Origin of the sequence: Pseudomonas amygdali, from assembly GCF_002699855.1 — a bacterium.
Classification (GTDB): Bacteria; Pseudomonadota; Gammaproteobacteria; order Pseudomonadales; family Pseudomonadaceae; genus Aquipseudomonas; species Aquipseudomonas amygdali.
The window spans coordinates 1-52,516 of record NZ_LKBW01000179.1 but is presented as its reverse complement, the minus strand read 5'-3'; the positions used below and the strand labels follow the sequence as shown (position 1 = coordinate 52,516).

Genomic DNA, 52,516 nt, shown 5'->3' with positions numbered 1-52,516 from the left:
TTTGGTCGGCATACATGCACCTCTAGCTACATGTTATGCCCGAACACAAAATTTCTGACAGTCTCGCTACATGTTATGCTCGAACACAAAATTTCTGACAGTCTCTTGCCATCAGTCGTCTCCTTTCTAGCCCGTCCAATTGTGAAGCGCCCCAAAGGACGCCTCACTCAATCATCCCCCCTCAAAGCACACTCAACGGATACTCCACAATCACCCTCACCTCATCCAGATCCGATTCGAACGCCGTGGCACGAGTCGTTGCCTGGCGCACGCGCAGCGACAGGTCTTTCAGCGCTCCAGTCTGCACGATGTATTTCGCTTCGATATCGCGCTCCCAGCGTTTCTGGTCGGTCAGCGGGTTGCCTTGTGCGTCGCGGCGCATGTAGGTGCTGTTGGCGTTGGAGTAGTCGGCGTCGGTGCCTTTGCCGTAGCGGGTCATGAATGACAGGCCGGGCACGTCGAAGGTGGACATGTCGAGGTTGTAGGTGACCATCCACGAGCGCTCTTTGGGTGAGTTGAAGTCGCTGTACTGGATGGAGTTGGCCAGGTAGATGGAGTCGGACTGCCGGAGGTAGTCGAAATCGTCATCACCTTCGTTGCGCTGGTGCGAGAGCGACAGGGTATGCGCGCCGTATTGCAGGGCGAGTTTTGCGCTCCAGATGTCGTTGTCGAATTCGCCGAGCAGTTTTTTGCCTTCGTCGGTGGCGTTGTAGTAGTTCAGGCTGCTGGTCAGCGACAGGTCGTCAGAGAGCGGCAGCACGTAGGACGCTGAAGCGTATTTCTGATCCCAGGCGTCTTTGAGTCGGCTGGTGTAGAGGCCAAGACTCAGCCTGTCGGTGGCCTGATAGTCACCGCCGAAGTAGGCAACCCATGGAGAGTCCACGGCACCGCCGTAGAAGGTGACGAAACCGTCGCGCTGGTTGCTGGAAACGGGCTGGCTCATGGAGTGCAGGCGACCGCCTTGCAGGGTCAGGCCGCTGATGCTGTTGTTGACGGCGGTAACGCCGCGAAAGCTTTCCGGCAGCAGTCGGGAGTCGCCGAAGGCAACCACGGGGGTGGAGGGAAAGACATCGCCCACGTTGACGACGGTGTCGAAGGCTCTGGCCTTCAGCGAGCCACCTACCTTGGTGTATTCGTCACGGGCGCTGCCTTCCCCATCGACCGGCAGCACGTCAAATGCGCTGCGGCCGCCGTTGCGGCCGTCACCGGTGTCGAGCTTGATACCGATCATGGCAAATGCATCGACCCCGACGCCGAAGGTGCCTTGAGTAAAGCCTGACTGGAATCGCCCGATAATACCTTGCGCCCACGCTTCGGAGTAACCATTGCCGGTAGGGCTGGATTCGCCGTTGCGGTGGTCGCGGTTCATGTAGAAGTTGCGGTTGAGTACCGTCAGCGTGCTGCCTTCGATGAAGCCTTCTTTTTGCTCTTCGGCGAATACGGCAACCGGTGCGACACCGGCGAGGGTCGAACACAGGGCCAGTGATAGAGTTTTAAGTTGAGTCATGTGCGCTCCGTCCAATCGGCAGATTGTTATAAACATGTCGATCTGGCTGTTTTTATTAACCCGAGCGCTGCCAGTGGGGCACAATCTTGAAGTGGCGAAGATAACGCCGAGGTGACGGGAAGATTACAAATATGAAAGGAAGTGCATTACAGCACGCATTTACTCAATAAAAATAAAATACGCTTTGACCGGTGTAATCAGACATTCAAGATAGGACGCAGGGCGTCCAGAACGGCATTCCATGGTTCAAGTGCGTTCCTTCTGGCGGCTGTACCGGCCTTTTCGCGAGCAAGCTCGCTCCCACGGGCGCTGGAGCACGGGCGTGATAACGATTTGTGTAGATACGGGAATAAAAAAAGCGCCCCGAAGGACGCTTAAAGATTCGCCCCGACCAAAGGAGCAGGGAGCTACAAAGGGCGAATGGGGGTGCAGCGGGTCGGGCATCAAAGGCATCAGCCTTCGGACTTGGTCGACCGCTCGGCCTTGGCGTTGTCGTCTGTGTTGACGTAGCGCTCGGCTTTGTTGCTGCTGTTCTGTTCCTTGAAGCGCAGTTCCTGTGCAAGACGCATCTTGTCAGCCGCTGTGCTTGCGTACTCGTTGCCGTCGTCGGCGAAGGCTGCAGTGGCGGACAAGGCAGCTACGGCGAAAACCATCGACTTGATCAGTTTCATCATCATTACCTCTTTCGGTGTGTAAGGAGTTCCTTAAAAGCGCAGTGCTCGTCAGGGATGAAACAAGCTTACGTCCGGGTAGCTAACAGGAAGGTGAGCAGAGAATGACAATACTGTTAGAAAGCTGACATCTGCGAGATTACCGATTTGTAATGTTTCAGCCACTTTCCGGTTAGTGCGCACTTGGTAAGGTTGAACCACATTCAAACGGAGACAAAAGAAAATGCGCACCGCCAAATCGTTGTTACTTGCTCTGGTCATTCTTTCGCCACTGAGTGCTTACGCTTACACCACTGATGAAGTCAAAGCCACCACAGTGATCAAGGAACACCAGGCCAGCGTGCAGAAATACGCGGCTATCCATAACAAGCCGATGCCGGAGATCAAGGAGTACAAATACGGAATGAAGCTCGACGTCGCCAAGGTCATTCGCAAATCCCCGGATCTGCAAACCTGTAGCGTGATGCCGAAACTGATGACCTACGAGGACTCCAAAGGCAAGTTGAACACCGTGCAGTACCAGGTCCTGAGCGGGTGCAGAAACAGCCAATGATTCTGAACCTGCCAGGGAGGCCACCCACTGTTACATCCCCCATCAGCCCGGACCGTTATCCGGGCTGACTTTTTTGTGTCTACAATGCCCCGCTTCTTGCGCTTTCAAGTCTGCCTCATTCACTGATTCCTGCCTTTTTTGCAACATCACCGCATCGGCGTGGTCAACGCAAACCCCACTGTGTCGTGTCGCGATGTGTCTGGACATGGATCCGGTCCATCAAACACAGGCTCGGTTACGGTGATCGAGACACTGCACTTACGGATTCTGGAATGACGGATGCTTGAACTTGCTGCTGGTTTTATCTGCCTCACTGCGCTGCTGACCTATGTGAACTATCGCTTTATCGGTCTGCCGCCCACCATCGGCGTGATGGTGACCGCGCTGATGTTCTCTTTGCTGCTGCAAGGACTGAGTTTTCTGGGCTATCCCGGTCTGGAAGATCGCGTACAACAGCTGATCGGTCAGATCGACTTCGGCGACCTGCTGATGAACTGGATGCTGTCCTTCCTGCTGTTCGCCGGGGCGCTGCACGTCAACCTTGCCGACCTGAGAAGCTATCGCTGGCCCATCGGCCTGCTGGCAACCTTCGGTGTGCTGATTGCCACCACCGTGATCGGCGCGCTGGCCTACTGGATCTTCGCCCTGTTCGGCTGGCACGTCAGCCCGCTGTACTGCCTGCTGTTTGGTGCGCTGATCTCGCCCACCGACCCGATTGCCGTGCTCGGTGTGTTGCGTACCGCCAACGCCTCCAAACCGCTGAAAACCACCATCGTTGGTGAAAGCCTGTTCAACGATGGCACGGCGGTGGTGGTGTTCACCGTTCTGCTGGGTATCGCGCAGTTGGGCGAGACGCCGACGGTTGGCGAAACCGCCCTGCTGTTCGTCCACGAAGCGGTCGGCGGTGTGCTGTTCGGCGGCCTGATCGGCTATGCCGTGTACCTGATGATCAAAAGCATCGAGCAGTATCAGATCGAAGTCATGCTGACTCTCGCACTGGTGATCGGCGGCTCGGCGATGGCCTCCGAGCTGCATGTGTCAGGCCCTATCGCGATGGTCGTGGCCGGGCTGATCATCGGCAATCTGGGACGTAATCTGGCGATGAACGACATGACCCGTCGTTACATGGACGGTTTCTGGGAGTTGCTGGATGACATGCTCAACGCGCTGCTATTCGCGCTGATCGGCATGGAGTTGTTGCTGTTGCCGTTCTCGTGGCAGCACCTGATTGCGGCCAGCCTGCTGGCAGCGGCGATTCTGCTGTCGCGCTTTGTCACCGTGGCCCCGGCTATTCTGCTGCTGCGTCGCTGGCGTAAGGTGCCACACGGTACGATCCGCATCCTGACCTGGGGCGGCTTGCGCGGCGGTGTCTCGGTGGCACTGGCGCTGGCCTTGCCCACCGGGCCGGAGCGCGACCTGCTGCTGAGCATCACCTACATCGTGGTGTTGCTGTCGATCCTCTTGCAAGGCCTGACGATCGGTAAGCTGGTGCATGCCGTCACCCGTTCGCCTCAGGCGAAAGAGCCGGCAGAGCATTGATCAGACGGATGCAGCGGCGCGCCGGTACTCACTGGGCGTCTGCTGCATCTCCACGCGGAAATGCCGGTTGAAGTTGGACAGGTTGGCGTAACCCACTTCAAAGCAGATGTCCGACACCGACATCTCGCTGTGCAGCAGCAACCGGCAAGCCCGCTGGACCCGCAGTTTGCGCATCAGGTCGATAAAACAATGCCCGGTGGTGCGTTTGAAGAAGCGCGAAAAGCCCGGATCACTCATGTCCAGCCGTTGCGCGATGACTGACAGACGAATATCGCTGGTCAATTCAGTCAGCAGATAATCGAACGCCTTGTTGATTCGCTCGGAACTGCGCGCATCCAGGGTCGGTGCATACCAGGCGCTGGCCAGCAGACGAGCCTCCTGCACAGGCGCCTTCATCAAGGTATTGACCAGTTGCAGGAACAGGATCAGCCGTTCCAGGCCTTGTGCCGGACCGATCTGTTCAAGCAGGCGCGCGGCCTGCACCGCTGTTGCACCGGTGAACTCGAGGCCACGTCGCGCCTGCTCGAACAGACGCTGCAAATCGCCTATCTCCGGTAGCGTGCCGCGCAAGGCCAGCAACGCGGCACCATCAAACTGCAGAACCACGTCCCGCCCGGGCAGATGCTCACCGGGGGCCAGATCGCCAATCCAGTCATGCGGCAGATCCGGGCCGATCAGGGCCACATGCCCTGCCGCGAACTCACCGATGTAATCCCCGGCCACCAGCTTGCCGCTGCCTTGGCGGATCAGATGAATTTCGAATTCCGGATGATGGTTCCAGCGCGCCAGTGCGTAGGGATAGTCATGCTCGTACCAGCGAAAGCAGTGGTCGGGCTGCGGGAGAATAACCTCAAGCTCGGCAGGGCGCTGCTCGAACAAGGCGGCTCGGCTGTCAGGCACTGGATGCCCCTTTTATCGTTATGAATGCGCTGTGGACAACTAAACATACGCCCTGCCGCTCGGCCAGTGCTAGCTCACAATTAATCCGCCACTGATACTTTTTTGCTTTCAGAGCGCCGCGTGGCAAGCGGTTAAAAAAGTATCAGCCGATCGTTCGCCGTGCGTTTGTTCAGGCCGCAACAGGCTGCTGTAATCAAGCCGTCCACCATGGTGATTCAGCCGTGGCCAACAACAAAAACAATGACTCCCGCCAGCCAAGGCGCGGGATGGAGTGCCCTGAGATGAACATCCGCAAAGCGCTTTTCCTGTCAGCGGGCGTGTCCGTCGCCCTCAGCAGCATGGCCGCGCAGGCCGCCGAGACCGTTACCATCGCTACCGTCAACAACGGCGACATGATCCGCATGCAGCGCCTTTCGAAAATCTTCGAACAGCAGCATCCTGATATCAAACTCAATTGGGTAGTGCTGGAAGAAAACGTCCTGCGCCAGCGCCTGACCACCGACATCGCCACGCAGGGCGGCCAGTTCGACGTGCTGACCATTGGCACCTACGAAACGCCACTGTGGGGTGCCAAGCAATGGCTGGAACCAATCACCGGCCTTGCGCCCGAGTACGAACTGGAAGATATCTTCCCCTCGGTGCGCCAGGGTTTGTCAGTCAAGGACACGCTCTATGCCCTGCCCTTTTATGGCGAAAGCACGATCACCTATTACCGCACCGACCTGTTCAAACAGGCAGGTCTGAGTATGCCGCAGCAGCCAACCTGGACCCAACTGGGTGAGTTCGCGGCGAAGCTGCATCAGCCCGACAAAGGTATTTACGGCATGTGCCTGCGCGGCAAGGCCGGTTGGGGCGAGAACATCGCGCTGCTGAGCACCATGGCCAACGCGTTTGGCGCGCGCTGGTTCGGTGAGCAATGGAAGCCCGAACTGACCAGCCCGGAATGGAGCAAAGCGGCGAATTTCTACGTCGATACGCTGAAAAAGTATGGCCCGCCGGGCGTGTCGAGCAATGGTTTCAACGAAACCCTCGCGCTGTTCAACAGCGGCAAATGCGCCTTGTGGGTCGACGCCAGCGTGGCCGGCTCCTTCACGACGGACAAGGAACAGAGCAAGGTGGTCGACAGCGTCGGCTTCGCACCTGCGCCGGTTGAAGTGACCGACAAGGGCTCTTCGTGGCTCTACGCCTGGTCGCTGGCGATACCGGCCACCTCAAAGCACAAGGACGCGGCCAAGACGTTCATCACCTGGGCGACGTCCAAAGCCTATATCCAGTTGGTCGCCGAGAAAGACGGCATCAGTAATGTACCGCCAGGCACTCGAACTTCTACCTACAGCGAGGCCTATCTCAAGGCTGCGCCGTTTGCCAGCGTCACGCTGCAAATGATGCAACACGCCGACCCGGCGCACCCCTCGGCCAAGCCTGTGCCTTACGTCGGCATCCAGTACGTGACCATTCCCGAGTTCCAGGCCATTGGCACGTCGGTCGGCAAGCTGTTCTCCGCTGCCGTGACCGGCCAGACCACCACTGAACAGGCGCTCAGCGCTGCACAGGCCGTCACCGAACGCGAGATGAAACGCGCCGGTTATCCGAAGTAAAGCTGCGGCCCTCAACTGTATTGGACGGATGATGAACCCATGAAACGACTTGAAGGTAAAAGCGCGCTGATCACCGGATCGGCGCGGGGCATAGGACGGGCGTTTGCCCAGGCGTATATTCACGAAGGTGCTCGTGTAGCCATTGCCGATATCAATCTGCAACGCGCACAGGCTACGGCGAACGAGCTGGGGCCCAACGCCTACGCGGTCAGCATGGACGTGACGGATCAGACGTCCATCGATCAGGCCATCGCCGCTGTGGTAGCACAGACCGGCAAGCTGGATATCCTGATCAACAACGCCGCGCTGTTTGATCTGGCACCAATTGTCGGTATCACCCGCGACAGTTACGAGCGGCTGTTTTCGATCAACGTCGCGGGCACCCTGTTCACTTTGCAGGCAGCAGCCAGGCAAATGATTGCCCAGGGGCACGGCGGCAAGATCATCAACATGGCCAGCCAGGCCGGTCGGCGGGGCGAGGCGCTGGTGGCGGTGTACTGCGCGACCAAGGCTGCGGTGATCAGCCTGACCCAATCGGCCGGACTGGACCTCATCAGGCATGGCATCAACGTCAACGCCATCGCACCGGGCGTGGTCGATGGCGAGCACTGGGATGGCGTGGATGCGATGTTCGCCCGCTATGAAAACCGCCCGTTGGGCGAGAAGAAAAAGCTGGTCGGCGAGCAGGTGCCATACGGGCGCATGGGCACGGCGGACGACCTGACCGGCATGGCGATTTTCCTTGCTTCGCCAGACAGTGAATACGTGGTCGCGCAAACCTATAACGTCGATGGTGGCAACTGGATGAACTGAGGTGGACTGCCTGCAAAGATGAGCAAGTCCGTGCAAAAAGGCCCGTCGCTGCTTCCATTGCCGGAGCGATTGGCTAAGATGCGCGGACCGCCTGTTGTCTTGGCGGCTCATCAAGGAGCACGAATGTCCACTGAAGAGGAGATCGCCATTTCCGGCGGTACACCTATGATCCCCGATCAGCGCCGGGAGCTGATGCTGCGTCAATTGCGCAAGCATCAGGTACTCAGCGTTCATCAGTTGATGGAGATGTTCGACTGCTCGCACATGACCATCCGCCGCGATATCGCCCAGCTGGAACAGGAAGGCCGGGCCTATTCAGTCACAGGTGGCGTGCGTATCGCCAGCCAGGTGCACAGCGAACCCAGCCATCAGTCCAAGGCGGTTATAGAGCTGCCGCACAAACAGGGCATGGCGAGGCTCGCGGCGGGTTTGCTGCACCCGGACATGACGATCTATCTGGACGCAGGCACCAGCACACTCGAAATCGTCCCGCATATCATCGCGCTGTCAGGCATGACTGTGGTCACCAATGATTTCGGCGTAGTCAACGCGCTGGCCGACGCTGCGCATGTGGATGTGATTCACACCGGCGGGCTGCTCGATCACCCGAACCGCTCCAGCGTAGGCGGGCTGGCGGCAGCGACGTTGCGGCAACTGGCGACCGATGTGGCCTTCATGTCGACCAGTTCGTGGGACCTGCAACGCGGCACGACTACACCGTCGGCGCTGAAAGTCGAGGTCAAACAGGCCGCCATGCAGTCAGCCTCGCAAACCGTATTGGTCGCGACCAGCTCGAAATACGGCACCTTCGGCATGTACAAGGTGGCCGGGCTCGAGCAGTTCGACACCATCATCACCGATGCCGCGCTTGCTGAAGCCGCAGCGGATGGTATCCGCAAGCAACATATCGAATTGTTGCTGGCCCCGGTGGGTGGCAAGCGCTAGACACTTGATACCCGCCCTGAGCTTCAGCCGGTTGCGTGTCCCGATAATCCATCAGGCATAAAAAAACCCCGGTCTCTCGACCGGGGTTTTTTATTCAGCGCGGGCTAAGTATCAAGCCTTGGCTTTCTTGGCAGCGCGGGTACGCTCGCTTTCGTCCAGGATCTTCTTGCGAAGACGGATGGACTTCGGCGTTACTTCGCACAGCTCGTCGTCCTGGATGAATTCCAGAGCCTGTTCAAGGGTGAACTTGACAGGTGGAACCAGGGCGATGGTTTCGTCTTTGCCCGAAGCACGCATGTTGTCGAGCTTCTTGCCTTTGGTAGGGTTCACACCCAGGTCGTTGTCGCGGCTGTTCAGACCAACGATCTGACCACCGTAGATTTCCTGACCGTGCTCGACGAACAGCTTGCCGCGCGCTTGCAGGGTTTCCAGGGAGTAGGTCAGCGCCTTGCCGGTTTCAACCGAAACCAGAACGCCGTTCTGACGGCCGGACATGTCGCCGGACTTCATCACGTCGTAACGGTCGAAGATCGAGGTCAGGATGCCAGCACCGGAGGTGAGGGTCAGGAACTCGTTACGGAAACCGATCAGGCCGCGGGCCGGGATGTTGTACTCAAGGCGAACACGGCCCTTGCCATCCGGAACCATGTTGGTCAGGTCGCCTTTACGCAGACCCATTTGCTCCATGATCGCGCCCTGGGATTCTTCCGGCAGGTCGATGGTCACGTTTTCGTACGGTTCGTGCTTAACGTCACCTACGCGACGGATGATCACTTCCGGACGACCAACACCCATTTCGAAGCCTTCGCGACGCATGGTTTCGATCAGTACCGAGAGGTGCAGCTCACCACGGCCGGAGACTTTGAACTTGTCGGCGGTGTCGCCTTCTTCAACGCGCAGGGCAACGTTGTACAGCAGTTCCTTGTCCAGACGTTCCTTGATGTTACGGCTGGTGACGAACTTGCCTTCCTTGCCGCAGAACGGCGAATCGTTAACCTGGAAGGTCATCGAAACGGTAGGTTCGTCAACGGTCAGCGGCTTCATCGCTTCGACATTCAGTGGGTCGCACAGGGTGTCGGAGATGAACAGCTGGTCGAAGCCGCTGATGCAGACGATGTCGCCGGCAGCTGCTTCTTCAACGTCCACACGGTGCAGACCGTGGTGACCCATCAGCTTCAGGATACGACCGTTACGCTTCTTGCCTTCGGCATCGATGGCAACAACCGGAGTGTTTGGCTTGACGCGACCGCGAGCGATACGGCCAACACCGATGACGCCCAGGAAGCTGTTGTAGTCCAGAGCCGAGATCTGCATCTGGAAAGGACCGTCACGGTCAACTTTTGGCGCAGGAACGTGGTCGACGATCGACTGATACAGCGGAGTCATGTCTTCAGCCATGTCGGTGTGTTCCAGACCGGCAATACCGTTCAGGGCCGAGGCGTAGACGACTTTGAAGTCCAGCTGTTCTTCGGTGGCACCCAGGTTGTCGAACAGGTCGAAGATCTGGTCCAGAACCCAGTCCGGACGCGCGCCTGGACGGTCAACCTTGTTGATGACCACGATTGGACGCAGGCCGGCTTCGAAAGCCTTCTTGGTCACAAAACGGGTTTGCGGCATAGGGCCGTCCTGGGCATCAACCAGCAGCAGTACGGAGTCGACCATCGACATCACGCGCTCTACTTCACCACCGAAGTCGGCGTGGCCCGGGGTGTCCACGATGTTGATGTGGTAGCCATTCCAGTTGATCGCGGTGTTCTTCGCGAGAATGGTAATACCGCGCTCTTTTTCCTGGTCGTTGGAGTCCATCACGCGCTCGTCGTTGAGCTCGTTGCGCTCAAGGGTGCCGGACTGGCGCAGGAGTTTGTCTACCAGGGTGGTCTTACCATGGTCAACGTGAGCAATGATGGCGATGTTGCGTAGATTTTCGATCACTTGTGTATCTCGATCAGAGGATTCGGTCTGCTGACTGTTTATAAGGCAGCGATTAACTATTTCGAGTCGGCAAAAGCCGTTACGGCATGACGACTGGTGTCGGGGGGCCGGTGACGCAAGCCACAGGCAAACAGCCCCGGGCAGTTAGCTCGGTCGATAAACGCGCACATTGGCATGCCCCTCACTGAGCAAATGGTGAGCATGCAGGCGACTCATGACGCCTTTGTCGCAATACAAAAGGTACTGGCGCGTGTCATCCAGTGCCTTGAAACGGCTGTTCAATGCGTAGAACGGCAACGTCTGTATCTCCACGCCAGGCACTTGCAGCGGCTGGTCCTCCTGGGCATCCGGGTGACGGATGTCGATGATGACCTGACCGGCCAGCGCCTGGCTGACTTCTTCTATGTCGACATTGCGGCTCAGATCGTCGATCACCCGATCGATCGAAATCAGCTTCGCGCGTTCAAGCGCTTGCTCGAGAATCGCCATGTCGAACTGTTTTTCTTCGTACTCAACGCGATTTCGCTTGGCGTTGGTCTTCGGGTTGACCGAAATCACCCCGCAATACTCAGGCATGTGGCGGGCAAAGTCGGCAGTGCCTATTTCAGTCGCCAGGTCCACGATGTCCTGCTTGTGGCTCGCGACCAGCGGTCGCAGGACCAGCTTGTCTGTAGCCGCGTCGATCAGCGACAGGTTTGGCAGCGTCTGGCTGGCAACCTGTGAAATCGCTTCGCCAGTTACCAGCACGTCGATTTCGAGACGATCAGCCACGGCGGATGCAGCGCGTAACATCATACGCTTCAAAACTACACCCATATGACTGTTATCGACTTTCTGCAGAATTTCTCCGAGAACTTCCTCGAATGGCACGCTGACAAACAGCACCCGCTGCGAACTGCCGTACTTCTTCCAGATAAAGTGAGCGACTTCCATCACGCCCAGTTCATGGGCTCTTCCGCCCAGATTGAAGAAGCAGAAGTGCGCCATAAGGCCGCGGCGCATGATCTGGTAGGCCGCAACGGTCGAATCGAAACCGCCGGACATCAATACCAGGGTCTGCTCCAGCGCACCCAGCGGGTAGCCGCCCATGCCCTGGTGCTGGTCATGAACGACAAACAACCGTTGGTCGCGAATTTCCATCCGTACGACAAGATCGGGCTTTTTCAGCTCGATTCCGGCAGCACCGCATTGCATGCGCAACTTGCTACCGACGTATTTCTCGACATCCATCGAGCTGAAATCGTGGCGACCGGCGCGCTTGCAACGCACTGAAAACATCTTGCCGGGCAGCAGGTCGGCGTAGTGCAGTTTGCACTTGGCAACGATGTCATCCATGTCGCCCAACGGGTACTCGGCCACCTGCAGAAAGTTGGCAATGCCGGGCATGCAACTTAGCCGGTCCCTGATGCCCTGCAGCACTTTGGGGTCGGTCTGGCGGGTCTCCACCTCAAGGTTGTCCCATACGCCACCCACGACAATGTCCGCGTCCAGTTCACGGAGCACGGTACGAATGTTCTTGCCCAGTTGCCGGATGAATTTCTTGCGCACCGGCGGGCTTTTAATGGTGATTTCTGGAAAAACTTTAACGATTAGTTTCATGGAAACAGCGCGTGAGGTGCCGACTGAAAAAGGGGGGCGCGGATTATAGCGGAAATTGCTCAACGTTTAACCAGTTATCGTATACCCGATCATCAGCGCACCAAAAAGAGTCGACGCACCAAACTGCAGCGCCATAACGGTGCGTACTTTTCTCGGCAGACGCGTTTAAATCCCCTGAAAGCCTGCTTTTGAAGCAAAAAACCCAACACGGGGCACTGGCATGCAAATTGCTCCCTTGTGAGGCAGGTTGCCTTGGCAGAATATTCGCGCCGGCATCACCCAAATTCAAGGGACCCAGCCTATAGAAGGCGGTTCTTAGCCACCCGGAGGACACCATGTCGAAGTCGGTTCAACTCATCAAAGATCATGACGTTAAGTGGATTGATCTGCGCTTCACGGACACTAAAGGTACGCAGCACCACGTGACCATGCCAGCTCGCGATGCGCTGGAAGATGACTTCTTCGAAGTCGGCAAGATGTTCGACGGCTCCTCCATCTCTGGCTGGAAAGGCATCGAAGCTTCCGACATGATTTTGCTGCCGGACGACGAAACCGCTGTTCTGGACCCGTTCACCGAAGAACCGACCCTGATCCTGGTGTGCGACATCATCGAACCGTCGACCATGCAAGGTTACGATCGTGACCCACGCGCCATCGCTCGTCGCGCCGAGGAATACCTGAAGTCCACCGGTATCGGTGACACCGTATTCGCAGGCCCTGAGCCAGAATTCTTCATCTTCGACGAAGTGAAATTCAAGTCCGACATCTCGGGTTCCATGTTCAAGATCTTCTCTGAACAAGGTTCGTGGATGTCCGATCAGGACGTGGAAGGCGGCAACAAAGGCCACCGCCCAGGCGTCAAAGGCGGTTACTTCCCGGTTCCGCCGTTTGACCATGACCACGAAATCCGTACCGCCATGTGCAACGCTCTGGAAGAAATGGGCCAGACCGTTGAAGTTCACCACCACGAAGTGGCGACCGCTGGCCAGAACGAAATCGGCGTGAAATTCAACACGCTGGTTAAAAAGGCTGACGAAGTTCAGACCCTGAAATACGTTGTTCACAACGTTGCTGACGCTTACGGCCGCACCGCGACCTTCATGCCAAAGCCTCTGTACGGTGATAACGGTTCAGGCATGCACGTGCACATGTCCATCGCCAAAGATGGCAAGAACACCTTCGCAGGTGAAGGCTATGCCGGTCTGTCCGACCTTGCTCTGTACTTCATCGGCGGCATCATCAAGCACGGCAAGGCGCTGAACGGCTTCACCAACCCGTCCACCAACTCGTACAAGCGTCTGGTTCCAGGCTTCGAAGCACCGGTCATGCTGGCCTACTCGGCGCGTAACCGTTCCGCTTCGATCCGTATTCCTTACGTCAACAGCCCACGCGGCCGCCGTATCGAAGCACGCTTCCCGGATCCTTCGGCCAACCCGTACCTGGCCTTCGCGGCTCTGTTGATGGCTGGCCTGGACGGCATCCAGAACAAGATCCACCCTGGCGACGCAGCTGACAAGAACCTGTATGACCTGCCGCCTGAAGAGGCCAAAGAGATCCCACAAGTTTGCGGCAGCCTGAAAGAAGCGCTGGAAGAACTGGACAAGGGCCGTGCGTTCCTGACCAAAGGCGGCGTATTCAGCGACGACTTCATCGACGCTTACATCGCACTGAAAAGCGAAGAAGAAATCCGCGTTCGTACCTTCGTACACCCACTGGAATACGAGCTGTACTACAGCTGCTGATACAGCCGCGCCAGCGTTGATGGCGTAACAAGAGACCTCCTTCGGGAGGTCTTTTTTTTGCCTGGATTTTGTGGCGTGAAGTTTTATTCACCCCGCAAGACTGGCCCTGATCCGGCAACTTGGCGTTAAATCTGCGTCTCATCAACAACTCGAGATGGACCGCCATGCGCCTGCTTCTGGCCTCTTCCCTGCTGACCCTGACGTGCATGTCTTCCTGCTTCGCCTTCGCCGCCGAGCAGAAGCCCTCTGCTATCGAGCCGCTGTTGCAAGCCATCAGCGAGCGCCTGACCATTGCGGATCAGGTTGCCCTGAGCAAATGGGACAGCGGCAAGGCGGTCGAGGACCCGCCGCGCGAGCTGCAAGTCATCAGCGCAGCGCAGGCCCGCGCTGCCGAGTTCAAGCTGAACCCCGATGATGTTCAACGTCTGTTCCGCGCCCAGATCGAAGCCAATAAACAGGTGCAGAACGCCCTGCTCGCCCAGTGGCACGCGGCAGGCAAAGCGCCCGACACGGTCAGACTCAGCCTGGTCGATGACATCCGTCCGAAGCTGGATCGCCTGCAAACCCAACTGCTCCAGGCCTACGCGGACTTCCAGCCACTGCGCAAGGCGGAAACCTGCCAGATGCAACTGGATGCGGCGCTGAAGCGTTATCAGACCGACCCGATTCACGATCAGGCGCTGGTACTGGCCACTGCCGACCTTTGTCCTGCGAAACTCTGACACATCAGGCGGATAGCGCAGCATAGGGCGATGTGTTCTATGCTGACGGCCAATTGTGCCATTGCTGTCGAGAGTCCCATGCGTCAAAGTCTGATTTGCCTGCTGCTGTTGATCAGCCTGCCCGCGCTGGCGCAGATCTATAAGTACACCGATGCGAACGGTAACACCGCGTTCAGCAACCAGCCGCCCAACGGGGCCAAGACCGAAGTGGTCGAGTTGCCGCCACTCAACAGCATAGAAACGCAGACGCCTTCCAGACCGGTCGTCAACAGTGCGCCGCAACCGGCCCCGGCACAACCTCAGCCACAATCACAGCCACAGACGGCCTATGACGTGCTGGAACTGACAGACCTGCCAGCCGATGAAGCATTACGTGCCAACAACGGCACGTTCATCATAGGCGTGAAGATTCAGCCACGCCTGCAACAGAACCATCGCCTGCAATTGCTGCTGGACGGCAATCTGTATGGGCAGCCCTCCAACCTGCCGCGCTTTCAGGTGGTCAACATCGATCGTGGCGAGCACAGCTTCGCGGTAGTGGTGAAAGACGGCGAGCGGATCATTCAGCAGAGCGAGACCATTACGCTGACCATTCAACGCGTGCACCTCGGCAAACCATGAACAGACACAGAATGCACAGCGCGCTGATCTGCTTGCTGCTGCTGATAGCGCTGCCAGCCGCTGCCGACGTCTATACCTACATCGACGCGCAAGGCAATCGGGTGTTTACCGACCAGCCGCGCAAGAACGCCACACGCGTTGATATTCCACGCAGCAACAACATGACCGGCACCCCGCCGACCCGAACCCTGAAAGCGCACCCCGCCAAACCCGCAGTGCAGCCGATGTTTCATTATCAACTGCTGAGAATTCTGGTGCCCGAGCCGGACGCCACGCTGGTCAATCCCAGTGGCGATCTGATCGTTACCGTCACCAGCGAACCGGTTTTACAGCCGGGTCACAGCTACCGGCTATTGCTGGATGGCGTTGCCGTCGGCGAGGCCGGACGCAGCCCTGTCTTCCCGCTGAGCAATGTGGATCGGGGCACGCATCAATTATCGGTAGAGATTTTCGACGAACTTGGCCGTGTCCTGGAAAAAACGCCGAACCAGCCGTTTCACGTGCAGCGCATTTCACTCGCGCAAAAGCGCGCGACTCATCCCTGCAAGGAGGGTGACTACGGAGTGCGCCCGGAATGTCCGCTCAAGGACAAGCCCGAGCCTAAAAGCAGCATCCTGCCTTTCTTCTGATCCTCGACAACACAGAAGCACCTTTTTGGTGCGCCACCTGCACACCTGCGCAACAATACAGTCCAATTTGGTTCAGGAACGCACTGAAAGTAGCGCCGTATGCGGGCACTCGCTCGAAAAACGGCCCGATTTTGCAGATAAAGCGCTTCTTTTCGGAGCCTTGGTTTGGTTTTTGCAACTTCACTGAGACAGCACCGTATTGGTGGCCTTGCTCCTGCTGGCGCAGACCAACCAGCACCAGCATTGCGCAACTGCAATGTGCCAAAAGAGGTCAACACGATTCATGACTATCAGCGACGCGCTGCACAGACTGTTACTGGATAACCTGACCACTGCCACCATTCTGCTCAACGCCGACCTGCGACTTGAGTACATGAACCCGGCAGCGGAAATGCTGCTCGCCATCAGCGGGCAGCGCAGCCATGGGCAATTCATCAGCGAGCTGTTCACCGAGTCGGCTGAGGCACTGAGTTCGCTGCGTCAGGCAGTGGAACAGGCTCATCCTTTCACCAAGCGCGAAGCGATGCTCACCGCACTGACCGGTCAGACACTGACTGTCGACTATGCCGTGACGCCGATTCTCAGCAAGGGCGATACCCTGCTGCTGCTAGAAGTGCACCCACGAGATCGATTGCTGCGCATTACCAAGGAAGAGGCCCAGTTGTCCAAGCAGGAAACCACCAAGATGCTGGTGCGTGGCCTGGCTCACGAAATAAAGAATCCGCTGGGCGGCATTCGCGGCGCCGCACAGCTGCTGGCCCGCGAGCTGCCTGAAGAAAGCCTCAAGGATTACACCAACGTGATCATCGAAGAGGCCGACCGTTTGCGTAATCTGGTCGACCGTATGCTGGGCTCCAACAAGCTGCCGTCGCTGGCGATGACCAACGTGCACGAAGTGCTTGAACGAGTGTGCAGCCTGGTCGAGGCCGAAAGTCAGGGCTGCATCACGCTGGTGCGCGACTATGACCCAAGCATTCCCGACGTCTTGATCGACCGCGAGCAAATGATCCAGGCCGTGCTCAATATCGTGCGCAACGCCATGCAGGCCATCAGCGGCCAGAACGAGCTGCGCCTGGGACGGATCACCCTGCGCACCCGCGCGATGCGCCAGTTCACCATCGGCCACGTTCGCCATCGACTGGTCAGCAAGATCGAAATTATCGACAACGGCCCCGGTATTCCGGCCGAACTTCAGGAAACCATTTTTTACCCGATGGTCAGTGGCCGCCCGGATGGCACAGGGCTAGGTCTTGCCATTACCCAGAACATCATCAGCCAGCACCAGGGCCTGATCGAGTGTGACAGCCATCCCGGCCACACCACGTTCTCGATCTTCCTGCCGCTGGAACAAGGAGCAGCTTCGACATGAGCCGTAGTGAAACTGTCTGGATCGTAGACGACGATCGTTCTATCCGCTGGGTACTGGAAAAGGCCTTGCAACAGGAAGGCATGACCACGCAGAGCTTCGATAGCGCCGACGGGGTGATGAGCCGTCTGGCCCGTCAGCAGCCGGACGTGATCATTTCCGACATCCGCATGCCCGGTGCCAGTGGTCTGGACCTGCTGGCGCGGATTCGCGAGCAGCATCCGCGTCTGCCGGTGATCATCATGACCGCCCATTCAGATCTGGACAGCGCCGTGGCGTCTTATCAGGGTGGCGCTTTCGAGTACCTGCCCAAGCCGTTTGACGTCGACGAAGCCGTCTCGCTGGTCAAGCGTGCCAATCAGCACGCCCAGGAACAGCAAGGCCTGGACGTCGCACCGACCCTGACCCGCACCCCTGAAATCATTGGCGAAGCGCCCGCGATGCAGGAAGTGTTTCGCGCTATCGGGCGCCTGAGCCACTCCAACATCACTGTTCTGATTAACGGTGAATCGGGGACCGGTAAAGAGTTGGTCGCTCATGCACTGCACCGCCACAGCCCGCGTTCGGCCTCGCTGTTCATTGCGCTGAACATGGCGGCGATTCCCAAGGACTTGATGGAATCGGAGCTGTTCGGCCACGAAAAAGGCGCATTCACCGGCGCGGCCAACCTGCGTCGCGGTCGTTTTGAACAGGCCGACGGCGGCACGCTGTTTCTCGATGAAATCGGCGATATGCCAGCCGACACCCAGACCCGTCTGCTGCGCGTGCTGGCCGATGGCGAGTTCTACCGTGTAGGCGGGCACACGCCGGTCAAGGTCGATGTGCGGATCATTGCCGCGACACACCAGAACCTGGAAACCCTGGTGCAGGCCGGCAAGTTCCGTGAGGACTTGTTCCATCGCCTGAACGTGATCCGTATCCACATTCCGCGCATGTCGGACCGCCGCGAAGACATCCCGACCCTGGCCAAGCACTTCCTCAGCCGCGCGGCTCAGGAACTGGCAGTCGAACCCAAGCTGCTCAAGGCCGAGACCGAGGAATACCTCAAGCATCTGCCGTGGCCTGGCAACGTGCGACAGCTGGAAAACACCTGCCGCTGGATCACCGTCATGGCCTCGGGCCGTGAAGTGCACATCAGCGATCTGCCACCGGAACTGCTGAGCCTGCCGCAGGACGCCGCACCGGTCACCAACTGGGAACAGGCGCTGCGTCAGTGGGCCGACCAGGCGTTGTCTCGCGGTCAGTCCAGCCTGCTGGACAGCGCTGTGCCGACTTTCGAGCGGATCATGATCGAAACCGCCCTCAAGCACACCGCCGGCCGCCGCCGCGACGCCGCCGTGCTGCTGGGCTGGGGCCGCAACACCTTGACCCGCAAGATCAAGGAACTGGGCATGAAGGTCGATGGCGGGGATGACGACGAGGCTGACGAGGGCTGAGCCGTCTCAGGCACTGTCATTTCTGACAGTTACCCGTCACGCCCGTTAATGATTAGCTTCTTTTGACTCCACTCAAGGAGTCATAAGGAGCTGATCAATATGGAAAATAAATTACTCGGCGAACCTGACGCCCGACAGCACGCCAATAATTTACGTTTGCTTGCAGCACTGCCGCATGGTGCCAGCATTGAAAAACGCGAGCGGATTGTTGACTACGACATCGTCGAACTCGCCGCACTGCTGCGCGAGGGCAATCCTGAAAAGCTGACCTCTGAACAACTGTTCATGGCGTACTGGAACCGCATCCTTCAGTTCAATGGCCCGGAAGAAACCTACGGCAATAACGGCAAATACAACGCTTTTGTGCGGCTGGAAGATTTCTCGACACTGTTGAAGCAGGCAATACTCGCCGATCAATGGCTGACCACTCCAGACGATGAACGCGGTCCGGCACCTCCGCTGTGCGGAATCCCCTTCGGCATAAAAGACTCCTTCGCCCTCCAGGGCCTTGAAAGCAAAAACGGCACTCAGGCTTTTTCCGGCAACCTGGCATTACGTGATGCAACATGCGTAGCCCGGCTAAGGGCTCAGGGCGCAATCATTATCGGTCATACCATCTGCTCCGAACTCTCGACCCATACGGTCGGCCAGTTTGCTGGGAATGCGTGGGACCCTACACGTACGCCAGGCGGGTCCAGTCAGGGCTCGGGGGTCGCTCCGGTGGCGCGTCTGTGCGCCGCAGCGCTGGGCGAAGAGACGGCCGGCTCGATTATCATTCCTGCCGCAGCCAATGGTGCCAGCGCAATAAAACCATCGCTGGGGCTGGTGTCTGGCGCCGGCGTGATGCCACTGCGAAGCGGTTGGGATGTGGTCGGCCCCATGGCCCGTTCGATTCGCGATGCGTCGCTGATACTGTCCATCATTGCCGGCCCTGATGGAGAAAACGACCCGCAAAGCTTGTCGGCCCCATCGATAGGCGAGCAGCTTTGCATTACCCCTACCCCCGGCTCTGTTACTCTGGAAGGGCTGACCATAGGCATTCCGCAGACGGACTGGATGTCTTCGCCAGGCCAACCACCTGCGCAGTCTTACGATCAGGACTACGGCGCTGCCTTCATCAGGTTCAAAGATCAGCTTGTAGCGCTGGGTGCCAAGGTCATCGACTTTCCTTGGCTGGATGCTGAAATCCTTGAAAACATTCCTTACTCCTCGCCAGAACCCATTCATGACCTGCTGAACAGTGATGGCAGCATTCTGATGAGCGTCAACGCTCAAGCCGTTACCAGTTACGCCAACCAACTGGAAACCCGGCACTGGTCGGCCGTGCGCGATTTTGCAGACTTGCTGGAGAATCAAGACCACAGAGACTATTTGCTACAAAGACATCCGGAGTCCTTCGATCAGGCTGCCTCACTCATTCCAGTGGGGATCAGACTTGAAGCGGAGAACAGACGTCGTCAACAACAGGGAGGTTTTGAAAAGGTACTGAATGACTATCAGATTGACTTCATGATGGTGCTACCGCTCGGAGCTCACATCGGCGAGCGGGCAGGCGCACTGGCGAAGACACTCCCGGTACAGCGTATGTACTTCGATATGCCCAACGCGCTGGCCTGGCCCATGCTGACACTGCCCATCGGTCATGGCGCGACAGGCGTGCCAAAGCAATTACCCATTACGGCGGCGTTCTGGGGCAGGCGCTTCAGTGAACCAATGCTCGTGCAGGCCGCCATCGACTTTCAGACGCACTATCCCGAGTATCACACCAAGGCGCCGCCAGACCCGCATTTCGCCCCGGCCGCAGCGTTTCATCTCTGGACACTGGACGAGATTCCATCGCAGTACTCAGCCGACCCATTGATCATTGCCGAGGGCAGAAGGAAAAAATCATGAGGACCTCCTTCTTCGTTATTCAGTGGAAGCCACTGAACAACCCGGCATTGCTGCCGGTGCAGGCGAGTGAGCCGCCAAGCGCATTTTTCAACGTGCGATGGCGGCCCACGCAGGGCCTGACTTATTACCCGGAAACGGCTGTGCTTACTCAGCCAGTGACGGCTTTTCCCACAGGTTGATTCCGCCTTCTACCGCAAAGCTGTCGATCTCGGCCAGTTCTTCCGGGCTGAACGCCAGGTTCTTCAGCGCGCCGACGTTTTCGATGATCTGCTCGGGACGGCTCGCACCAATCAGCGCTGACGTCACGCGCGGGTCACGCAGCGTCCAGGCCAGGGCCATTTGTGCCAGGCTCTGACCACGACGCTGGGCGATTTCGTTAAGCGCACGCACGTGGGCGATGTTCTGCTCGGACAGGTGCGAAGCCTGCAACGAGCCGCCGCCCGGACGATTGACCCGCGCATCCTTGGGCACGCCGTTCAGGTACTTGTCCGACAGCAGCCCTTGGGCCAGCGCAGTAAACGCGATCACGCCAGCGCGCAGCTCTTCGGTAGCGTCGAGCAGGTCTTTCTCGACCCAGCGGTTGAGCAGGTTGTAAGCCGGCTGGTGAATCAGCAACGGCACTTTCCACTCTTTGAGCAACGCCGCTATTTCGCGGGTCTTGGCCCCGGAATACGACGAGATACCGATGTACAACGCCTTGCCCTGCTGCACTGCCGTAGCCAGCGCGCTGGCGGTTTCTTCCAGCGGAGTGTCCGGGTCGAAACGGTGGGAATAGAAAATATCGACGTAATCCAGGCCCATGCGCTGCAGGCTCTGATCGAGGCTGGCGAGCACGTATTTACGCGAACCACCGCCCTGCCCGTACGGCCCTGGCCACATGTCCCAGCCAGCCTTGCTGGAGATGATCAGTTCATCGCGGTAGTGCTTGAAGTCTTCGCGCAGCAGGCGACCGAAGTTGATCTCGGCGCTGCCGTAGGGCGGGCCATAGTTGTTGGCCAGGTCGAAATGGTTGATGCCCAGATCGAACGCTGTGCGCAGCATGGCGCGCTGGGTGTCGATCGGCGTGCTGTCACCGAAGTTGTGCCACAGGCCGAGCGACAGCGCTGGAAGCACCAGCCCGCTGCGGCCGGTACGGCGATAAGGCATGTCGTTGTAACGATTTTCGGCAGCGATGTAAGTCATTGAATCCTCTCTTGTCTGGGGGATATTCGAGGCGTCTTGCGGTGCGTTGGCGAGCCAGAAGCGTCTGCTCGCCACGCGAGAATCATGGCTTTTGCCAGACCACCTGCTGGATATCGACCCGCTTGGGTATCAGGTGGTTGTCGTAAAACAGATCGGCGGTCGCCTGCTGCGCACGCACGATCTCGGCTGTGATCGGCAGGCTCGGTGATTCAGGTCGATGATCAAGATACTGAGTGATGACCGCTTCGGACAAGCCCATGCTGCGCGCCAGGATCTGAATGCTTTCGTTGCGTTGCGAGCGAGTCAGCCCATCGGCAACCGTCAGTTCGTCGCGAACCTGCTGCACAAACGCCGCATTTTTCTCGGCAAAAGCCCGGCGTGCGGTATAGAACGGCCCGGACAGTCCAAGCCCTTCGCCATTGGCCAGCAGGCGGCTATGGCCTTCGTTCAGGGCGATGGAGTAGTACGGGTCCCAGATTGCCCAGGCATCGACACTGCCGTTTTCAAAGGCGGCGCGGGCATCGGCGGGGGTCAGGTAGATCGGCTGAATATCCTTGAACGTCAACCCTGCCTTGTTCAACAAGCGCAACACCACGTTATGCGAGCTGGAGCCTTTCTGAAGTGCGACCTTGCGGCCTTTCAGCTCTGCCACGCTGTGCAGCGGGCTTTCGTTGCGCACCAGTATGGTTTCCGCCTGTGGCTTGGCCGGTTCTGCGCCGATGTAGACCAGGTCTGCCCCGGCAACCTGAGCAAAGATCGGCGGAATGTCACCGGTAGAGGCAATGTCCAGACTGCCGATATTCAGTGCTTCAAGCATCTGCGGCCCGGCCGGGAATTCGATCCATTTGACTTTTGTAGCAGCAAAGCGCTTCTCCAGAAGGCCATGTTCCTTGGCCAGCACCAGCGTGATCGAGCCCTTCTGATAGCCAATGCGCAGAGTGCCAGGTTCGTCGGCAAAGGCTGTGTTGAGCAAACCGCTGAAAGCCAGAATGGCGGCGATAAACGTGAATGGTTTCATGGGGGATCCCTTAATTCTGTATAAAAATCTGCCTTTGATTCTGGCCGAAGGCCGTGGGAGCGAACTTGTTCGCGAAAGGGCCGGTACAAGCACTGAAAATTCATCGTCTGAAATACCGTCTTCGCGAACAATGCGGACCACCGCCCCGGTCGCTCCCACGCCCTGCGGGCAGAAGCCCGCTTTCTGCGCTCATCAGGACTTGCATGCGGCAACGATCAAAATTTGTAAGCAGGCCGCTGCAGCCCCAGGTTCTCGCGCAACGTTGTGCCTTCATATTCAGTACGAAACAGCCCGCGCCGCTGCAGCTCCGGCACCAGCAATTGTGCGACGTCTTCCAGACCTCCCGGCAAATGCGGCACCAGCACGTTGAAGCCGTCTGCCGCGCCGTGTTCGAACCAGGTTTGCAGCTCATCGGCGATCTGCTCAGGCGTACCGATCAGGCTGTGATGCCCTCGCCCACCGGCAATCCGCCGTCCCAGCTGCGCCAGGGTCAGGTTTTCCTGATCGGCCAGTTCGGTGAGCAGTTTCTGCCGGCTACGCTGGCCGCTGTCAGTCAGCGGCAGCTCTGGCAATGGGCCGTCCAGCGGGTAGCCTGACAGGTCGAAATTGCCCAGCATACGGCCTAACAGGGCGACACCCACCTGAGGCTCGACCAGCTCCTGAAACGACTCGAATTTCGCTTTCGCCAACGCCTCGGTTTCGGCCACGACAATGAACAAGCCGGGCATGACTTTCAGCGAATCTGCGTCACGTCCGTATGCGCCAAGGCGGCCCTTGATGTCCGCATAAAACGCCTGGGCACTGGCCAGCGAGGTCTGTGCGGTGAACACCACTTCCGCGGTCTGCGCCGCCAGATCGCGGCCGACTTCAGAGGAACCCGCCTGCACGACCACGGGCTGCCCTTGCGGCGAACGCGCCACGTTCAGCGGGCCTTTGACACTGAAGTGCTCACCGTGATGATTGAGCACATGTAATTTGGCCGGGTCGTAATATTCACCGCTGGTCTTGTCGCGGGTAAACGCGTCATCTGCCCAGCTGTCCCACAGGCCGGTCACCACCTGATGAAACTCCCGTGCGCGGCTATAACGCTCGGCATGCCCCACATGCTCGGCGCGACCAAAGTTCTGCGCTTCGGCGGCGGCATCGGAGGTCACCAGATTCCAGCCCGCTCGCCCCCCGGACAAGTGATCCAGCGAGGCGAACTTGCGAGCAACGTGATACGGCTCGTTGTAGGTGGTGGTCGCCGTCGCGATCAGACCGATGTGATCGGTCACCGCGCTCAACGCCGAGAGCAGGGTCAGCGGCTCGAAATGATCAGAACGGGCCATGCGGCTGGCGATATCGCCGGTGGCGGCAGCCACGCTGTCGGCCACGAACAACGTGTCGAATTTTGCCGCTTCCGCGACCTTGGCCACGTGCCGATAGTGCTTGAAATCCAGCCCTGCATCGGCAGGCACATCAGGGTGACGCCAAGCCGCAACGTGGTGCCCGGTGGCCATCAGAAAAGCGCCGAGTTTCATCTGTCGAGCAGTCGTGCTCATTCTTCACTCCTTACTGTGTTACCGCGTGCCACGACTCAAAAATCCTTGCGTAGCTGTACGCCGAAATAACGCTCGTCATCACGCGGTACAGACCGGTAAACATAGCTACCACCGGTGGCCAGCATCGGCGAATAGGACTTGTCTGCCAGATTCTTGCCGAGCAGCGCCACGCGCCAGCCACTGTTGTAATCGGCCAATGCCACGCTGGCATTCCAGATGCCGTAAGCGCCCTGCTTGGTGTCCGGGTTCTGGCTGATGTCGTACTGCACTTCGCTCTGCCATCTGTAATCGGTGCCCAGCTCGATATCCAGACCGTTGTCCAGCGGGATGGTGTAGTCGGCACGAACGTAGCTTTTCCAGTCAGGGCTATACGGCAGGGTTTTGCCATCGACGTTGCACGACGCCGCTGCACCGGCCGGGCAGGCAAAGCTGTCGATGCGCGCCTTGGTGTAAGACAGCGCGCCGGAGGATTTCAGGTTACGGGTGGCCTGCAAGGCGTAATCCAGTTCGACGCCTTCAGTACTGACACTGCCTGCGTTGATCAGCCGCGTAACGACCTGCCCGGCAACGCTGTCGAAGAAGTTCGCCTGATAGTTATCGTAATCGCTATGGAACACCGCCAGGTTGGTGGTCAGGCGATTGTTCCAGGTGGTGGCCTTGACCCCGACTTCCCAGGTGTTCGAGGTCTCCGGTTTCAAAGCGTCGGTGTCACGCGGCTGCATGTTGAAGAACACGTTGTAAGCCGGGCCTTTATAGCCGCGCGAGTAGGTGATGTAGGTCATCACGCTGTCGTTCAGGTCGTACTGCAGACCCAGCCGACCGGACTTGCCATCCTCGTCCACCGAACCGGAACTGCTGGTCGCAGGCTGAATGCCGCTGACCGTGGTCGCCGATGTCGAAACGCGGCGATGGTCGTATTCCAGATCATCGTGGGTCCAGCGCGCCCCGGCAATCGCACGGAAGTCCGGGGTGAAGTTGAAGGTGGTTTCGCCGAATACCGAATAGCTGTCGGTGGTGGTGCTGTAATCGGCGATACCACGGTCCTGACGGGTTGGCGTGATGAGCGTGCGCTGGTAGGTCTCGTCGCTCTTGCCATGCATATAGAACAGACCGCCGACATACTCGACAAACTGGCCCTTTGGCGATGCCAGACGTAGCTCCTGAGAGTACTGATTGAACTCCAGATCGCCTTTGTCTTCGGTGCCGGGGAATGCAGCGGTGACGGTGCCGAGACGGTCGCCATCCTGATACTGGGTGTTATCCCAGCCCCGCCAGGCGGTAATGGAGGTCAGGGTGTAATCGCCCAGTTGCCAGTCAAGCTGGCCGGACAGGCCCTTGTTGACGTCCTCGACATGGCTGCGGTAATCACTGAGCACATCACGGTTGTCACTGTCGGCGCGCACCGGTGACAGCGCACTGGCGAACGCTGGGGTCAGCGCCTTGCTCACTACGCCATTGGGCGCGTCGTCATGGGACTGCATGTAGTCCGCGGCAAGGGTGAAGGTGATGTCGTCGTTGGGTGTAAATTCCAGCTTGCCGCGCGCGCCCTTACGGTTGTAACCGTTGACTTCATGACCGTTGAGCTTGTTATCGACGTTGCCGTCATAGCTGCCGAACAGTGTGGTAATCGAGCCCTTGAGGGTCTGCGGAATCAGACTGCCGCCGATGCCGAAACGGGTGCGGCTTTCGTTGCCGCTGTAATACGACTGATCGATGTAACCGTGGGTCTCTTCGGTCGGCGCCTTGGTGGTGACGTTGAGCACGCCAGCCGAGGCATTCTTGCCAAACAACGTACCTTGCGGGCCGCGCAGCACTTCGATGCGCTCAAGGTCGAGCAGGTCCAGCGTGGCCTGGCCCGGACGCGCGTACACCACGCCATCGATGACTGTCGCCACTGTAGGCTCGACACCCGGCGAGGTGGAAATGGTGCCGACACCGCGAATGAACAGCGAGGTGTCCTTGTTGGACGCACCGGTACGGAAATTCAGCGAAGGCACTTGCTGAACGATGCTGGCCACGCCGTTGCGATTGTCCCGCTCCAGCTGTTCGCCCTGAATTACCGAAACTGCGACCGGTACTTTTTGCAGCGACTCTTCACGGCGCGTGGCCGTTACGGTGACGGACTCCAGCGCTACCGTTTCAATGCTCTGCGTTGCTGCGTTATCTGCCATTGCCGGAACCCACGGCAACGCCGCAAGCCCCATCAACAGCCAGCCATAACGGCGCCCCCGCGCCGCATGAGCCTGATCGATGGCTTGCGCCAGTAGTGTGTGTTTGATGCTATCCCCATGTGTTGTGTGCATCTGCGTGCCTACCTGAAATATGCCCTGATCCGACAATGCGATACGCACTGGCGCCTGTTGATTGCTGGCTAAACCGGGGTCCGGGCATTCGCGGTGGCGAGTAGCAGACAAACCATCTTTGTTAGCGCTAACATCGCCAGTATCAGGAAACGGCGAATAGATCGTCCAATACTGAAAAATTAGTTTTATATTCTTTTTACTTTTATACGAAGTGATCGAGCATGGCCGACGAGAAACCCGCGACACGCAAACGCCGAGGCGCAGGCCGGGTGACGATCACGGCAGTGGCGCGTGAGGCCGGTGTCTCGGCCATTACCGTATCGCGCTATTTCAATCAGCCGGAGCAAGTCTCGCCCGAACTGCGTGAGCGGATTGCAGCCGTGGTCAATGCGCTGGGCTATGTGCCCAATCTGGTGGCAGGCGGCCTGGCGTCGGCGCGCAGCCGTGTGGTAGCGATGGTGATTCCCAACATCTCCGGGCCGATCTTCGCCAACACCATTCAGGGTTTCAGCGACACGCTGAGCCAGCATGGTTTTCAGTTGCTGCTGGCCTCCAGCTACTTTTCCGCCGAACAGGAAGAAAGCGCAGTGCGGGCGTTTCTGGGCTGGTCACCGGCAGCACTGGTGCTGACCAGTCGTTTCCACAGCCCGGCTACCGAGAAAATGATCGAGCAGACCGATGTCCCGGTGATCGAAACCTGGGACCACCAGCCCGAACGCAGCCCGATCCAGATTGGCTTTTCTCACTATGACGTCGGCGTCACGGCAGCCCGCTATTTGTACGACAAGGGCTACCGCCGCATCGCGTTCGTGCAGAACAGCATTGCAGGCGACTTCAGCGCACTGGAGCGGCGTGACGGCTATATCGCCACACTTGAAGGGCTCGGCATCAAACCGTGGGTCTTTATCCCTGACGCCGGACGCGCGCCGTTCGAGGCGGGCAAACAGGCCATGGAAACACTAATGAGCCAAACACCGCGCCCCGACGCCATCTTCTTCGCCAACGACAACCTGGCAGCCGGTGCCCTGCTCGCCAGCCAGCGCGCAGGCCTGCATATACCAAAGGATTGTGCCGTGATGGGCTTTGGCGATTACGCCTTCGCAGAAATGATGCTCCCTAGCCTGACCACCATCAAACCGCCAGCGCTGGAGATCGGCGTACTGGCCGCAACGCGTGTGCTTGAAAGCCTTGGCGTGTTGCCGGTGGAGGGAGACATACAGCGGCTGAATTTGCTGGAGTGCAGATTGGTGGAGCGGGAGAGTACATGAGCCCGAAACAATCTCGCGCCTACGCTGGAGCCTGGAGAACGATGACGTCAGCCATCGTGCGACGCTCCGCGTCGCATGCCGTTCTGGACGCTCTGCGTCCTCGCCTGAACATGGGGCGTGGCGCAGAGCGTGAGGAACGATAGGTGCTCTTAATCCCCTATCACCGCACCAGGTGCAAGAACTGCATATGCCGTTCGTACTGGTCGAGCACGTCGTTGATGACCTGTTCCTTGGTGTAGCCCACCAGGTCGTAGTCCTGACTGCCTTCGCTCAGGTGAACCTCGGCGCGGTAGTAGCGGCGGTTGTTAAACTGTTTGGAACCCATGCCGCCGCGGGCGAACGAAGGGGTGAAGAAGCCCTTCATCTGCACCTGATAGATGAACGGACGCTCTTCGCCATGACCGATTTCCAGGGTCACCGAGTCGTTGGAAGGGTCAGGTACGTTGACCACGCTCAAGCCCTTCTCGACAAACACCGCTGTCACTTCTTCAATCGCTGGACGCACGGTCTGGTCAAGGAAGCGATACACCTCGTCTCGCGACGGGTAATGCACGGCCTGGCTCAGACGCTGACGCCAGCCGCCACGTCGTGAGCCGGACACTGGTGCCAGCGAATACAGTTGCGCAATCTGGCGCTGGGATTCCATGACGAACGCTTTGTGCAGGCCCCACATCATCAGTAGCAGGATCAGCGAGAACGGCAACGACGTCAGCACCACCGCTGATTTAAGCGCATCGATACTGCCCGAGAACAGCAGGCCGCTGGTGATCAGTGCAGTCGCCACACCCCAGAACACCCGCAGCCATTTCGGACCGTCTTCGTCAGGGTTGCCGCCTTTGGCGGAAAGCGTCGACAGCACCACCGTGCCCGAATCGGCAGAGGTGACAAAGAACACAAAGCTGATAAATACCGTGACCGCAATGACAGTCTTGCTCCACGGATAGGTTTCCAGCAGCAGGTACAGGGTCATCGACGGATCATCGATGGCCGACTGGCCCAGCGCAGTCATGCCGTGGTTGAGCACCTGATCGATGGCGCTGTTGCCGAAGATCGACATCCAGGCCAGGGTGAAACCCAGCGGGATCAGCAACACACCGAAGACGAACTCACGGATGGTCCGGCCACGCGAGATGCGCGCAATGAACAGGCCCACGAACGGCGCCCAGGCAATCCACCAGGCCCAATAGAACACGGTCCAGCCGCCCAGCCAGTCACTCGGCTCGTTGTAGGCATACACGTCGAAACTCTTGCTCGGCAGTGCACCCAGGTAGTCACCGATGTTCTGCACCAGCGTGTTGAGCAAGTGCTGAGTCGGGCCGGCAAACAGCACGAACAGCAGCAGCGCACAGGCCAGCAGCATGTTGATGTCGGACATGACGCGCACGCCCTTGTCGACACCGGCTATCGCGACCAGAATCGCCGCGCCCATCATCAGGGTAATCAGACCGACCTGAATCCAGTGGGTATGCGCCACGCCAAACAGGTAATCCAGACCGGAATTGAGGTGCAATACCCCGAAGCCCATGTCTGCGCCCAAGCCGAAGATGGTCGCAATGATGCCGAAGCCATCGACCGCGTAACCGATAGGGCCATTGATGCGCTTGCCGATCAGCGGGTACAACGCCGAACGCAGGGCCAGCGGCAGGTTGTGGCGATAAGCGAAGTAGGCCAGCGCCATGCCGACAAAGGCAAACACGCCCCAGCCATGCAGGCCCCAGTGCAGAAACAGCAACTGCATGCCCTGACGCGCGGCCTCAGCCGTACCGCCTTCGCCCTGCGGCGGTTGCAGCAGGTGCGTCAGTGGCTCTGAAACGCAGAAAAAGAACAGCGTGATGCTGATGCCGGCGGTAAACAGCATCCCGGCCCATGACAGGTAACTGAACTCGGGTTCGTCGTGGTCGGCGCCGAGCTTGATCTTGCCGAAGCCCGACAAGGCGGTGACCACCACGAAGACCAGATACAGCGTCATGACCATCATGTAGTACCAGCCGACCGTATTGGCCGCCCAGTTTTGCGCCGCCAGCAGCCATTCTCCGCTGGCTTGCGGGAAGGCAATGACAACGATGCCAAAAATCAGAATAAAGCTCGCAGCGAAGTAGAACACTGGAGCGTTCATGCGGACGTTGCCGCTTGAAGAAGTACTCGGAGAGCTCATCGGTTGCGTGCCTCCGGACTGATAAAACCAACTGCAAAAAGCGGATACGGCAAGGATAAGCCTCCTGTTGTGAGCGGGCAGCGAACCACCGGTTTAACTTGAACGAGCGTTCAATTTAAACATGAAAGTGCCCGTAAAGACTAATCGGGGGCCAGTGAATGCTCGCTCAGGCTTGGGTATGACGCATGCTTGAGCGGGATCGTTCCCATCCTCAGGCAACACAATTCAGGCCCTCCCAACGGGGATTTTTCAGGTATCTATAAATGACCGATGTTGACCCTGCGACCCTGCGCACATTTACCGCACCATTCTGTTACCTGCCGCCCCAAAAGCGCGCAAATCACGCTTCAGGTAACACGCCTGACCTCGCCTCACACATTGTTCGCCTGCTCGGAAAAGTCCGCTACCCCCTGAAAACACTGAGCCGCAGGGTCATCGAACGATCAATGAACAGCCGCCAGACAAAGTTGGTCTTCTGATTGCATATGCTTGTATGTACAAGTAGAGACAGGCTAGACATTCTGTCTTTCTACTGGACTGAATCGGCCTGCTTCGCCAGGCACTGTTCGCCCTTCAACGGGCTGGTTCGCATTGATCGCCGAGGATTTTTTTGTGACCGAGAATAATCAAGACCTGAAGCAGAACTGGACCCGCCATCGCGAAGGCGTCGTACGGGCTGCCCGCGGCACTCAATTGACAGCCAAAAGCTGGCTGACCGAAGCGCCGCTGCGCATGTTGATGAACAACCTCGACCCGGAAGTCGCCGAGAACCCCAACGAATTGGTGGTTTATGGTGGCATCGGTCGCGCTGCGCGCAACTGGGAGTGCTACGACAAAATCGTCGAAAGCCTCACTCAGCTCAACGATGATGAGACCCTGCTGGTGCAGTCCGGCAAGCCGGTTGGTGTGTTCAAGACCCACAGCAACGCCCCGCGCGTACTGATCGCCAATTCCAACCTGGTGCCGCACTGGGCCAGCTGGGAGCACTTCAACGAACTGGATGCCAAGGGCCTGGCAATGTATGGCCAGATGACCGCAGGCAGCTGGATCTACATCGGCAGCCAGGGAATCGTGCAAGGCACCTACGAAACCTTCGTCGAAGCCGGACGCCAGCACTATGACGGCAATCTCAAGGGTCGCTGGGTGCTGACCGCAGGTTTGGGCGGCATGGGTGGCGCGCAGCCGCTGGCCGCGACATTGGCCGGGGCCTGCTCGCTGAACATCGAATGTCAGCAGAGCCGTATCGATTTCCGCATCAAGACCCGCTACGTCGACGAACAGGCCGCTGATCTGGATGACGCTCTGGCGCGCATTGCCAAATACACCGCCGAAGGCAAAGCCATCTCCATCGCCCTGTGCGGCAACGCAGCAGAAATTCTGCCGGAAATGGTCCGTCGCGGTGTGCGCCCGGACATGGTCACCGACCAGACCAGCGCCCACGACCCGCTCAATGGCTACCTGCCCAAAGGCTGGACCTGGGACGAGTACCGTGCCCGCTCGGTCAGCGAGCCGGCCAGTGTGGTCAAGGCGGCCAAGCAATCGATGGCCGAACACGTCGAAGCCATGCTCGCCTTCCAGCAAGCGGGCATTCCTACCTTCGACTATGGCAACAACATTCGCCAGATGGCCAAAGAAGTCGGCGTCGCCAATGCCTTCGATTTCCCCGGTTTCGTCCCGGCCTACATCCGCCCGTTGTTCTGCCGCGGCATCGGGCCGTTCCGCTGGGCCGCGCTGTCGGGTGACCCAGAAGACATCTACAAGACCGACGCCAGGGTCAAGGAACTGATTCCCGACGACGATCACCTGCACAACTGGCTGGACATGGCCCGTGAACGCATCAGTTTTCAGGGGCTGCCCGCGCGCATCTGCTGGGTCGGCCTGGGTCAGCGCGCCAAGCTGGGTCTGGCCTTCAATGAAATGGTTCGCAGCGGCGAGCTGTCGGCACCGGTGGTAATCGGCCGCGACCACCTGGACTCCGGTTCGGTCGCCAGCCCCAACCGCGAAACCGAATCCATGCGCGATGGCTCCGATGCCGTCTCCGACTGGCCGCTGCTCAATGCCCTGCTCAATACCGCCAGCGGCGCGACCTGGGTTTCGCTGCACCACGGCGGCGGCGTGGGCATGGGCTTCTCGCAGCACTCCGGCATGGTGATCGTCTGTGACGGTACGGACGAAGCCGCCGAACGCATCGCCCGCGTCCTTCATAACGACCCGGCCACCGGTGTGATGCGCCATGCCGATGCCGGTTATGACATTGCCATCGACTGTGCCAGAGAGCAGGGCTTGAACCTGCCGATGATCGGACGTTAAGGGGGCTGCGGTTATCAAACCGACAGACTCGGGGGAACGGGCATGAACATGCCCACAGGCCGGATGCCTACTTGAAGCTGCCGTCATCCATTTCAGGCTTAGGAGCATCGATAATGAATATGAAAAAGGCCCTGCTGACCACCTTGGTATCCGCTGGCCTGCTCGCCAGCGCAGGCACAAGTCAGGCTGCCGGCTGGTGCGAATCAGGCAAGCCGGTGAAATTCGCCGGTCTTAACTGGGAAAGCGCGATGCTGCTGACCGACATTCTGCAGGTCGTTCTGGACAAGGGTTACGGCTGCACCGTTGACGCCCTGCCTGGTAATTCCATCGCCATGGAAAACGCCTTGAGCACCAACGATATCCAGATCTTTGCCGAAGAATGGGTCGGCCGCAGCGAGGTCTGGAGCAAGGCCGCCGCAGCCGGAAAAGTGGTCGGTGTCGGCGCGCCTATCGTTGGCGCAGTGGAAGGCTGGTATGTGCCCCGCTATGTGATCGAAGGCGATGCCAAACGCAAGCTTGAAGCCAAGGCACCCAACCTGAAATCCATCAGCGATCTGGCCCAATATTCGGCGGTGTTCAAGGATCAGGAAGAGCCCGGCAAAGGCCGCTTCTACAACTGCCCGGCTGGCTGGACCTGCGAGCTGGAAAACAGCGAAATGCTCAAGAGCTATGGCCTGGAAAGCAAATACACCAACTTCCGCCCGGGCACCGGCCCTGCGCTGGATGCGGCTATTCTCTCCAGCTACAAACGTGGCGAGCCGATCCTGACCTACTACTGGTCGCCGACTCCGCTCATGGGCCAGGTGGACCTGGTGCGTCTGGAGGAGAAAGCCGGGGTCAACAAGACGATCGATATCAAGGTCGGCGTGTCCAAAGTGTTCCACGATGAGGCCCCTGAACTGGTCGCCATCCTGGAAAAGGTCAACCTGCCTATCGACCTGCTCAACCAGAACCTGGGGCGCATGGCCAAGGAACGTATCGAATCGCCGAAGCTGGCGAAGATTTTCCTGAAAGAGCACCCCGAAGTCTGGCACAAATGGATCAGCGAAGACGCCGCGAAAAAGGTGGACGCTTCGCTGTAAACGAAAGGGCAGTCGGACTGACAAATCCGACTGCCCTGACGTTGACCCGACACACCTCATTTGAGAGCCGCTTATGTTTCCTGAAAGCTTCACTTTCTCGATCGCCAACTGGGTCAACGACGGGGTCGACTCGCTGGTGACTCAGTATGGCGATGTGTTCCGGCACATTTCCGACACCCTGCTATGGGCCATCGTCAACCTCGAAAGCCTGCTGCGCATGGCGCCGTGGTGGCTGATGCTGATAATCGTTGGCGGCATTGCCTGGCACGCGACACGCAAGATCGTCACGACGCTGGTCATCGTCGGCCTGCTGTTTCTGGTCGGTGCGGTCGGGTTGTGGGACAAGCTGATGCAGACATTGGCGCTGATGCTGGTCGCCACGATCATTGCGGTACTGATCGGCATTCCACTGGGCATTCTCTCCGCGCGCAGCAATCGCCTGCGCTCGGTGCTGATGCCGCTGCTGGACATCATGCAGACCATGCCCAGCTTCGTTTACCTGATTCCGGTGCTTATGCTGTTCGGCCTGGGCAAGGTCCCGGCCATCTTCGCCACGGTGATCTACGCCGCGCCGCCATTGATTCGTCTGACCGACCTGGGCATTCGTCAGGTTGACGGTGAAGTGATGGAAGCCATCAACGCCTTCGGTGCCAACCGCTGGCAGCAACTGTTTGGCGTGCAACTGCCGCTGGCCATGCCGAGCATCATGGCCGGGATCAACCAGACCACCATGATGGCGCTGTCGATGGTGGTCATCGCCTCGATGATCGGCGCACGCGGGCTGGGTGAAGACGTGCTGGTGGGCATTCAGACGCTCAACGTCGGACGCGGGCTGGAAGCGGGTCTGGCCATCGTCATTCTGGCGGTCGTCATCGACCGTATCACGCAGGCCTATGGCCGCCCACGGCATGAGGCGCACAAATGAGCAGCGTGGAACCGAGCAAGATCGTCGTTAAAAACGTATTCAAGATTTTTGGCAACCGCTCAAAGGAAGCACTGGGGCTGATCAAACAGAACCAGAGCAAGGATCAGGTACTGGCGCAAACTGGCTGCGTGGTCGGGGTCAACGACCTGTCGCTGTCGATCGGCAGTGGCGAAATCTTCGTCATCATGGGCCTGTCCGGTTCCGGCAAATCGACGCTGGTACGCCACTTCAACCGCCTGATCGACCCTACCAGCGGCGAGATTCTGGTCGATGGCGAAGACATCCTGCGCTACGACATGGAGGCGCTGCGCCAATTCCGTCGGCACAAGATCAGCATGGTGTTCCAGAGCTTCGGCCTGCTGCCGCACAAGACCGTGCTGGCCAACGTCGCGTACGGCCTGAAAGTGCGCGGCGAGAGCAAGGCGCTGTGCCAGGAACGCGCGCAGCACTGGATAACGACCGTAGGCCTGAAGGGCTACGAAAACAAATACCCGCACCAGCTTTCCGGTGGCATGCGCCAGCGCGTCGGTCTGGCACGAGCACTGGCAGCCGACACCGACATCATTCTGATGGACGAAGCGTTCAGCGCCCTCGACCCGTTGATTCGCGCCGAGATGCAGGACCAGTTGCTGGAACTGCAAGCCAGCCTGCACAAGACCATCGTGTTCATTACCCACGACCTGGACGAAGCGGTACGCATCGGCAATCGCATCGCGATCCTCAAGGACGGGCGCTTGATTCAGGTCGGTACACCGAAAGAAATCCTTCACTCGCCCGCTGACGATTACGTGGACCGTTTCGTTCAGCGCCGCGTGGCCACCCTTTAAGGACCGTTGCAGATGTCGCGAGCAGAACAGATCGTCATCGGTGAAGCCCCGCTGGGCTGGCAGGACGTAGTCGCCGTGGCCCGCCATGAGGCGCAACTGGTGTTGTCGGATGCCGCCTGGGCGCGGATCGATAACGCGCAGGCCATCGTGCAGCAGATTGTCGTCAGCGGCGAGCGCGCCAATGGCGTGAACACCGGGCTCGGCGCGCTGTGCAATGTGTCACTGCAAGGCGAACAGCTCAGTCGCCTGTCGCGCAATACCCTGCTCAGCCATGCCTGCGGCGTGGGTGCGCCGCTGGCCGACGAGCAGACTCGCGCAATCATCTGCGCCGCAATCCTCAATTACAGCCAGGGTAAATCCGGCATTCACCGGCAAGTGGTCGAAGCGCTGCTGGCCTTGCTCAATCGGGGCATTACGCCACACGTGCCATCGCAGGGTTCGGTGGGTTACCTGACCCACATGGCGCACGTCGGCATCGCCTTGCTGGGCGTCGGCCAAGTCAGCTATCGCGGGCAGATCGTCCCGGCTGAGCAGGCCTTGGACGAAGAAGGTCTGGCTCCGGTCATCCTCGGTGCCAAGGACGGATTGTGCCTGGTCAACGGCACACCGTGCATGACCGGCCTGAGCTGTCTGGCCATCGCCGACGCCGAGCGTCTGAGCCAGTGGGCCGACGTGATCGGCGCGATGAGCTTCGAAGCACTGGGCGGTCAGCTGGATGCATTCGATGAGAGCATTCTTGCCCTCAAACCGCATCCCGGTATGCAGCAGGTGGGCAAAAACCTGCGCAGCGTATTGGCGGGCAGCGAAGTGCTTGCCAGCCGCCAGGGCATTCGTACCCAGGACGCGCTGAGCATCCGCTCGATTCCCCAAGTGCATGGCGCAACCCGCGATCAGTTGGCTCATGCCATTCGCCAGATCGAGACCGAGCTGAACTCGGTCACCGATAACCCCATGCTGCTCGGCACGCCCGATGACTGGCGCGTGGTGTCTCAGGCCAATCCGCATGGCCAGTCGGTGGCGATGGCGGCAGACCTGCTGTGCATGGCGCTGGCAGAACTGGGCTCCATCGCCGAGCGACGCCTCGACCGCCTGATCAACCCGATGGTCAGCGGCCTGCCGGCGTTTCTGGTCAGCCAGCCGGGGGTGAATTCGGGGATGATGATCGTTCAGTACGTCGCCGCCTCGCTGTGCGCGGAAAACCGCCAGATGGCGCAACCGGCGGTGGTCGATAACTACGTCACCTCCGGCCTGCAGGAAGACCATCTGAGCCTGGGCACCAGTGCCGCGCTCAAGCTGCACAAAGTGCTAGGCAACGTCACACAGATTCTGGCCATCGAGTATTTGCTGGCGGCCCAGGCGTTCGAATTCCTCAAGGCGCAAGGGTTTGGCGTGGGTACAGGTGCTGCGTGGCGACTGCTGCGCGAGCGGGTTCCGGCCTACGATGAAGACCGCTGGCTGGCCCCTGATATCGCCAGCAGCGCGGCCCTGCTCAAAGACGCAACATCGCTGGAAAGGGTTTTCCAGCACTGCCGCGATCATGCGGCAACCCTATAAAAAGCGGCGGACGGCCACACGCCGTTGCTGACATCAATCAAGGAGTAGCTGCATCGTGACCACTTTATCTGCCAAGACGCTGAACCTGATCCCCGGCCAACTGACCCTGGCGCAATTGCGCGCCATTCATCAGCAGCCGGTCAGGCTGACGCTGGACAGCAGTGCAGACCAGCAGATCGACGACAGCGTCGCCTGTGTCGAAAGCATTTTGGCCGAGAACCGCACCGCCTACGGGATCAACACCGGCTTTGGCCTGCTCGCCTCGACGCGGATTGCCAGCGAAGACCTGGAAAATCTGCAGCGTTCGCTGGTGCTGTCGCATGCGGCCGGTGTCGGTCAGCCGATCAGCGATGAGCTGGTGCGTCTGATCATGGTGCTCAAGGTCAACAGCCTGAGCCGCGGCTTTTCGGGCATTCGGCGCGTGGTCATCGACGCCCTGATTGCGCTGATCAATGCCGAGGTCTACCCGCATATTCCGCTCAAGGGCTCGGTCGGTGCTTCCGGCGACCTTGCACCGCTGGCGCACATGTCGCTGGTGCTGCTGGGCGAAGGCAAGGCGCGCTACAAGGGCGAATGGCTGAACGGCGTCGATGCGCTGGCGGCTGCCGGGCTGCAACCGCTGACCCTGGCAGCCAAGGAAGGGCTGGCACTGCTCAACGGTACGCAAGTGTCTACCGCCTACGCATTGCGCGGCCTGTTCGAAGGCGAAGACCTGTTCGCTGCAGCGTTGACCTGTGGCTCGCTGACCGTCGAAGCCGTGCTCGGTTCGCGCTCACCCTTCGATGCACGTATTCATGCAGCACGCGGTCAGCGCGGGCAGATCGATGCCGCTGCCTGCTACCGCGACTTGCTCGGCGAAAGCAGTGGCGTGTCCGAGTCGCACCGCAACTGCGACAAGGTTCAGGACCCCTACTCGCTGCGCTGCCAGCCGCAGGTCATGGGCGCATGCCTGACCCAACTGCGTCAGGCCGCCGAAGTGCTGGAAATCGAAGCCAACGCGGTGTCCGACAACCCGCTGGTGTTCGCCGCCGAGAACGACGTCATATCCGGTGGTAATTTTCACGCCGAGCCGGTCGCCATGGCGGCGGACAACCTCGCGCTGGCCATCGCCGAGATCGGCTCGCTTAGCGAACGTCGCATTTCGCTGATGATGGACAAGCACATGTCGCAACTGCCGCCCTTCCTGGTCGCCAACGGAGGCGTCAATTCCGGCTTCATGATCGCGCAGGTCACGGCCGCCGCGCTGGCCAGTGAAAACAAGGCGCTGGCTCATCCGCACAGCGTCGACAGCCTGCCGACATCCGCCAATCAGGAAGACCATGTGTCGATGGCCCCGGCCGCTGGCAAGCGGTTATGGGAAATGGCAGAAAACGTTCGCGGGATTCTTGCCGTAGAATGGTTGGCTGCCTGCCAGGGTCTGGACTTGCGTGAGGGTCTGAAAACCTCTCCGAAACTGGAGCAAGCCCGCGGCCTGTTGCGCAGCAAGGTCCCGTTCTATGAAAAGGACCGTTTTTTTGCACCGGACATCGAAGCTGCCAGTCAGCTGTTGTCCTCCACTTGCCTGAACCCGCTGGTTCCTGCACGTCTGCTACCGAGTTTGTGATGTACCGCGAGCCTGGCAGGGCTCGCTTTGGTCATTGCTGCGGGAAGCCGATTGCAGGCGTTTTCGCGGCTTTTGCCATACCTGTATGTAATGAAATGGACCTGAAATGACGTCACAAGATGGTTTGAAACGCGGGTTATCCGCCCGCCACATACGCTTCATGGCCCTGGGCTCTGCCATCGGCACAGGGTTGTTCTACGGCTCGGCCTCGGCGATTCAACAAGCCGGTCCGGCCGTATTGCTGGCGTACCTGATCGGCGGCGCGGCGGTGTACATGGTGATGCGCGCGCTGGGCGAAATGGCCGTTCACGACCCAGTTTCCGGCTCGTTCAGCCATTACGCCACGCGTTACATGGGCCCGCTGGCCGGTTTCGTGCTGGGCTGGACCTACGCGTTCGAGATGATAATTGTCTGCCTCGCCGACGTGACCGCATTCGGCATCTACATGGGCTTCTGGTTTCCAGAGGTGCCGCGCTGGATCTGGGTGCTGGGCATCGTCTTTCTCATCGGCGCGCTCAACCTGTGCAATGTGAAAGTCTTCGGCGAAACCGAATTCTGGCTGTCGATCCTCAAGGTCAGCGCCATCGTGGCCATGATCGTCGCAGGCTTCGGCATCATGATTTTCGGCATCGGCAGCTCGACCAGCGGTACCGAAATAGGCATCAGCAACCTGTGGGCGCACGGCGGCTTCATGCCCAACGGCGTCACTGGCCTGATCGCCTCGTTTGCGGTGGTGATGTTTGCCTTCGGCGGCATCGAAATCATCGGCATCACTGCAGGCGAAGCCAAAGACCCGCAACGCAGCCTGCCACAGGCGATCAACGCCGTACCGCTGCGCATTCTGCTGTTCTATGTGCTGACACTGTTTGTGCTGATGTGCATTTACCCGTGGCCGCAGATCGCCACCCAAGGCAGCCCGTTCGTGCAGATTTTCGATAATCTGGGCATTGCGTCGGCGGCAACAATCCTCAATATCGTGGTCATCTCTGCTGCGGTGTCGGCCATCAACAGCGACATCTTCGGCGCCGGGCGCATGATGTATGGCCTGGCCCGTGACGGTCAGGCACCCGCGAGCTTTGCCCGCGTGTCGCGGCATGGCGTGCCGTGGATGACCGTACTGGTGATGGGCATAGCGCTGCTGGGCGGCGTCTTGCTCAATTATCTGATACCCAAAGACGTGTTCCTGCTGATCGCTTCGCTGGCAACGTTTGCCACGGTCTGGGTCTGGCTGATGATTCTGCTCACCCAGGTTGCCATGCGCCGTTCGATGAGCCGCGAAGAGGCCGCACAACTGAAATTCGCGGTGCCGTTCTGGCCTTACGGACCGGCCGCCGCCATCGTCTTCATGCTGTTCATCTTCGGCGTGCTGGGCTATTTCCCGGACAACCGTGCAGCCTTGATCGTCGGCGCAATCTGGATTGTGCTGCTGCTCATCGCCTACGGGTTGTGGGTCAAGCCAAAGGCGCTCAACAAACCCCACTGACCAAAGAGGCCCGGAATGAAAACGCTCTGGAAACACTGTCACATCGCAAGCATGGCGCACGGCAAATACTCGATCATCGAGGATGCCGCCATCGTGACCTCCGGAGCGCTCATCGAGTGGATCGGGCCTGAAACCGAGCTGGCCGAGCAGGAGCATGACAGCTGCATCGATCTGGGCGGCGCATGGGTGACGCCCGGCCTGATCGACTGCCACACGCACACCGTGTTTGGCGGCAACCGCAGCGGCGAGTTCGAACAGCGTCTGCAGGGTGTGAGCTACGCCGAGATTGCCGCAGCAGGCGGCGGTATCGCCAGCACGGTGCGCGCGACTCGTGCGGCCAGTGAAGATGAGCTGTACGCCAGCGCCGAGCGACGCTTGCGACACTTGCTCAAGGACGGCGTGACTACCGTCGAGATGAAGTCAGGTTATGGGCTGGACCTGGAAAACGAGCGCAAGATCCTGCGGGTGATCCGCCGCCTGGGTAATACCCAACCGGTCACCGTACGCGCCACCTGTCTGGCCGCCCACGCCCTGCCACCGGAATACGCGGATCGCGCCGACGACTATATCAATCACATCTGCAACGACATGCTGCCGACACTGGCTGCCGAAGGGCTGGTGGATGCCGTGGACGCGTTCTGCGAGTACCTGGCGTTTTCACCTGCGCAGGTCGAGCAGGTGTTCATCAGCGCAGGGCAGTTGGCGCTGCCGGTCAAACTGCATGCCGAGCAGCTTTCTTCGCTGGGCGGGTCAAGCCTCGCGGCACGTTACAAGGCGCTGTCGGCGGATCATCTGGAGTTCATGACCGAAGACGATGCCGTCGCCATGGCCGCTGCCGGGACCGTCGCAGTGCTGCTGCCGGGGGCGTTTTACTTCCTCCGTGAAACACAGCTGCCGCCGATGGAAGCGCTGCGCAAGCACGGCGTGCCGATTGCGATTTCCACCGACCTGAACCCCGGCACCTCGCCAGGGCTGTCGTTGCGTCTGATGATCAACATGGCCTGCACGCTGTTTCGCATGACACCTGAAGAGGCACTGGCGGGTGTGACATTCAATGCCGCCAAGGCACTGGGCATGAGCGCGACCCACGGCTCGCTGGAGGTCGGCAAGGTAGCGGATTTCGTCGCTTGGGACATTGAGCGACCGGCTGATCTGGCCTACTGGCTGGGCGGCGATCTGGATAAACGCATCGTGCGCCACGGCGTCGAATCATCGATCTGAAGGAGAGCCCTGTGGATAACGTTCTGACATTCAAACGTGGCCGCGTTCCGCTGCTGATCAGCATGCCGCATGCCGGTCTGAAACTGACCCCGGTGGTCGAAACCGCGCTGGTGGACGAAGCATTGAGCCTGCCGGACACCGACTGGCACATTCCGCGTTTGTATGACTTCGCCGCTGAATTGGGCGCCAGCACCCTGGCCGCCGAATACTCGCGCTTTGTCATCGACCTCAACAGGCCGTGTGACGACAAGCCCATGTACGCCGGTGCGACCACCGGCCTGTTTCCGTCGATCCTGTTCGATGGCGTGCCACTGTTCAAGGACGGCCAGACGCCCAGCGCCGAGGAACGAGCGCGGTATCTGCAACAGATCTGGACGCCGTATCACCAGACGCTGGAGCAGGAACTGCAGCGAATGCGTGATGAGTTCGGCTATGCGCTGCTGTTCGACGCCCACTCGATTCGCGGGCACATTCCGCATTTGTTCGACGGTCGCCTGCCGGACTTCAACCTCGGCACCTTCAATGGTGCAAGCTGCGACCCGGAGCTGGCCAGCCGAATGGAGCAGGTCTGCGCTGCGGCCAAAGACTACAGCCATGTGTTGAACGGGCGCTTCAAGGGCGGCCACATCACCCGCCACTATGGCGACCCGGCCAACAACATCCATGCGGTGCAGCTGGAACTGGCGCAAAGCACCTACATGGAGGAGTTCGTGCCCTTCCACTACCGCCCGGACTTGGCAGAGCCGACCCGCGCCGTGCTCAAGCCACTGCTGGAAACCTTCATTGCCTGGGGACAGGAGCGGTTTGGCTGACTAAGTCGGACGCAGAGCGTCCATAAAAGCGCTACCACGCAGAGCGTGGGAGCGATAGCTAATAACTCTGTGGGAGCGAGCTTGCTCACGAAGACAGCCGATAGCCACACCGATTATCGTTCCCATGCTCTGCGTGGGAATGCCGTTCTGGACGCTCCGCGTCCGCCCTTCAACGCCCTCGACTGATCACTTCTTGAGCAACCGCAAGCCGTTGAACACCACCAGCAAACTCACGCCCATGTCGGCAAACACAGCCATCCACATGGTCGCCATGCCCGCAAACGTGATGCCGATAAACAACACCTTGGTCGCGATTGCCAGAACAATGTTCTGCTTGAGCACTGCCGAGGTCCGACGGGACAAGCAAATGAACGTCGGTATCTTGCGCAGATCATCGTCCATCAGGGCGACATCCGCCGTCTCTATAGCAGTATCAGTACCCGCTGCCGCCATCGCAAAACCAATCTCGGCCCGAGCCAGTGCTGGTGCATCATTGATGCCGTCACCCACCATGCCTACACGATGGTTGCGAGCATAAATGGCCTCGATGGCACTCAGCTTGTCGGCAGGCAGCAAGTTGCCTTGCGCTTCGTCGATACCGACCTGATCGGCAATCGCCTTGGCGGTGTGCGGATTGTCGCCAGTCAGCATGACCGTTTTGATGCCCAGTTCATGCAACTGAGCGATGGCTTCACGGCTGGTTTCCTTGACAGTGTCAGCCACCGCAAACAGCGCGATCGGACCGGAGGTGTCCAGCAACAGCACCACGGTCTTGCCCTGCATTTCCAGAACATCGAGCTTCGCCTCCAGCTCTGGCGAACACAGACCCAGCTCTTCAACCAGGCGATGATTGCCCAGGTGATACATCTGGCCGTTGATTGCGCCCTTCACACCGCGTCCACCCAAGGCTTCAAACGCCGAGACCTCATGCAGCTTCAGGCTGCTGTCAGCCGACTTGGCAATCGCTTGCGAAACCGGGTGATCGGAGCGACCCGCAAGGCTCGCAGCAATGGCCGGCGCAGTGTCGGCGACCGTCGGGTCCAGCGGCACGTAGTCGGTCTGCACGGGCTTGCCGTGGGTCAGCGTGCCAGTCTTGTCGAGGGCCAGGTAATCAAGCTTCTCGCCCATTTCCAGATAAACGCCGCCCTTGATCAGGATGCCTTTGCGCGCCGCTGCCGCCAGACCGCTGACGATCGTCACCGGCGTAGAAATCACCAGCGCACAGGGGCAAGCGACTACCAACAACACCAGCGCGAGGTAAACCCAGTCAAACCATTCGCCGCCGAAAAACAGCGGCGCAATCAGCGCCACGCCCAAGGCGACAACGAACACCACCGGCGTATAGATGCGCGAGAAGCTGTCGACAAAGCGCTGGGTCGGCGCACGCGAACCATGAGCCGCTTCTACCGCATGAATGATGCGCGCCAGCGTCGAATTGTTCGCCGCAGCGGTCACACGATATTCCAGCGAGCCCGCCTGATTGATAGTGCCCGCGAAGACCTTGTCGCCGACAGTCTTCTCGACCGGCAGGCTTTCACCTGTGATCGACGCTTGATCGATGGTCGAGTTACCGGACACCACCTCGCCGTCGAGCCCTACGCGCTCACCTGGCTTAATGCGGACAATAGCGCCAATTTCGACGTTTTTAGCTTCAATTTCCTGCCAACTGCCGTCCGCCTGTTTAACGGTGGCCAGTTCCGGCGTCAATTGCATCAACCCGCTGATAGCGTTTCGGGCGCGGTCGAGGGACTTGGCTTCGATCAACTCGGCCACGGTGAACAGAAACATCACCATTGCCGCTTCAGGCCACTGCCCGATCAGAATTGCACCGGTCACCGCAATGCTCATCAGGGCATTGATATTCAGGTTGAAGTTCTTGAGCGCGATCCAGCCCTTCTTGTAGGTCGTCAGCCCACAACTGAAGATCGACACCAGCGCCAGCAGAGCAACGACCCAGGTCGGGCCGAGTGACGCCAAATGGACCACTTCAGCACCCAGTGCAGTAACGCCGGACAATGCCAGCGGCCACCAGTGTTTCTTCACGACCGGAGCCGCTTGGTCAGACGCTGCACCCTCCTCGACCGGCTCGGCCTGCATGCCCAGCGAACTGATGGCCTCACGAATCGGGTCGGTGGACGGCAGATCGTGCCAGACGCCCAGCAGGCGATTGATCAGGTTGAACTCAAGCTTCTGCACCCCGGCCAGCTTGCCCAGCTTGTTCTGGATCAGGGTTTGCTCGGTCGGGCAATCCATGGCTTCGATACGAAAGCTGCTCAAGCGACTACCTGATGCCAGCGCATCGTTAAAGGTCACCACAGCAGGTTGTGCATCGCTGGAGCAGCACGCATGAGCATGTTCTACGGGCTTTTGCTCAGGCGCATGCTCGCCGTGGTCATGTGCGGGGGAATTCTTGATCGTCGTGCCCATTCGTTGTGGCTCCAGGATTCTGCTTGTTGCCAAGTGAACACCCTGTAGCCACTATAGGGTCAAGCACTCAAACGAGATGAGTCCAAATGAAAATCGGCGAACTGGCAAAACTGACTGACACACAGGTCGAAACCATCCGCTATTACGAGCGCGAAGGCCTGCTGCCCGCACCTGCCCGCAGCGATGGCAACTACCGGCTGTACACCCAGACACACATGGAGCGCCTATCGTTTATCCGCAACTGCCGCAGCCTGGACATGACTCTGGAGGAAATCCGCAACCTGCTCAGCCTGCGCGACAGCCCGCAGGACCAGTGCGAAAGCGTCAATGCGCTGATCGACGAACACATCGAACACGTCAACGCCCGCGTCGCAAGCCTGCAAGCGCTTCAGGAACAACTACTCGACCTACGCCGCCGCTGCAGCGATGGCGCAGCAGAGCATTGCGCGATACTGGAGAGGCTGGAAGTGACCGGGGCTGTGGCAGCGCCAGAGGGCGAGCCTTCACATGTGGGGAGGAGTCATGGGCATTGAGTTGGGTTTGACATCTCTCGTTTAACGCTGCGCAGCTTGCACCACCGCCACAAGCTCAGTGATCGCCTTTACAAGCTGATCTTTGGCAGCTTTCTCTTTCGCAGCCTCTTCACCCGCCCGCTCAGAATCAACGCGCTTGAAAGCTTCGCGTACTTCCTCGCTGAAGACGCTGATCGAGACAATATTTTCCTGCCGAAAACCAATAGGCCTGAGCGGTGTATCGCTTGGATAATCGGTCGTGTACACCACTTTAAGGGTGTCTTTATCCCGATAGCCACTGACGGTGGGTATGAGCAGAATCTCCTGATTCACACCCGTCACTTCGGTAGGGGCCCCGACATCCATAATGTAGCCGACGTAGACCTTTCGATCTACCATCGTGATCATCACTTCATCCTTTTCGACGAATGCATCGAAAAGAGTCGAGCAGATAGGGCTGTGATCTACAGACTCGCCCAGCAGATAGGCCGCAATTTCTTCTTTTTTACTGGCACCCAGTTGCCACTTGAGAATCCTGACAGTAATAAAGGCCCCCAGACTTGGCATCGCCAAGGTCAGTAAACCTGAGAGGGCAAGGAACACACCCACTTGGCTAAAATTCCTGCCCGTGATGTCGAAGTCCTGTCCCAATTGACCTAAGGCACCCATGAAGTCGGTGTTCACGGCAAAACAGACTGGCGAGGCCGCGTTTGCCGCTTGCAGCCATTTGGGGCACAGCACACCCCAGTCATGCGAGAACAGGCCTGCAAGCGCTGCGGTTACAAACATGGCCGCCAGAAAGCAGTAAATACCGTATCGCCCCACCTGCAAGTAAAGCATCTGGCCTTCATAGCGATGCAGCCTGCAGTAAACGGTGGGATCCTTCAGGCACACCAAAAAGCCGCTGACAAGTAGTGGCAGCAGAAGTAAAAAAGCCATTTATCAGGATTCGGCTTGAGGAGTGACCAGTTTTTTAGCCTTATCGCGTGAAGAGCGAACCAAGCCTTCGATTTCTTTGGCGTCCATGGACATGCGACCCCCCCTTACCACAAGAGTGTCGATGCTCTTGATTGCCTGCATGAGGGCTGCGTCTTCAGCCTTCTTCGTATCACTACGATGTCCAATCCGATTGAAAAACATAGTCGATTCCATTGAACAAGGTCAGGGGGGTGTGCGCTGAAACTATAGCACAGCGCTAGATTCGTTCTCTTACGGGCTCAAACCGCCATCGGCGCCGTCATTGCCGGATGGTGCTGGTAGCCTTCCAGTGTGAAGTCGGAAGGCTCGATCAACTCCAGCCACTCAGGCTGATACACACCGGTCTTGGCAAACTCGGGCACGCGGTCGGAGATCACCAGTTTCGGCATCGGGTACGGCTCGCGGGTCATCTGTTCGTTGAGCATGTCCAGGTGGTTTTCGTACACATGGGCGTCCCCTATGAAATAGGTAAACCAGCGCGGCGTGTAGCCAGTCAGGCGACCGATCAGGCTCAGCAGTGCAGCGCCTTCGGTCAGGTTGAACGGCGTGCCGAGGCCCAGGTCGTTGGAACGGATGTAGAGCGTCAGCGAGATTTCGCGGGTCTGCGGGTTGGGGTGCAGCTGGTACAGCAGGTGGCACGGCGGCAGGGCCATTTCATCGAGCTGTGCACAGTTCCAGCCGTGGAACAGGATCCGGCGGCTGCCTGGGTCATTGATGATGGTGTCGACGCATTGGCGAATCTGGTCGATGGCCTTGTACAGCACTACGAACGACTGGCCGTCCTCTTCCGATTCGGCAATCTGGCGATAACCCTGACCAAGCGCCAGTTCGATGGCTGCGACATTGCCGGCATCGATACGCTTGTAGGCTGGCCACTTGCGCCATTGCACGCCATAGATTTCGCCCAAGTCATCCTCGCCCTTGCGGAACGGGTTGTTCAGCCACCGGGCGTTTTCGTTGGCGTTCTGGTCCCAGACCTTGCAGCCCAGCTCGCGGAATTCGGCAGCATTGTTCACGCCACGCAGGAAGCCGACCATTTCGCCGATGGCCGATTTGAACGCCATGCGCCGTGTGGTGATGGCCGGAAAGCCTTCCTGCAAGTCATAACGCAGCATCGCACCCGGAAAGCTGATGGTGTTCACGCCGGTACGGTTGGCTTGCAAGGTCCCGTGCTTGATCACATGTGCGACCAGTTCCAGATATTGCTTCATAAATCACCTGCCTTGTTGAACGCGCCGGGTGCTGACACCCGGCGTTTCGGTATTAAGCCGCTGCCTTGCTGGCAGCCGGGTCGCGCTTGTAGGCCAGCCAGATCAGGAACAGGCCGGCAATGATCATCGGCAGACTGAGGATCTGGCCCATGGTCACCCATCCCCACGCCAGATAGCCCAACTGGGCGTCAGGGACGCGGACGAACTCGACCACAAAGCGGAAGATGCCGTAGAACAGCGCGAACATGCCGGAAACGGCCATGGTCGGGCGCGGCTTGCGAGCGTAAAGATTGAGGATGATGAACAGTGCAACGCCTTCCAATGCGAACTGATAGAGCTGCGAAGGATGACGCGCCAGTTGCGCAGGGTCGCTGAACGGCGGGAAAACCATCGCCCACGGCACGTCGGTCGGCTTGCCCCACAGCTCGGCATTGATGAAGTTACCGATACGCCCGGCCCCCAGGCCGATCGGCACCAGCGGGGCGACGAAGTCCATCAGCTGGAAGAAGCTCTTGCCGTTGCGTTTGCCAAACCACCAGGCCGCAATCATCACACCGACAAAGCCGCCATGGAACGCCATGCCGCCCTTCCAGACCTCGAATATCAGTAGAGGATTGGCGATGTAGGCAGACAGGTCGTAGAACAGCACATAGCCCAGCCGCCCGCCGACGATCACGCCCATGGCCAGCCAGAAAATCAGGTCAGAGAGTTTTTCCTTGGTCCAGGTCGGGTCGAATTTGTTGAGACGACGCGACGCGAGCAGCCAGGCGCCACCGATGCCGACCAGGTACATCAACCCGTACCAGTGAATTTGCAGCGGGCCGATAGCGACAGCTACCGGGTCAATCTGCGGGTAAGGCAGCATTGCGACTCCTCAATTGGAACGCCCTTGCGAGCGATTGAATCAGGCGCGCATGTTACCGGAGCCCGGCAGGATGCTCTAGCGGCGACCGATGGAAGCCGCCTGAACGAAGTGAAAAAAGATGCGCCTGATGTGTCTGGTGGTGACGAAGCGGGGGTTATCGCTCCCACGCTCCGCGTGGTAGCGCCTTTCTGGACGCTCTGCGTCCGATCTTGAGTCTGCGGTGCGGTGCAGATTTGTGACGCGGAGCGTCACGCAAGGCATTCCTACGCTGGAGCGTGAGGAACGATCACCTCACTATCGTGCGGCGCTCCGCGTCTCATGCAGTTCTGGACGCTCTGCGTCCGATCTTGAACAGGCGGCGCGGCGCAGATTTGTGACGCGGAGCGTCACGCAAGGCATTCCTACGCTGGAGCGTGAGGAACGATAATCTCGAATATCGTGCGGCGCTCTGCGTCGCATGCAGTTCTGGACGCTCTGCGTCCTATCTTGAGCGGGCGGCGCGGCGCAGATTTGTGACGCGGAGCGTCACGCAAGGCATTCCTACGCTGGAGCGTGAGGAACGATAGTTCTGTAACTATCGTGGCGCTTAGTGCCCTTTGACCGAGCTCGGATTGATCATCCGCGACAGGCCGAGGTTTTTCAGCGCCAGTTGCAGGGAGCTGCTGATGACTTGCGGGTTGTCGTTGGTCATCAACTGCGCAAGCAGTTCCTTGGCCTTGCTGAGGTTGATCTGACGCAGCATCCACTTCACTTTCGGCAGGTTGGTGGCGTTCATTGACAGGCTGTCAAAGCCCATCGCCATCAGCAGCACAGCCGCAGCCGGGTCGCCGGCCATCTCGCCGCAGATGCTGACCGGCTTGCCCTCGGCATGTGCATCACGCACCACGCTTTGCAGGGCCTGGAGCACGGCCGGGTGCAGGTAATCATAAAGATCGGCCACACGCGGGTTGTTGCGGTCGACCGCCAGCAGGTATTGGGTCAGGTCGTTGGAGCCTACCGAGAGGAAGTCGACCTGACGCGCCAGATCGCGGGTCTGGTAGACCGCCGCAGGCACTTCGATCATCACGCCCACAGGCGGCATCGGCACGTCGGTGCCTTCGTCGCGCACCTCACCCCACGCCCGGTGGATCAGGTGCAGCGCTTCTTCCACTTCGTGGGTGCTGGAGATCATCGGCAATAGAATGCGCAGGTTATTCAGGCCCTCGCTGGCCTTGAGCATGGCGCGGGTCTGGACAAGGAAGATTTCCGGGTGATCGAGAGTGACGCGAATACCGCGCCAGCCCAGAAACGGGTTGTCTTCCTTAATCGGGAAATAGGACAGCGACTTGTCGCCGCCGATATCCAGGCTGCGCATGGTCACCGGCAGCGGATGGAAGGCGGCCAGTTGCTCACGATAAATCGCCAGCTGTTCCTTTTCACTCGGGAAACGCTGGTTGATCATGAATGGCACTTCGGTACGGTACAGCCCCACCCCTTCGGCACCGCGCTGCTGAGCGCGAGCGACATCAGCCAGCAGGCCGGTATTGACCCACAGCGGCATGCGATGGCCGTCAAGGGTCACGCAGGGCAGTTCACGCAGGGCATCCAGGCCTTGGGAAAGCTGGCGCTCCTCCTCGACCACCTTGCCGAACTGCTTGCGCATGATTTCGCTGGGGTTGGTGAAGACTTCGCCGTGATAACCGTCGACCACCAGATCGATGCCGTCGACCTTGGAGTAAGGGAAGTCCACCAGCCCCATGACCGTGGGAATGCCCATGGCCCGCGCCAAAATCGCAACGTGGGAGTTGCCGGACCCCTGAACCGATACAAGACCCACCAGCTTGCCTTCCGGCACCTCGCCCAGCATGGCCGGGGTCAATTCTTCACTGACCAGAATCGTGTTGTCGGGGTAGACCAGCGCCTGCTGCCGCGCTTCCTGCAGGTAGGCCAGCAGGCGACGGCCCAGGTCCTTGACGTCCGAGGCTCGCTCCCGCAAGTAGGCATCGTCCATCAGTTCGAAACGTTTGACGTGCTCGCTGACCACCGAGCGCAAGGCACCCTGCGCCCACTGGCCGGTCTTGATGACATCGGTCACTTCGCTGCCCAGCGAGGCGTCATCGAGCATCATCAGGTAAACATCGAACAGCGCGCGCTCTTCGGGGCGCAGCTGGGTGGCGAGCTTGGCTGACAGGGTGCGCATGTCATTGCGCACGCCTTCCAGCGCGTTCTGGAACAACGCCAGCTCGGCGGCGATGTCAGTGACGGTCTTGTCCGGCACCACCTCCAGATCGGCAGGCGGCAGCATGACCACTGCCACACCTACAGCAGCGCCCGGCGAACCGGCCACACCGACGAACTTGGCTTCCTGAATGCCCTTGCCCTGGCGACCCAGACCGCGGATCGAGCCGGTGGCTTCGGCATGGGCAATAACGCCCGCCAGTTGCGCGCTCATGGTCACAAGGAAGGCTTCTTCGCCCTCGTCGAACTGACGACGCTCCTTTTGCTGGATCACCAACACCCCCACCACGCGACGGTGGTGGATGATCGGCGCGCCCAGGAACGAGGCGTAACGCTCTTCACCGGTCTCGGCAAAATAGCGATAACGAGGGTGATCTGCGGCGTTTTCGAGGTTCAGCGGTTCTTCACGCGTGCCAACCAGACCGACAAGGCCTTCATTCGGCGCCATGCTGACTTTGCCGATGGAGCGCTTGTTGAGGCCTTCGGAGGCCATCAGCACAAAGCGGTTGACCTCGGCATCGAGCAGATAGACCGAGCAGACCTGGCTGCCCATGGCCTCCTTGACGCGTAACACAATAATGCCCAACGCCGCCTTGAGATCCTTGGCGGAGTTAACTTCCTGGACGATCTTGCGCAGCGTATTGAGCATGGCTCGGGGTCGAACTCCGTGTCAGTCGCGCGATAACAGGCGCGGGGCAAGCTCTTTGAGTGCGCGTCGATACACCTCGCGCTTGAATGTCACCACCTGGCCTAACGGGTACCAATAACTGACCCAGCGCCAGCCATCGAACTCCGGTTTACCGGTCAAATCCATCCGCACCCGCTGCTCGTTGGAGATCAGGCGCAGGAGAAACCATTTTTGCTTCTGGCCGATACACAGCGGCTGGCTGTGCGTACGGACCAGGCGTTGCGGCAGACGATAGCGCAACCAGCCCCGAGTGCAGGCAAGTATTTGCACATCATGTCGTTCCAGCCCGACTTCTTCATTCAATTCACGATAAAGCGCGTCTTCCGGCGTCTCCTGCGGGTTGATTCCACCCTGAGGAAACTGCCAGGCATCCTGGTTAATACGCCGAGCCCATAGGACCTGACCAGCATCGTTTGTCAGAATAATCCCGACATTAGGACGGAAACCATCGGGGTCGATCACGGCAACAACCTCGCAAACGCATGTCGCCGCATTGTTCCACAAAGGCGATCAAACCAGCAACGAGGCTTATCACCTTATGTGAAGACTTGTGAAAACCTCGTATTCTGGGACTCTTTTTTCAACTATTTCAGCGAGTAACCCTATGCGTCTGGCTTTATTCGACCTCGACAACACGCTTCTGGGCGGCGACAGCGACCATGCCTGGGGCGATTATCTGTGCCGACGCGGAATCCTCGATGCCGCAACCTACAAGACCCGCAACGATGAGTTCTATCAGGATTACCTGACCGGTACGCTGAACATGACCGACTACCTGAATTTTACCCTGGAGATTCTGGGCAACACTGATATGGCGCAACTGGAGGAATGGCACCGCGACTTCATGCGCGACTGCATCGAGCCGATCATGCTGCCCAAGGCACTGGAATTGATCGCCAAACACCGCGACGCAGGCGACAAGCTGGTGGTCATTACCGCTACCAATCGCTTTGTGACCGCACCGATTGTGGCGCGGCTGGGCATCGATACACTGCTGGCAACCGAATGCGAGATGGTTGATGGTCGTTACACAGGCCGTACTACGGGCGTTCCGTGCTTCCGTGAGGGCAAGGTGACACGCCTCAATCAGTGGCTTGAAGACAACGCGTTCAGCCTTGAGGACAGCTATTTCTACAGCGACTCGATGAACGACCTGCCGCTGCTGGAGCAAGTGGCCAACCCGGTTGCGGTCGATCCGGACGATAAATTGCGTGCCGAAGCCGAGCGACGCGGCTGGCCGGTTATCACCCTGCGTAACTGAACGTCGGCACTGCTCAGGCCGGTTTGAAGCCCATCAGACCGGCCATCGCCACAAAGCACACGACGCTGATCACCGTCAGCGCCAAGGTGAAGCCGCGCTTGCCACCTTTGGCACCAAGACGCAACCGGTTGAGCCTGGCCACCAGCCAGACCCAACTGCACAGCCCTAGGGTGTAAAGCACACTGCTGCCCAGCACCCAGGTCTGGCCCAGTGACAGGCCTTTCAAATGCCCCAGCCACCAGCCACTGAACGGCAGCGTCGCCAGACACAAGGCCATCAACACCCAGAAAAACAGCAACGGCCGCTTGAGCAGACGATTCTGCACGGTCGTGTCGCCTTCAAGACGCACCTTGACCACCCCGCTGGCCAACACCAGCGCGCTGATCAGCAACAGCGCAATGGCGACGATGTGCAGGGTATTAAGGGTGGTGATGGGTTCCATGACGCGGTGTTCCTCTGGAATCGGGCTTGGGTGAGTTTAGCAGTGTGGACACAAGAGCCGTGCCTTAAGCGCTATCGCGCCCGTGCTCCACGTGGGCAAGCCGGTCTGGACGCTCCGCGTCCTCTTGCGACGCAGAGCGTCGTGAACTGCATTCCCACGCTGGAG

The 52,516-nt window shown here is 59.2% G+C and carries 42 protein-coding genes; 24 read left to right on the top strand and 18 right to left on the bottom strand.

Annotated features, from left to right (window positions below):
- Positions 1–181: 181 nt before the first annotated feature.
- Together AO277_RS13415 and AO277_RS28535 are read right to left on the bottom strand one after the other, a co-directional pair.
- Complete coding sequence (locus tag AO277_RS13415) at positions 182–1,507, bottom strand: OprD family porin (protein ID WP_044318158.1); 1,326 nt, start codon at positions 1,505–1,507, stop codon at positions 182–184.
- A 452-nt stretch (positions 1,508–1,959) separates the two neighbouring features.
- Positions 1,960–2,184: a hypothetical protein gene (locus AO277_RS28535; RefSeq protein WP_004663296.1), complete on the bottom strand. Its 225-nt coding sequence runs from the start codon at positions 2,182–2,184 to the stop codon at positions 1,960–1,962.
- Positions 2,185–2,401: 217 nt separating this feature from the next.
- Between AO277_RS28535 and AO277_RS13405 the strand changes: the two genes are divergently transcribed.
- Positions 2,402–2,731, top strand: a complete 330-nt coding sequence (locus AO277_RS13405; protein ID WP_004663292.1) for a DUF2790 domain-containing protein — start codon at positions 2,402–2,404, stop codon at positions 2,729–2,731.
- A 279-nt stretch (positions 2,732–3,010) separates the two neighbouring features.
- The gene (locus AO277_RS13400; protein WP_004654928.1) at positions 3,011–4,270 is read left to right on the top strand and encodes a cation:proton antiporter; all 1,260 of its coding nucleotides are present in this window, start codon (positions 3,011–3,013) and stop codon (positions 4,268–4,270) included.
- Here the strand turns inward: AO277_RS13400 and AO277_RS13395 are convergent, their stop codons facing one another.
- Complete coding sequence (locus tag AO277_RS13395; RefSeq protein WP_044318157.1) at positions 4,271–5,170, bottom strand: AraC family transcriptional regulator; 900 nt, start codon at positions 5,168–5,170, stop codon at positions 4,271–4,273. It lies immediately after the preceding gene.
- A gap of 281 nt (positions 5,171–5,451) precedes the next feature.
- Here AO277_RS13395 and AO277_RS13390 point away from each other — a divergent pair, with 281 nt between their 5' ends.
- The 3 genes from AO277_RS13390 to AO277_RS13380 all read left to right on the top strand — a co-directional run bounded on the left by AO277_RS13390 (position 5,452) and on the right by AO277_RS13380 (position 8,526).
- Complete coding sequence (locus tag AO277_RS13390) at positions 5,452–6,768, top strand: ABC transporter substrate-binding protein (RefSeq protein WP_044318156.1); 1,317 nt, start codon at positions 5,452–5,454, stop codon at positions 6,766–6,768.
- Between the two features lie 39 nt (positions 6,769–6,807).
- Entirely contained in the window at positions 6,808–7,581 is a 774-nt protein-coding gene (locus tag AO277_RS13385; RefSeq protein WP_044318155.1) for an L-iditol 2-dehydrogenase, read from the top strand.
- A 123-nt stretch (positions 7,582–7,704) separates the two neighbouring features.
- Positions 7,705–8,526: a DeoR/GlpR family DNA-binding transcription regulator gene (locus tag AO277_RS13380; RefSeq protein WP_044318154.1), complete on the top strand. Its 822-nt coding sequence runs from the start codon at positions 7,705–7,707 to the stop codon at positions 8,524–8,526.
- A 111-nt stretch (positions 8,527–8,637) separates the two neighbouring features.
- On the opposite strand, the gene typA is transcribed toward AO277_RS13380, so the two are convergent.
- Both typA and thiI read right to left on the bottom strand, forming a co-directional pair.
- Complete coding sequence (gene typA / locus AO277_RS13375; protein WP_002555714.1) at positions 8,638–10,458, bottom strand: translational GTPase TypA; 1,821 nt, start codon at positions 10,456–10,458, stop codon at positions 8,638–8,640.
- 144 nt (positions 10,459–10,602) lie between these two features.
- Complete coding sequence (gene thiI / locus AO277_RS13370) at positions 10,603–12,057, bottom strand: tRNA uracil 4-sulfurtransferase ThiI (protein WP_004654939.1); 1,455 nt, start codon at positions 12,055–12,057, stop codon at positions 10,603–10,605.
- Positions 12,058–12,392: 335 nt separating this feature from the next.
- Here thiI and glnA point away from each other — a divergent pair, with 335 nt between their 5' ends.
- The 7 genes from glnA to AO277_RS13330 all read left to right on the top strand — a co-directional run bounded on the left by glnA (position 12,393) and on the right by AO277_RS13330 (position 20,466).
- Positions 12,393–13,799: a glutamate--ammonia ligase gene (gene glnA, locus AO277_RS13360; protein WP_002555716.1), complete on the top strand. Its 1,407-nt coding sequence runs from the start codon at positions 12,393–12,395 to the stop codon at positions 13,797–13,799.
- 164 nt (positions 13,800–13,963) lie between these two features.
- Positions 13,964–14,521: a chorismate mutase gene (locus tag AO277_RS13355; RefSeq protein ID WP_002555717.1), complete on the top strand. Its 558-nt coding sequence runs from the start codon at positions 13,964–13,966 to the stop codon at positions 14,519–14,521.
- A 78-nt stretch (positions 14,522–14,599) separates the two neighbouring features.
- A complete protein-coding gene (locus tag AO277_RS13350) occupies positions 14,600–15,142 on the top strand; it encodes a DUF4124 domain-containing protein (protein WP_002555718.1) in 543 nt (180 codons plus the stop codon).
- A gap of 11 nt (positions 15,143–15,153) precedes the next feature.
- On the top strand, positions 15,154–15,771 hold the full coding sequence (locus AO277_RS13345) for a DUF4124 domain-containing protein (protein ID WP_044318153.1): 618 nt from the start codon (positions 15,154–15,156) through the stop codon (positions 15,769–15,771).
- Between the two features lie 283 nt (positions 15,772–16,054).
- Positions 16,055–17,140, top strand: coding sequence for a nitrogen regulation protein NR(II) (gene glnL, locus AO277_RS13340; protein ID WP_002555720.1), 1,086 nt, complete (start codon positions 16,055–16,057; stop codon positions 17,138–17,140).
- On the top strand, positions 17,137–18,573 hold the full coding sequence (ntrC, locus tag AO277_RS13335; protein WP_044318152.1) for a nitrogen regulation protein NR(I): 1,437 nt from the start codon (positions 17,137–17,139) through the stop codon (positions 18,571–18,573). The genes glnL and ntrC overlap by 4 nt, the downstream gene beginning before the upstream one ends.
- A gap of 99 nt (positions 18,574–18,672) precedes the next feature.
- A complete protein-coding gene (locus AO277_RS13330; RefSeq protein ID WP_044318151.1) occupies positions 18,673–20,466 on the top strand; it encodes an amidase in 1,794 nt (597 codons plus the stop codon).
- A gap of 144 nt (positions 20,467–20,610) precedes the next feature.
- Here the strand turns inward: AO277_RS13330 and mgrA are convergent, their stop codons facing one another.
- The 4 genes from mgrA to AO277_RS13310 form a co-directional block, all read right to left on the bottom strand.
- Positions 20,611–21,648, bottom strand: a complete 1,038-nt coding sequence (gene mgrA, locus AO277_RS13325) for an L-glyceraldehyde 3-phosphate reductase (protein WP_044318150.1) — start codon at positions 21,646–21,648, stop codon at positions 20,611–20,613.
- 82 nt (positions 21,649–21,730) lie between these two features.
- Positions 21,731–22,666: a sulfonate ABC transporter substrate-binding protein gene (locus tag AO277_RS13320; RefSeq protein ID WP_044318149.1), complete on the bottom strand. Its 936-nt coding sequence runs from the start codon at positions 22,664–22,666 to the stop codon at positions 21,731–21,733.
- 215 nt (positions 22,667–22,881) lie between these two features.
- Positions 22,882–24,207 (bottom strand): LLM class flavin-dependent oxidoreductase, encoded by a 1,326-nt coding sequence (locus tag AO277_RS13315; protein ID WP_044318148.1) that lies wholly within the window; start codon positions 24,205–24,207, stop codon positions 22,882–22,884.
- A 35-nt stretch (positions 24,208–24,242) separates the two neighbouring features.
- The gene (locus tag AO277_RS13310; protein WP_371411880.1) at positions 24,243–26,558 is read right to left on the bottom strand and encodes a TonB-dependent receptor; all 2,316 of its coding nucleotides are present in this window, start codon (positions 26,556–26,558) and stop codon (positions 24,243–24,245) included.
- Between the two features lie 173 nt (positions 26,559–26,731).
- Between AO277_RS13310 and AO277_RS13305 the strand changes: the two genes are divergently transcribed.
- Positions 26,732–27,778 (top strand): LacI family DNA-binding transcriptional regulator, encoded by a 1,047-nt coding sequence (locus AO277_RS13305; RefSeq protein WP_044318147.1) that lies wholly within the window; start codon positions 26,732–26,734, stop codon positions 27,776–27,778.
- Positions 27,779–27,938: 160 nt separating this feature from the next.
- On the opposite strand, the gene betT is transcribed toward AO277_RS13305, so the two are convergent.
- Positions 27,939–29,894, bottom strand: a complete 1,956-nt coding sequence (betT, locus tag AO277_RS13300) for a choline transporter BetT (RefSeq protein WP_218962514.1) — start codon at positions 29,892–29,894, stop codon at positions 27,939–27,941.
- A 651-nt stretch (positions 29,895–30,545) separates the two neighbouring features.
- On the opposite strand from betT, the gene hutU reads away from it, so the two are divergent.
- The 9 genes from hutU to hutG all read left to right on the top strand — a co-directional run bounded on the left by hutU (position 30,546) and on the right by hutG (position 41,750).
- The gene (gene hutU, locus AO277_RS13295) at positions 30,546–32,243 is read left to right on the top strand and encodes a urocanate hydratase (protein WP_010216557.1); all 1,698 of its coding nucleotides are present in this window, start codon (positions 30,546–30,548) and stop codon (positions 32,241–32,243) included.
- Positions 32,244–32,356: 113 nt separating this feature from the next.
- The gene (locus AO277_RS13290; protein WP_002555731.1) at positions 32,357–33,325 is read left to right on the top strand and encodes an ABC transporter substrate-binding protein; all 969 of its coding nucleotides are present in this window, start codon (positions 32,357–32,359) and stop codon (positions 33,323–33,325) included.
- 73 nt (positions 33,326–33,398) lie between these two features.
- Positions 33,399–34,250 carry an ABC transporter permease gene (locus AO277_RS13285; RefSeq protein WP_002555732.1) on the top strand — a complete coding sequence of 284 codons (852 nt, stop codon included), beginning with the start codon at positions 33,399–33,401 and terminating at the stop codon, positions 34,248–34,250.
- Positions 34,247–35,077 carry a quaternary amine ABC transporter ATP-binding protein gene (locus AO277_RS13280; protein ID WP_052834979.1) on the top strand — a complete coding sequence of 277 codons (831 nt, stop codon included), beginning with the start codon at positions 34,247–34,249 and terminating at the stop codon, positions 35,075–35,077. Before AO277_RS13285 ends, AO277_RS13280 begins: the two co-directional genes overlap by 4 nt.
- Positions 35,078–35,089: 12 nt before the next feature.
- Positions 35,090–36,631 carry an HAL/PAL/TAL family ammonia-lyase gene (locus tag AO277_RS13275; protein WP_044318145.1) on the top strand — a complete coding sequence of 514 codons (1,542 nt, stop codon included), beginning with the start codon at positions 35,090–35,092 and terminating at the stop codon, positions 36,629–36,631.
- Positions 36,632–36,686: 55 nt separating this feature from the next.
- The gene (hutH, locus tag AO277_RS13270) at positions 36,687–38,234 is read left to right on the top strand and encodes a histidine ammonia-lyase (protein WP_044318144.1); all 1,548 of its coding nucleotides are present in this window, start codon (positions 36,687–36,689) and stop codon (positions 38,232–38,234) included.
- A gap of 106 nt (positions 38,235–38,340) precedes the next feature.
- On the top strand, positions 38,341–39,717 hold the full coding sequence (locus AO277_RS13265; protein WP_044318143.1) for an L-histidine transporter HutT: 1,377 nt from the start codon (positions 38,341–38,343) through the stop codon (positions 39,715–39,717).
- 15 nt (positions 39,718–39,732) lie between these two features.
- Positions 39,733–40,938, top strand: a complete 1,206-nt coding sequence (hutI, locus tag AO277_RS13260) for an imidazolonepropionase (protein ID WP_044318142.1) — start codon at positions 39,733–39,735, stop codon at positions 40,936–40,938.
- An 11-nt stretch (positions 40,939–40,949) separates the two neighbouring features.
- A complete protein-coding gene (hutG, locus tag AO277_RS13255; RefSeq protein ID WP_044318141.1) occupies positions 40,950–41,750 on the top strand; it encodes an N-formylglutamate deformylase in 801 nt (266 codons plus the stop codon).
- A gap of 186 nt (positions 41,751–41,936) precedes the next feature.
- Here the strand turns inward: hutG and AO277_RS13250 are convergent, their stop codons facing one another.
- The gene (locus AO277_RS13250; protein WP_044318140.1) at positions 41,937–44,177 is read right to left on the bottom strand and encodes a heavy metal translocating P-type ATPase; all 2,241 of its coding nucleotides are present in this window, start codon (positions 44,175–44,177) and stop codon (positions 41,937–41,939) included.
- 86 nt (positions 44,178–44,263) lie between these two features.
- Between AO277_RS13250 and cadR the strand changes: the two genes are divergently transcribed.
- Complete coding sequence (gene cadR, locus AO277_RS13245; RefSeq protein ID WP_044318139.1) at positions 44,264–44,710, top strand: Cd(II)/Pb(II)-responsive transcriptional regulator; 447 nt, start codon at positions 44,264–44,266, stop codon at positions 44,708–44,710.
- 21 nt (positions 44,711–44,731) lie between these two features.
- Here the strand turns inward: cadR and AO277_RS28530 are convergent, their stop codons facing one another.
- From AO277_RS28530 to AO277_RS13205, 6 genes are all read right to left on the bottom strand, one after another.
- Entirely contained in the window at positions 44,732–45,628 is an 897-nt protein-coding gene (locus AO277_RS28530; protein WP_044318138.1) for a hypothetical protein, read from the bottom strand.
- Positions 45,629–45,631: 3 nt separating this feature from the next.
- The gene (locus tag AO277_RS13235; RefSeq protein WP_003343866.1) at positions 45,632–45,829 is read right to left on the bottom strand and encodes a hypothetical protein; all 198 of its coding nucleotides are present in this window, start codon (positions 45,827–45,829) and stop codon (positions 45,632–45,634) included.
- Positions 45,830–45,906: 77 nt separating this feature from the next.
- On the bottom strand, positions 45,907–46,878 hold the full coding sequence (locus tag AO277_RS13230; RefSeq protein ID WP_044318137.1) for a thymidylate synthase: 972 nt from the start codon (positions 46,876–46,878) through the stop codon (positions 45,907–45,909).
- Positions 46,879–46,930: 52 nt separating this feature from the next.
- Entirely contained in the window at positions 46,931–47,743 is an 813-nt protein-coding gene (gene lgt / locus AO277_RS13225; RefSeq protein WP_004655000.1) for a prolipoprotein diacylglyceryl transferase, read from the bottom strand.
- Positions 47,744–48,329: 586 nt separating this feature from the next.
- The gene (gene ptsP / locus AO277_RS13210; RefSeq protein WP_002555744.1) at positions 48,330–50,609 is read right to left on the bottom strand and encodes a phosphoenolpyruvate--protein phosphotransferase; all 2,280 of its coding nucleotides are present in this window, start codon (positions 50,607–50,609) and stop codon (positions 48,330–48,332) included.
- 21 nt (positions 50,610–50,630) lie between these two features.
- A complete protein-coding gene (locus tag AO277_RS13205) occupies positions 50,631–51,110 on the bottom strand; it encodes an RNA pyrophosphohydrolase (protein ID WP_002555745.1) in 480 nt (159 codons plus the stop codon).
- Between the two features lie 142 nt (positions 51,111–51,252).
- On the opposite strand from AO277_RS13205, the gene AO277_RS13200 reads away from it, so the two are divergent.
- Positions 51,253–51,909, top strand: a complete 657-nt coding sequence (locus AO277_RS13200) for a histidinol-phosphatase (protein ID WP_044318136.1) — start codon at positions 51,253–51,255, stop codon at positions 51,907–51,909.
- 13 nt (positions 51,910–51,922) lie between these two features.
- On the opposite strand, the gene AO277_RS13195 is transcribed toward AO277_RS13200, so the two are convergent.
- A complete protein-coding gene (locus AO277_RS13195) occupies positions 51,923–52,351 on the bottom strand; it encodes a DUF2269 family protein (RefSeq protein ID WP_099259018.1) in 429 nt (142 codons plus the stop codon).
- Positions 52,352–52,516: the final 165 nt, after the last annotated feature.

Coding starts and splice junctions, on each gene's coding strand:
- AO277_RS13415 (WP_044318158.1), bottom strand. CDS start 1,507: ATGACTCAACTTAAAACTCTATCACTGGCCCTGTGTTCGACCCTCGCC.
- AO277_RS28535 (WP_004663296.1), bottom strand. CDS start 2,184: ATGATGATGAAACTGATCAAGTCGATGGTTTTCGCCGTAGCTGCCTTG.
- AO277_RS13405 (WP_004663292.1), top strand. CDS start 2,402: ATGCGCACCGCCAAATCGTTGTTACTTGCTCTGGTCATTCTTTCGCCA.
- AO277_RS13400 (WP_004654928.1), top strand. CDS start 3,011: ATGCTTGAACTTGCTGCTGGTTTTATCTGCCTCACTGCGCTGCTGACC.
- AO277_RS13390 (WP_044318156.1), top strand. CDS start 5,452: ATGAACATCCGCAAAGCGCTTTTCCTGTCAGCGGGCGTGTCCGTCGCC.
- AO277_RS13385 (WP_044318155.1), top strand. CDS start 6,808: ATGAAACGACTTGAAGGTAAAAGCGCGCTGATCACCGGATCGGCGCGG.
- AO277_RS13380 (WP_044318154.1), top strand. CDS start 7,705: ATGTCCACTGAAGAGGAGATCGCCATTTCCGGCGGTACACCTATGATC.
- thiI (WP_004654939.1), bottom strand. CDS start 12,057: ATGAAACTAATCGTTAAAGTTTTTCCAGAAATCACCATTAAAAGCCCG.
- glnA (WP_002555716.1), top strand. CDS start 12,393: ATGTCGAAGTCGGTTCAACTCATCAAAGATCATGACGTTAAGTGGATT.
- AO277_RS13355 (WP_002555717.1), top strand. CDS start 13,964: ATGCGCCTGCTTCTGGCCTCTTCCCTGCTGACCCTGACGTGCATGTCT.
- AO277_RS13350 (WP_002555718.1), top strand. CDS start 14,600: ATGCGTCAAAGTCTGATTTGCCTGCTGCTGTTGATCAGCCTGCCCGCG.
- AO277_RS13345 (WP_044318153.1), top strand. CDS start 15,154: ATGCACAGCGCGCTGATCTGCTTGCTGCTGCTGATAGCGCTGCCAGCC.
- glnL (WP_002555720.1), top strand. CDS start 16,055: ATGACTATCAGCGACGCGCTGCACAGACTGTTACTGGATAACCTGACC.
- ntrC (WP_044318152.1), top strand. CDS start 17,137: ATGAGCCGTAGTGAAACTGTCTGGATCGTAGACGACGATCGTTCTATC.
- AO277_RS13330 (WP_044318151.1), top strand. CDS start 18,673: ATGGAAAATAAATTACTCGGCGAACCTGACGCCCGACAGCACGCCAAT.
- mgrA (WP_044318150.1), bottom strand. CDS start 21,648: ATGACTTACATCGCTGCCGAAAATCGTTACAACGACATGCCTTATCGC.
- AO277_RS13320 (WP_044318149.1), bottom strand. CDS start 22,666: ATGAAACCATTCACGTTTATCGCCGCCATTCTGGCTTTCAGCGGTTTG.
- AO277_RS13315 (WP_044318148.1), bottom strand. CDS start 24,207: ATGAGCACGACTGCTCGACAGATGAAACTCGGCGCTTTTCTGATGGCC.
- AO277_RS13305 (WP_044318147.1), top strand. CDS start 26,732: ATGGCCGACGAGAAACCCGCGACACGCAAACGCCGAGGCGCAGGCCGG.
- betT (WP_218962514.1), bottom strand. CDS start 29,894: ATGAACGCTCCAGTGTTCTACTTCGCTGCGAGCTTTATTCTGATTTTT.
- AO277_RS13290 (WP_002555731.1), top strand. CDS start 32,357: ATGAATATGAAAAAGGCCCTGCTGACCACCTTGGTATCCGCTGGCCTG.
- AO277_RS13285 (WP_002555732.1), top strand. CDS start 33,399: ATGTTTCCTGAAAGCTTCACTTTCTCGATCGCCAACTGGGTCAACGAC.
- AO277_RS13280 (WP_052834979.1), top strand. CDS start 34,247: ATGAGCAGCGTGGAACCGAGCAAGATCGTCGTTAAAAACGTATTCAAG.
- AO277_RS13275 (WP_044318145.1), top strand. CDS start 35,090: ATGTCGCGAGCAGAACAGATCGTCATCGGTGAAGCCCCGCTGGGCTGG.
- AO277_RS13265 (WP_044318143.1), top strand. CDS start 38,341: ATGACGTCACAAGATGGTTTGAAACGCGGGTTATCCGCCCGCCACATA.
- hutI (WP_044318142.1), top strand. CDS start 39,733: ATGAAAACGCTCTGGAAACACTGTCACATCGCAAGCATGGCGCACGGC.
- AO277_RS13250 (WP_044318140.1), bottom strand. CDS start 44,177: ATGGGCACGACGATCAAGAATTCCCCCGCACATGACCACGGCGAGCAT.
- cadR (WP_044318139.1), top strand. CDS start 44,264: ATGAAAATCGGCGAACTGGCAAAACTGACTGACACACAGGTCGAAACC.
- AO277_RS28530 (WP_044318138.1), bottom strand. CDS start 45,628: ATGGCTTTTTTACTTCTGCTGCCACTACTTGTCAGCGGCTTTTTGGTG.
- AO277_RS13235 (WP_003343866.1), bottom strand. CDS start 45,829: ATGTTTTTCAATCGGATTGGACATCGTAGTGATACGAAGAAGGCTGAA.
- AO277_RS13230 (WP_044318137.1), bottom strand. CDS start 46,878: ATGAAGCAATATCTGGAACTGGTCGCACATGTGATCAAGCACGGGACC.
- lgt (WP_004655000.1), bottom strand. CDS start 47,743: ATGCTGCCTTACCCGCAGATTGACCCGGTAGCTGTCGCTATCGGCCCG.
- ptsP (WP_002555744.1), bottom strand. CDS start 50,609: ATGCTCAATACGCTGCGCAAGATCGTCCAGGAAGTTAACTCCGCCAAG.
- AO277_RS13200 (WP_044318136.1), top strand. CDS start 51,253: ATGCGTCTGGCTTTATTCGACCTCGACAACACGCTTCTGGGCGGCGAC.
- AO277_RS13195 (WP_099259018.1), bottom strand. CDS start 52,351: ATGGAACCCATCACCACCCTTAATACCCTGCACATCGTCGCCATTGCG.